The sequence below is a fragment of the Stanieria cyanosphaera PCC 7437 genome (assembly GCF_000317575.1).
Taxonomy (GTDB): domain Bacteria; phylum Cyanobacteriota; class Cyanobacteriia; order Cyanobacteriales; family Xenococcaceae; genus Stanieria; species Stanieria cyanosphaera.
Map to the genome: position 1 here is coordinate 3,600,584 of NC_019748.1, position 57,671 is coordinate 3,658,254.

The following is a 57,671-nucleotide window of genomic DNA, read 5'->3' on the forward strand; positions in this document are numbered from 1 at the left end:
TACTATATACCTGTAGGGATTTTTGATAATAGTGAAGGTCTTATTTTCGATCTTCAAGTATTTATTGAACAAAAGCCGAAATATTATTCTTTTGCTAATCAAACCAAGAACATGACAGGAGAAGAATTATTTACCATGTTTACATCTTCATCAGAAAACTAATAACTTTAAATATTGTTGATCTTTTTTGGTTCTTTGGTAAACCACCACGCCCAGGCAATTAGAACAAACTGAAATGGTAATCTAATTGCTTGTAGTAAATTGCTATCGGGTATATGATCGACATGAATGTGATTGACTGCCATGTTGATATTAGCTGGATATACTGCAATTAGTAATAAAACAAAGCCCCAAGCAGCAGCTTGAGAAAGGGCCGGAATTAGTAACGCAATCCCGCCGACAATTTCAAAAAAACCACTGATATAAACAAGTGCGTCGGGATAGGGTAAAACCGATGGCACTATTTTTATATATTGATAGGGCGCCAAATAATGTGTGATTCCAGCGATAATCATGGAAACTGCAAATATGCCTCGAAGAGTTTCTTTATTATCTAAAATTATGTTTTTATTCATGGTTAATTTGAGCGAGGTTAGTTTTTTAAAAATATTTAACTGATTGAAGCCATTCTTGGCGAATTTTTGCGATCGCTTGTTCCTTTTTTTTTGCTTCGACTTCAATCCAAGGTGCATTACGAAAGCTACTAGGCATTTGGGTAATTAAATCGCTGTGTTTAGAATCTAAAAAGCGATCGCGTCCGTTGGAAATATGAACCAATTGCCATTGAGGAACTTCCCAAGTAGTTTTTGCTGCTGCGAGCATTTCTCCTACACTAGGATGATCGTAACTATCCAATTCTTCATGGATAATATGGTGGTGTGCGTCGAATACCATAGGAACTTTGGTTGCTTGACAGATTTCTAGAATTTCTGCTGCGCTATAAGTATGTTCGTCATTTTCAAAACTTAAACGAGAACGAATTGAATCGGATAAATTGTTAACAGTCTCGAGCAATCTTTCAGCGCGATTGCCTTTACCGCCATGAATATTCATCAATGCCCAAGGAGAACGAGGCAATTGCAATAAATCGAAAATATGAGCATGGGTTTGGAGAATTCTTATACTATTTTGAATAACTTCAGGGGAATCAGAATTTAAAACCACAAACTGATCGGGATGCAGTACCAATCTAATCCCCGATTTTTGGATTAAATTACCTACTTGGTTAAGCTTATGACTTAATTGATTTAAGACATCTTTACCAATATTTGTATCTGCAAAAGGAAATAAATTAGAACTCATGCGATATAATCTAATTTTTTCTCTTTGACAAAAAGCGATCGCCTGTTGTAATCGGTCTATATTTGCTTCATATATTTCTTGAAGTTTTTGTTCTTGTTCTTTAATTTCAAGCTTTAATAAAACCCGACGAGTAATGGTACGAAAACGTACTTCTGATGAAGCTGTAATACAGACTAATCCTAAGACGGGAAAATCTTTTGTTTCCTGTTTGTTATCCATAACTTAAAAGCAATCAACTCTTTTGGTAATCGCTCAAATAATTTTTTTGTAATTAATTGGTGAGAGTTTATTAAGATAGTTATTTTATTAATATAAAAAGAAAATTAATTTTTTAAATATGTCCAAAGAATGATTTGCTTAAATTGAAATTTTCGTTGGCTTGAGCAATTGTTTTTTGAAAATAAAATCAATTATTCTCAGCAAAATAATTTTATTTTGTTGGATTGAAAAAATAACTATTAATGTCAACTATCGCTAACTATAGCCTTTCTCGCTCTTGGTGAGGTACATCATTACCAGTTACCAAAGATTAAGTAAAAAGCGCGAAGCGTCAGCCAGCGACAGCGAAGGATCAAAGTAAAAAGTAAATATGAGAATTTTATTCTCCTCTGGAACGGGGGAGACTGCCAAAGGACGCAATGTAAGACAACCCAGGGGGCGTAAGTCAACTGTTGTTGACGTTGCGGATGAATTTGGAAGCCAGCAGCGAATCAAAGATTACGCTGCCCGGTAGTTCACGTAAACCAAGTTTAAATCAACCTCGATCGCTACTACTCGATTGGTGATAAAGAATATAAGGATCGTAACGATAAGCTACTTCTAGATCTAAGTGCTGTTTAAGCGTAGTGAGAAAATATTGAGACTGATACTTGTTCATTAATGCCTTTGCTTGATCTGTACTCAAATTCTCAAATCCATCACTGATAAATTTCATTAACTCTCTTTTATTTAATTTATTTTGAGTTATATATTTTTCTAGAGAAGAACTACCACTAAGATCATCAATGCGTTGATAGTACTCTAAAATCTTTTGATCAGTCTGAGGAAAAAGTTTAACTTTAGCAATTGTACCGCGCTCAGTTAACCAGGAAAAATTAACCAACTCGATTGGATGAGAAACTATTACAGCATCTTTTGGTGTATGTTCGCGGATCCAATTACTCATTGCTTTCCACTGTGGGTTAACATCTTGTTGGACTGTAGGAAACTGTTGTAAGCTGACTGCTTGATAAATAAAAATAGCGGTTTGAATGAGCAAAATTACGATTAAAATTCGATTGACTAATCTTTTTAAAGATTTTTTAGATTTAGACAAATAGGATTCCAGTGTACAAGCAGTTAACAAACAAGCAATAATTGGTAACATTACATCCCCGAAGCGAAAAGGATAATACTGTAACCAATTTCCTTGGCGATCAAAAAGTGCGATCGCGAGTCCTCCTAGAAAAGGAATCAGACTAATTAGGGCAAATTCTCCTAACTCCAAGCGAATCACATTTACTCTAGTCATTTCTTGCTGATCTTTTTGACTGTGAAGCAGCATCATACTTCTACGAAGAAGTAGAAGATAGATAATTAATTTGATCCAGGAAAAAATATCCCAAGATAAAGGGTTGAGGTGATGAGCAAGTCTTAGAAAAACGTAAATAAAAGATGGTGAAAAAGAAATTGAAGCAGTCGATGCCGATGTAGATTCTGATTCTAATAAGTGTTGCGCCACAGCAGGAATAGCAAAAACACTAGTAACACAGTAAATCAATAATAATAAGAAACCAATCTCTTTAAGTTTAGACAAGCGAGTACTGGGACGAAAACAAAGCCATCCTAAAGTAGTTAAAAATGCCCAACCACCTACCAAAACATGAAAAGAAGTAGCTAATCCTAAAAAAAGCGTCATCACCAAATAACGCCTTCTCAACATAAATGCGACCGCAATCAAAATTAAACCATAGGCAAATGCTTTAGCTTCTAATCCACCAACAAACCATTCACCCGCGATCGCTCCTTGACCATAACCCAGATAAGTACAGCAAATAGTAGCTAAGATAAGAAATGGTAAACTTAATTTTAATTTTTGCCCGATTAAAACCAATCCAGTTGCAACTAAACAGTAGCAAATCAAACGACCAATAATAGAAGTAGCCAAAAAGCCAAAGTTAACTATTAACCAACCCGCTAAATTATTAAACAATAACCTGTAGCCGGCTGCTTGATTAAGATACCAATCTTGAGGTATCCAAGCGGGATCAGCATACTGTTTTGCCAGAGGTAGCACATCAACCTCGTTCCAACCTCTACCGCTTAGATTAAGTTCTAACAGAAGTCTCCAACTAAGAACTGCTGTTATTAATATTATTTGCCACAATATCTTGCTAAAAAATGGAGCAATCCGAAGCATCAATAGTTAAATCCTGCTGAAAAGTCGCAAATTTCTAGCTTATGCCATAATTGTTAAGAACTCTACAAGATTAACCATTTTGTTAAATTCTTTATGAGACTTTGAAGTGGCTTTAGAAAAATAAATAATTAAGATATTTCTGCGCGTCTCTTAAACGACAACGAGTGTCAAATTCAGAATAAATAAGCTTTTAACTCATCTTGATTGAAAAATTCCCCTCTGCTCATAACTGATTAATGTGTTAATAATTAAGAGAAGTTTTTTGTCCTGGACTGTCCTGGACGTGAATCAAGATGGAAGTTGACTTAATTCCCTTATCACAACTCCCTTCTCGTTATGACATTGCCCGTTCTAATCTGTATAACAGGCTTAAAGACTTACAGATTGAACCAATCAAACAGGGTCGAAAAGCCTTTGTTAATCATGCTCAATTACAGTTATTAGACCGCTTACACTCTCATCTTCAACAAGGTGGGTTAACTTCAGAATTTATTAAACAACAATCAGATTATCAACTAGTAGCGGTAGCAACTCCAGAATTGGCAACCAATCCATTTTATGAGATGCACAATCGCAACGAACCAATCGTTGCCCTTCAACCTTCGGTCTTAGTCAGTGTGGTTGAAGCAGTGGTTAAACGTTTGATGCCCGCGCCGAGAAGTCGTTTAAATTATCTAAGAGAGCTAGAAGAAGCTTATCAAAATGATTGGTTACTCAGTACCTCAGAGGTTGCCGATTTACTAGGATTATCTCAAAAAACTGTGACAGGTTATGGACAGGAGTTTACTGATGCAGGGTTTGTTTTTACTCGCGTAGGAATCAGAAAAGGAGGAGAAATTGCTTGGGCAATTGATAAAGAAAATGATTTGAGTGAACCAGTATCATCATCAACAAAAAGTCTTAAAGAAGTATTTTCTTCAGCTTTTGACCCAGAATAAAAGACAATAAACAAAAGTAAAAGATCGTCTGTGTTGTTTTACGGTACGGGCGATCAAAACCATCAAAAATAGGAGCAAACTTTAAGTGCATCGTCTTTGGTCAATTATTTTAGGAATATTCATCACTATTTTTAGCAGTTTAATCTTTTCTCAACCTACATGGGCAGTTTCTTCTAGTTTGGGGATAAAGGATGGTTTTTTATCTCCCTGTCCTAAAACACCTAATTGTGTTGTCAGTCAGAATGCTGATGATTCTCATGCTATCTTACCCATCACTTATCACACCGATTTTGACACTGCACGTGAAGCCTTATTGAAAGTGCTGACAGTAGTTCCTCGTACCGAAGTAATTGAACAGACAGACAATTATATTTACGCTTTATCTAAAAGTCGCATTTTCAAATTTATTGACGATGTAGAATTTTATTTTCCCACTGATGAGCAAGTCATTCATATCCGTTCAGCTTCTCGGGTTGGAGAATCAGATTTAGGAGTGAACCGTAGACGTTTAGAGCAAATTCGTCTAGCGATGAAAGATCTTGATGTTTAAATTCTATAAATATAAAAATAAAGATGACTAAACGAATATTAGTTACAGGTGCAACAGGAAGAACAGGTTCACTAGTATTGAAGAAATTACGTCAACAAAGCGAGCAATTTCAAGCATTTGGGTTTACAAGATCCTTATTAAAAGTTGAAGAGCTATTTGGCTCAACAGAAAATTTTTTCTTGGGAGACATCAAAGATCAATCCAGTTTAGAAACAGCTTTAGAAGGTTGTTCTGCTTTAGTTATTCTTACTAGTGCTGTACCTCAAATGAAAGCACCTCCTCAACCAGGAGAACGTCCTCAATTTGGTTACGAATCGGATGCTATGCCAGAAATAGTAGACTACTACGGTCAAAAAAATCAAATCGATGCTGCTAGAAAAGCAGGAGTAGAACACATTGTTTTGGTAGGTTCGATGGGTGGAACTAATCCCAATCATCCCCTTAATCAAATGGGTAACGGTAACATCCTGATTTGGAAACGTAAAGCGGAACAGTATTTAATTGATTCGGGCATCGATTACACTATTATTCGTGCTGGTGGTTTACTCGATCAAGAGGGTGGAGTTAGAGAGTTGTTAGTCGGTAAAAATGACACCTTACTCAATGATCCACCTAACGGTATTCCTACTTCTATTCCTAGAGCGGATGTTGCTGAAGTAGTTGTGCAAGCTTTAAGAGAACCCTATGCTCGTAATAAAGCTTTTGATCTGATTTCTAAACCTCAAGATGCTCCCGATGCCAAGGTTACAAAAGATTTTGCAGCTTTATTTCAACAAACTACTTCAGGAATGTAGATGAAAGACAGTGAATTAATCGACCATCTTAAACAAGCATCAGAAGGTTTACTATGGCTGAGTGAATCAGATTATCCTTTTGAAATCGTTTATTGGGAAAATCTCAACTGTCTCGACTCGTCTAAATTATTACAAAGAACTGGTCATGATTTATCAACTAAGGTTGAAGTTAAAGAACTAGCTCAATTTTTCCAACCAGCTACAGAAGCACAAGATTGGTACAATGCTCAAGAATTAGCAGAATGTCAACGTTATCAAGCATTAGTTAATTTATTGCAAACCCATTTACAAGAAATTAAAGTTTACCGTGTTGGAGAAGTTGAAATTGATGTTTACCTTTTAGGTAAAACTGAGTCTGGTTCTTTGGCTGGTTTATCTACCAAAGTAGTAGAAACATAATCTGATTGATAGACTTTGGCTTCGATTTTTTGTTGAATATTTCTGTTGAGAGTAGAAAAGAAGTCATAACCAGTATTTTGCTCAATCTCATCTACCGAAACAATATAATCTCGCCAATCTGTTCTAGCTACTTCTTCAGTATTTGGAATTTTAACGGCAATAGTTTGCTCGACTTTACCATTATTTAAGACTAAAATTACTTTCCAAGTATAAGAAGGAACAGTGACTTTACCCTTGGCGATTACATCCTTTTTTCCTTCTCCTCCAGCGACAATATATAATTCCTTTCCTTCATTTGCTAACTTCCTACTATATTCTTCTAGTTCCCGCCATACTTCCCGATTATTAGCTGGAGATTGGGGAATCATGTTGGTCATTAAAAAAGTAGTGCTATTATCTGCCTGGGAGATAGTGCGATCGCCTGAAGGAATTAGATGTCCTTTATCATAGCCTGTACCTCGATAATCGGATGGACGCACAGTATAACAACCATCAGGTAACTCTACATCTGGTCTAAAATCATTAGAACGCTCTACACTTCCTAACCAAGAACCATTTAATTGCCAACTCACCCAATTCGGTATTCCTTCACTACAGTTGTAAGAAAGAGCATAACTCGGTTTTTCTAGTAGATAGTTGTTGAAGTCTTGAACATTAGCTTGACTGGGATTACCGTATTTGAGATGAATGTTTTTTGTACTTGTGCCAATCGAACAACCTGTTAGAAACAGGATCACAATAAGTTTAATGATGAGGATTCTAATGAACATGGATGAAAAAAAGAGTAATATCTCAATTTTCTCCGAAATTTTCTCATTAGTTCCACATTTTATTAAGATATTGATTGAGTGTTAATGGTTAATTATTCATCCCTCATAATTAGTAATTAGTAATTAGCAACTGATATATACTTAAGGTTGAAACGCGATCGCTCCGCGCCTCGGCTTTGCCGAGATCGCATCTAAAGCTCAACACAACACTTAATCATCGTCCTCCTCTTCTTCATCGTATCCACCTTCTCGTTCCTCTATTTCTGCACCTGGAAATTCACAGCCAGTTAAACTAGTAGCAGTAGTAAATAATACAAAAGCACTTAATCCTAGGGCGATTCCCCTTTTCCAATTCCAATTAATCATAATTTTTAATTTAATTAAATAGGGATACAACAAGGAATAATTATACAACCACTACTAGATTGATTTTGTAGCGTTTTACTAGCTTCGGCACAATCACGAAATCTTTGTAGAGAACCTTCAATAGCTAAAATTAAACTTTGCTCGGTTAATAGTTTTTTGACATATTCTGAGCAAGAATCTCCTTGGTGTAAGATTCGATGAGGACAACTAAAGCCTTTATAAGGAGAAATATTTTGCTGGTAAAAATTAATAGCTTCTGTCGCTATTTGTTGAGTCAGAGACTGAGAAACAATACTCTGCATGATAATTAATTGAGTAAAAACTTACACCTATATATACCTAAATAAAGGAAATTTTTATCTCTACCAAAAGTATGAATTTATTTTGGCATGAGGACAAAAAGCGATCGCTTTAGATTTATTTTTGTACAGACGTAACATATTAAGTCTCTACTTTCTTGTAATGTGGGAAAACTAACTACGCTTTCAGACGTAGCAGCAAATTATTTTTAGATACGCGGATAGATAACTTATGAGTACTCTAAAATTAACCGCTTCAGAAAGTATTTCCCAAACAACACAAGAGATAGAAAGCGATCAGGATTTAAACGATTTTTTAAATATTCTGCAATTATTAATCCGTGAACCTTCTGTTGTTGGTAGTGAAGACTCTTTTTTTCGGGTACTTCGTCGAGAATTAGAAGAAATTGAGGTCAAAGTTCAGTATTATCATGGTGTTTTGGTCGCTCAAGGAAACCAACCGCAGGATTTAGTTCTTTCTGCACATATTGATCGACACGGTTTATTGTGTACTGGTCCTAACGAATTTCAATATGCAGCCTTTATTTCCAGTAACCAAAGTGAGTTAACTGGAGATTCAGTTTCCGAACAAATGATGCAGACGATTGAAAATCGATTTGCTGGGCAACTTGTTCAAGCTCACTTACCTTATACAGGAACTTATTTAGGTCAAGGATACATCAAGCGATCGTATATTTGTCCAGCTAGAAAAAATTTGATTTTTGAGTTGGATGGTTTAGACTTTTTGCAACCAGGTACACCAGTTTCTTTTCTTGACCGCTTACAAATATCTAATGGCTGTGTTTCTGCTCAATTAGACAATGTAGTTAGTGCAGCTATTCTGATTTATTTATTTCGATGTGGTTTTCAAGGAACTGCATTATTTACGGCACAAGAAGAAGCAGGAAGAAGTTGGCGTTACGCACTATCTTGGTTTAAACGTCAAAATTTAACCACACAGCGTCTGCTGGTTTTGGATACAAGTCCTTATCCTACTCGTGAAGCAGCAGAAGTTCAACAAATTGTACTTCGTCGTCAAGATGCCAATGGAGCTTTTGCTCAACAATTAACAACTGAGTTAGAACAAAAATGTCATCAGCTAGGTATTTCCTATAGCTATAAAGATGCTTATATCGAGGCTCAAAACATTGGCAGAAGCAAACCTCTCTCACTAGGTCGCACTGAGTTGGGTCGAATTGTTGCAGCTACCAATGGAGAAATCAACGGTACTACTCTTCAAATCCCTACCACTGGTTATCATACCCCCAATGAAACAGCTTCGTTGTCATCTATTGCTGCGGTAATTCAACTATTAATCTCTTACATATATTAGACTTAAATTATTATTTTCTCGATAAATTTTACCAGCTTGCTGCCAAGTTTCTCGTTGTAAGTTACCTTGAATATCTAAAATTTGAGCTAAAATTGCTTGTTGTTCTCGATTTTCAGCCTATGCTGCGTGGTGAGTAGAAGAAATTGAAATCCCACTTCACTCAGCATGAAAATTCTCATAGATATGAATTGATCTCCAGATTTGATAAAAGTCTTGAAAAATGTCGATAAGATAGCAACGGAACAGAAAACAACGTCAAGTCTATTAAGTTAACCTACTTATCTTTTGCCATTTCGAGATTGTTGAGATGCGAAACTTTTTAAAAAGTGTAATAAATAATTCTCTAATTGAGGAGAAAGAGTTATGGGTAAATTAGCATTTTGTAAATGCAAATCTCTTTGAGGAAAAGGTATTTTAATTTCCTGCTGTTTAAAAATCTTTTCAATTTGAAAATAAAGATCACTTTTAAGTCGAACTTGACGACTAGGATCGGAAGTCCAAACCAACAACTCAAAGTCTAACCAACTTTCTCCAAAACTATTAAAAAAAACTTGAGGTTGGGGATAACGCAATACTTCAGGATGTTCTTCTGCTACTCTCAACAAAGCAGTTTTGACTTTTTCAACATCCGAACCGTAGGCAACTCCTACAGGTAAATGTAATCTAGAAGCTGGATTATCATGACTCCAATTAGTTACTTCATCTGCTAACAAACGTGAATTAGGCACAATGATAGAAATTTTGTCTAAAGTCTTTAAAACAATACTTCTTGCTCCTATTCTTTCTACAGTTCCTAAATGTTGTCCGACTTGAATAAAATCTCCTACTTGAACAGATCTTTCAAATAATAAAACTAATCCACTGGCAAAGTTTTTGGCAATTTCTTGAAAACCAAAACCAATACCCACACCTAAAGCACTACCAATTAAAGCTAAAGAACTTAAATTTAATCCCCAAATTTGTAATAAAACAATAGTGCCAATTGAAATTAAACTATATTTAAGAATGGTCGAAATAACTTCCTGCGAACCTCGATTCATTCGAGTTGCTTGCAAAATTCTAGTCCGCAATAAAGTAGTTAAATTTCCTGAAAGAATGATTAATCCCCAAAATAAAGCAGTTAGAATTAATAAATTTAAAAACGAGTAAGATTTATCTCCTAGATTAAACCAAGAATTAGTCATACTTCCTATTAGTAAGTTGAGAAATTTATATCGCCAACTTCTTAATAAGGGAAAAAATTCTGTAATTATCAAAAAGACCGAAACCCACAAAATAAATTGAATTAAACCTAATTTAAGACGATATAAAGTAGTGAGATTTGAAGATTTGGTTCTATTTCTTTTAGCTATTCCAGGAATAATTCTTTGGATTGCTTCTCGAACAGGGTAAGTTTCTAATTGTTTAATAAAACGAGATAAAATTAAAGCTATTAATAAAATAAAAAAAGAAACACTCAATTGTTGCTGAAGATAGTTACTCGTTCTTTCTAGTTGAGCTTGTTCAATAGCTTGTTGAATTTTTTCACTCCAAAATTGCGCTCTTTCTTGTAAAATTGCTCCTTTGAAACTATCTTGATTGGTTACAGTCAAAAGCTGTTCACCATTTAAAAAAATTACTGGTAATTGATTACGTGTCTCAATTGTTAATTCGGATGACTTATTGGAGTCGACTGCAACTTGCAACTGGGTAGCAATCCAATCTGCTCTTTCAATCGCAGCATAACCACCTGAAGCACTGACTCGAAATAACTCTCTACCATCTAAAACTACTGGTGCTGTTTTTGTCGTGACTTCGTTTGATTGAAAAATTTGCCAACTATCAGTGATGATGGGAGCAGAAGACCAGTTATTAAAGTTGGGTTGAGCTTGACTAGGAACAGTTAAAACCAATAAAAAGAACAAAAGACTCAAGATTATCTTACTGAAGTGATTAAATAATTTTTGTTTTTGCACTTGTCTACTTCTCTAATTCAAAAAATGTCTAAGTTATAGTTGATTAATTGATTATTTTTCCTGAACCATTATTTTGGTAGTGAATTCTGGTTCCTGTCCAATGTAATTTTTCGCGTAAGGTTTGGTAGAAAGAATAAGTTTCTCGTAAAATAATAAATTTTGCTTGAGAGTTAGCCATTCTCACAATTACTCTTTGTCCAGGCCAAATTGTCGTAGCTAGAGAACCATCCGTCCAAAGCTTGGTATTGACTTCATAATCACCTAAAGGCCAAACGCTAACGATACTACCTGGAGGAAGCACAATCGGACGTACAGAAAGACTGAGGGGACAAATCGGAGTAACTGCGATCGCATAAATTCCTGGATGTAAAATTGGACCATTAGCAGAAGCAGTGTATCCTGTCGAACCTGTGGGAGTAGCAACCAGTAAACCATCACCACTATATTGATCGATTATTTCTCCATCGACTTCCATTTCTAAAATTGAGGTAGGCATCCGATCTATACTGGCGGGTTTCAGACACATCTCATTGAGACAAAAAAATCTTTCGCTGACTATTTGGGGTTCGGTACGACTTCCTTCGTATAAACCAGCTTCTAGCATCATTCTTTTTTCAACGGCATAAAGATCAGATTCTAAACGTTGCCAAATTTTTTCTGTATTTTTAAACAACTCGAACGGTTCGGTTAAAAATCCTAAATGACCTCCGACATTAACCGCTAAAATCGGAATACCCTCAGGAGCAAGCTGACGTGCTGCTGCTAAAACACTACCATCCCCACCCAAAACTATTGCCAGATCGATTTTGATGGTGTTAGCGGAAGCTAAAAACACTGGATAAGGATTATCTTTAAAGCCACTTGGTCCCAATAATACTTGACATTGACGCGCTTCTAATTCTTTGGCACATCTTTCTGCCCATGTTTTACTTTCACTGTCTCCTGCTTTATAAGCAATGATTACGTGTTTTAATTCCACCTTGATTTAGTTGAAAGTTCGCCTTTGATTACATCCTTCATAGTATCGTTCTGATCGAAAAGAAAGCGAAAGCAAAATAACACTTGCCAAAAACTCAAAAATTATTAATCATATAGAAAGTTACACTGCTACGTTGGTGACTGCCAATATAGTTTGTTGATCTATGTTTGACTTATGAGGGAGCTTACAGATTGACAGCAGAAGTAGACCGAGCTTGTACTCGGAAATGGATGCAGACAGCGTGAGTACCCACCTGGTTTTCCCAGGTCATAAGCTGAGGTAAGACGGCGTAGCGGTTAACTATTTATTTTCTTAAATTAATTGAGACTTTTTTTTGAGAGAAAGGTAGTTTTAGCCAAAATAATTGTCTTGCATAATTTTATCTACTGCCACAAAATTATCTTTTGGCATCTCAAAAAGTAACGCCATTGCTTTACTAGCATCTTGATAAAGATCTTGATATTCAGCATTTAGATAATTTTTAAGACTAAAATTTTTTTTCAAAATACGGTTAATGCTACTCCTGAAATTTGTTACTTCAACCATCCAACCATTACGACAACGTTCAACCTCAGATTGCCAGTATTTAAGCTTGAGAATATGTTCTATAAGTCTTTGCATATAACTATCTAAAGCTCTTTTCTGGCTTGCTCCCATATCATCTATTTCATCAAGTAGATTATCCCAGTCCATGTCATCGAAATCCTGTTTTTGAATTTTGATTTTTATATTTTCAATCCAGAGGTTAAAATCGCGGTCGTGTAATTGTTTTAGATCGCTATCCATAAAACTAGCATTGACTTATTGCAATTGTGTTAAAGAACCCAGCGGAAATTCCCTTATGCCTTTAGGCTAGACCGACAGTTCCGTGCGGACGGGTTTCCCTCCGCAGGACTGCTACGAAAAAGCTAGGAAGAAAGTAGAAAAACAGCATAACCATATTGCGTTCAAAAGAAAAGATTACCAGTTTAAGTTAGCGCATAAATTGTGTGATATGGCGGATACAATATTTGTTGAAGATATTGACTTCCGTATCATGGCAAAAGGATTTTTAAGTAAGCACACAATAGATAGATGCAGCATTTGGACAATTCCGTTCGATACTCAAATATGTAGGCAAAAGAAGAAATGTCTTCGTAGGTGAGGTTGACCATCGGGGAAGTTCGCAGGTTTGTCCTAATTGTCGTACTCAAGTAAGAAAAGAATTGTCGGATAGATTGCATTCATGTCCAGAATGTAGGTATGAAGTCAATCGGGATATTGCATCTGCCCAAGAATTGTGTAATCGAGGAATAGAAACGTGCCTTATAAACGCCCGAAGTAAATTCGGGCGACAGGCACTCACGTATCCAGGGACACTGGAAAAGCAAGAAATTGCCTCTCAAGTCGAGCGAGCGGGTGCGCAAGCAAGTTCCGCACCATTCGAGTCGAGCGTCGTACTGTCGGGGAACATGGTTCTAGATAAGTGGCGTAGGGGAGGAATACTCAGTAGCGATATTGGGAAGCTCGCCCCCTAGAAGGAGGCGAGAGATGTCACATACCAAGAGCGAATATTTCCATAGCGTTCAAAGTTGCTCTTATGATTTAACTCACTTCTGAAAATTTTTGATTTGGGGCGTGAATAATGCGACACGAAAGTATAGCCAGCGCGATCGCTTCTGCGCCAGGCTACGCCTGATCGCGTTTGGTCGGGTTTTCTAATTGTTTAAAAGAACTAGAAACGAAAAAATTATCTATTATGCTAATAATTTCTTACCTCAGCAAGAGCAAATTAATTTCTGTATCAAATTTAGCAAGTAGCATTTGTTAAAAACGCTACGATATTTTTTTATATTGCACAAAATGTAGCTTGTTAATGCAACAATTATCGGAACGGCTCGACCAATTAGAATTTCCAGCTAATATTTTTAGATTAGAGAACGGCTTGACAGTAATTCATCAATATCTACCAGCTACACCAGTGGTAGTAACGGATATTTGGATTAAAGCTGGAGCAAGTGCCGAACCACAAGAATGGTCAGGAATGGCTCATTTTTTAGAGCATATGATTTTTAAAGGTTCGCCTCGGGTAGCCACTGGAGAATTTGATTGGGTAATTGAGCAAAATGGAGGAATAGCCAATGCAGCTACAAGTCATGACTATGCCCATTTTTTTCTGACTACAGCAGAATCTTATGTATCGGATACCTTACCTTATTTAGCCGATATTTTACTTCATGCTTCTATTCCCGACGAGGAATTTCACCGAGAACGAGATGTAGTTTTAGAAGAAATTCGTTCTAGCTATGACGATCCTGATTGGATTGGTTTTCAAGCTTTATGTCAAAACGTTTATCAACATCACCCTTACAAACGTTCAATTTTGGGAGAGGAGGAATTGTTACTTCAACATACCCCTCATCAAATGCGCTGTTTTCATCGCACCCACTATCAGCCAGAAAATATGACTGTGGTAATGATTGGTGGAATTGCTCAGGAAGTTGCTTTATCTTTGGTAGCAGATGCTTTTGCAGAATTCAGCGTTCGTTCTGAATGTCCTCCCCATAGCATTGAAGCTGAACCTCCTTTAATTGATATTCGTCGTCAGGAACTTCAGCTACCTAGAATAGAACAAGCTCGTTTAGCAATGGCTTGGTTGGGAGCAGGTTCTGATTGTTTAGTAGATGGCATTGGCTTAGATTTATTGTCTGTTATTTTAGCTGGTAGTCGTTGTTCTCGTTTAGTCAGGGAACTAAGAGAAGAAGAACAATTAGTTCTAGATATTACTAGCGAGTTTTCGCTTCAACGAGATTCAAGTTTATTTACAATTAGTGCTTGGTTAGAATCGGATAATTTACAAGAGGTAGAAAAAAATATATGCGATCGCATTTATCAATTACAAACTAAACCTCTTTCTGAAATCGAATTAGCTCGTGCCAAACGTCTTCTTTGTAATGATTATATTTTCTCTACAGAAACCCCAGGACAACTAGCTGGAATTTATGGTTATTACAATACGATTGCTACAGCCGAGCAAGCTTTAAGCTACACAAAAACGATTAATCAACTGACAGCCAGCCAATTGCAAAGAATTGCTAATCAGTATCTTTCTCCTGAACGTTATGCGATTACCACTCTTGTTCCTTGTTAGTTTATAGTCATCTGTAATATAGATTTTCAACCTCAAATATTAATTAAACGATGTCTTTTTTGTCTGAGACAAAAACCAATGAACAGATTCAGCCAATTGTTTTATCTAATGGAATAACTCTAATTGCTGTAGAAAACCAAGCTGCCGATGTAGTAGCTGGGCGTTTATTTCTCAAAAACGCGGGTTCAATCTGGGAAAGTCGAGAGCAAGCTGGTTTATCTCATCTAGTTGCAGCCGTAATTACCAAAGGTACAGAAAAATTATCTGCCCTTGAGATTGCCGAACAAATAGAATCAGTTGGAGCTAGCTTAGGTGCAGATGTTACTACTGATTATTTTTTACTTTCTATTAAGACTGTAGCAGCAGATTTTGCCTCAATGCTACACTTGTTAGGAGAAATTATGCGATCGCCTGATTTTCCTGAAGTAGAAGTAGAATTAGAAAAAAAATTAACTATTCAAAGTATTCGTTCTCAACAAGAACAGCCTTTCAACGTTGCTTTTAACCAATTACGAGCAATGATGTATGGCGAGCATCCTTATGGAGTTTCGGTTTTGGGAACAGAAGAGACTGTTACCCAACTAAATCGCTTTCATCTGCAACAATATCACCAAACCTATTTTCGTCCTGATAATTTAATTATTAGTATTTCAGGTCGCATTAACTCCCAAAAAGCAGTTGCTTTAGTTGAAGAAGTATTTGGTGATTGGCAAGTTCCCCCTCACCCTCTAATTTTACCCACCATACCACCATTAAACTCTTTACCTACTCAATTAGTAATTGAGCAAGACACTCAACAGTCGATTATTATGTTGGGTTATTTAAGTGCAGCAGTAAAAAATGATGATTATCCTGTCTTAAAGTTATTGAGTACTTATTTGGGTAATGGTCTTTCTAGTCGTCTGTTTGTGGAATTAAGAGAAAAACGGGGATTAGCTTACGATGTTTCGGCATTTTATCCTACTCGCCTAGAATCTTCCTCTTTTATCGCTTATATGGGAACTGCACCCCAAAATACGGAAATTGCTTTAGAAGGGTTAAAAGCAGAAATCGACCGTTTAAGTGAACATCAACTTACAGAAGCGGAAATACAAGGAGCAAAAAACAAATTATTAGGTCAATATGCTTTGGGAAAACAAACTAATGGTGAAATTGCTCAAATTTATGGTTGGTATGAAAGTTTGGGTTTAGGTTTACAGTATGACCAAGAATTTCAACAACAAATTGAAAAAATTACTGCAGAAAGAGTACAGCAAGTTGCACAGCGTTATTTAACTGAGCCTTATATTTGTCTTGTTGGCCCTGCCTCAAATAAAGCCTGCTAGATTTTTACTACAAATTAGGTTGATGTAAACTAGTAATCAGTCTTGTCATGTTGATTTTTTAATCATATAATATAATTGAACTAGTTGTTCCCAGTTCCAAAATTTCATAAAGCGGTCAGTTTCCTTAGCAAGAACATTGATCGCTTTTTCACTTTTATTGAGATCAAGTCTGTTAACCGTCAAAATAATATAACTATTCAAAAGAACAGAAGAAAATTTGTCTAAAGAAAAACTAAGCAGTTAGTGAAAAGTAACCTTAAACTTGGTAAATCTGGTAACAGTCATGTTTAGCGTGATGGCTTTGAAGAATTCAAATTTTATTTACTAATGACTAATCAGACAACTCAATACATCCTCGCTCTTGACTTAGGAACGACAGGCAACCGCGCAATTATTTTTGATCGAGAAGGGAAAGTTGCAGGTCAAACTTATCAAGAACTTACTCAATACTATCCCCAACCAGGATGGCTTGAACACGACCCTAATCAAATTTGGCAAGATACACTTAATTGTCTGCAAAAAGTTTTAGCAAATAATCAAATCTCGGCTTCTAGTGTAGCTGCCATTGGTTTAACTGTACAGAGAGAAACTTGTTTACTTTGGGATAAAACAACAGGTCGACCTTTACATAAAGCTATTGTTTGGCAGGATCGTCGTACAGCTAAATTGTGTAATCAATTAAAAGAACAAGGTAAAGCATCAGAAATTCAAGAAAGAACTGGTTTAGTTCTCGATGCTTATTTTTCTGCTACTAAACTTGCTTGGTTATTAGATTGGGTTAAACAAAATTATTCCGATATTAATTGGGATAATGTTCTTGCTGGAACTGTAGACACTTGGATTCTTTGGAATTTAACAGGAAGAAAAGTTCACGCCACCGATCATAGTAACGCCAGTAGAACTATGTTGATGAATTTAGAAACTCTCGATTGGGATGAAGCTTTATTAGAATTATTTGGCATTCCTAGACAGATTATGCCCAAAATTGAACCAAGTATAGGTAGTTTTGGCACAACTGATCCAGAACTCATCGGTGCAGCAATTCCAATTACAGCGATTTTTGGCGACCAACAAGCAGCCTTATTTGCCCATGGATGCGATCGCCCTGGTTTACTAAAATGTACTTATGGTACTGGTTGTTTTCTAGTTGCTCAAGCAGGAGAACAAATTACTCGCTCACAAAATCAACTACTTGCTACAGTGGCTTGGACGAAACAGGATGGTAAAGTACATTATGCTTTAGAAGGAGCAATGTTTACCACAGGAGCTTGTATTCAATGGTTGCGTGATGGATTAAAAATAATTGATTCGGCTGCTGAAACAGATACTTTATCCCGTCAAGTAAACGATACTAATGGAGTTTATTTCGTTCCTGCTTTAAGTGGTTTGGGCGCGCCTCACTGGGATATGAATGCTCGCGGAGCATTTTTAGGTATTACTGGTGGTGTCAAACGAGAACACATGGTCAGAGCAGTTTTAGAAGCGATCGCTTATCAAGTCAAAGAGGTGGTAGACGCGATTAATTTAGATTGTGATACACCTGTATCATTATTAAAAGTCGATGGTGGTGTTGCTCAAAATGATTTTTTGATGCAGTTTCAAGCAGATGTCTTGGGTATTCCTGTAGAACGTCCTGCTGTCGTAGACGCTACCGCCCAAGGTGCAGCTTTTGGAGCAGGTTTAGCGATTGGTTTCTGGGATGATTATAGTAGTTTAGTTTCTAGTAGTGCAGTCGACCAAATTTTTAAACCAGGTAAAAACTCAGCAGATGCTCAAGCTAACTTTAAAATCTGGCAAAAAGCAGTAGAACGCTCTAAAAACTGGATTGATCAGTGAAAGGTGATCACTTACCAGTGATGACTGGTTCTTGTCTCCCTTTCTCCTTCTGCCTTTTTACTTTACTAATAACCAATGACTAATAAAAAAATTGCTTTTTTAGGATTAGGATTAATGGGCGGTTCAATGGCTGCTAATCTTACTCGCCGAGGTTATTCAGTCAAAGCTTGGAATCGTAATAGCGATCGCCCTGGAATAGCAATGGCTGCTGAAGCTGGTGCAACTATTGTTAATTCTATTCAATCTGCTGTAGCAGATGCAGAAATTATTTTTTCCTGTGTGGGAGATGTTCCTGATGTGGAAGAAGTATTATTAGGTGAGGCAGGGGTAGTAAAATATGCCCAACCTGGTGCTTTAGTAGTTGACATGAGTACCATTGGTAGCGAGGCAGCTAAACAAATTGCCACCCAATTAAATCAACATCAACTTCGTTTTCTCGATGCCCCTGTTTCTGGAGGAGATATTGGAGCAATTAATGGAACTCTTACCATTATGGTAGGAGGCGAACCTGAAGACTTTGAAGAATGCAAGCCGTTATTTGAAGCAATGGGTAAAAATATTCGTCTTTGTGGTTCTGTTGGTAGCGGACAAGGAGTGAAAATGTGCAATCAAATCCTTGCGTCTCTCTACATGGTAGGTTTGTGTGAGGCGATGACAATGGCAGAAAAACAAGGCATTGATCGCAATTTAATTGTAGAAGTTTGCGGTACTGGTGCTGCTGCTTCTTGGGCATTAACTAATTTAGGTCCCAAAATTATTGAATCTGATTACAATCCAGGTTTTCCGATTAAACACATTCTCAAAGATTTACGTTTGATCCAAGAAATTGTGGAATCTTCAGGCGAAAATTTACCAGGAGTTCAATTAGCAGAGCGTTTATTTAAACTAGTTCAAACTTTAGATCATGGTCAAGGAGGAGAACAAGGAACACAAGCGATGATTAGAGCTTATGACAGTGACCAGTGATCAGTGATCAGTTACCAGTTATCAGTTATCAATGACAACCATCTGCCTTCCTCTACGCGTAGCGTCTCTGCCTTAATTTTTACTTGCTACTTTATAACTGCCTTCTGCCTTCTGCCCTCTGCCTAAGCGGAGCGCACTACCGAAGGTCTCTGCCTTCATCATGTTATCAGCAATTAACCATCAACCATCAACCATCAACAATGAATAATCAACCATCAACTATTAACCAAGACCAATATAAACAAAAAATGCAACGGCGTAAGGAAGTACAAGAACAACGCCTGGCCGAAAAAAATCGGGAAAAAGGATTAATTATTGTCAATACTGGCAATGGTAAGGGAAAAACTACGGCTGCATTAGGAATGGTGCTACGTTCTCTCGGTCACGGCTACCAGGTGGCGATTATCCAGTTTATTAAAGGTGCTTGGGAACCAGCCGAAAAAGCAGTTTTAGAACAATGGCAAGGACAATTACAGTTTCATGCAATGGGAGAAGGCTTTACCTGGGAAACTCAAAACCGAGAAAGAGATACAGAAAAAGCGATCGCAGCATGGCAGAAGAGTTTAGAATATATTCTCAATCCTGAATACAAGTTAGTTTTGCTTGATGAAATTAATGTTGCGCTTAAACTTGGTTATCTAGATGTGTCTGAAGTTTTAGAGGGATTAGCACAAAAGCCTGCTGACTCTCACGTAATCCTGACTGGTAGAGGTGCGCCTCCAGAATTGATTGAGAAAGCAGACTTAGTGACTGAAATGACCTTAGTTAAACATCCTTTCCGCGAACAAGGAGTTAAGGCACAACCAGGAATTGAGTTTTAAACCAATCTGATTTAACGTTTGTTACCTAACCATTTAGCTGCCACTGCACCTAATACTGCACCAATGACAGGATTACTGAGAAACTTAACTAAAGCAGGTTGATCAGCCATAACATCTTGAAAAATATCAGGATGGCTATGATAAGCAAAACTAGCTAATTTGGTAACGTCATCAGCACTCATCCGATTAGGATTATGAGTAGACAAACCTAGTTGTCTTTCTAAATCTCGATCGCTTAAACCTCTCTGTTTCAAATGTTTAAAAAATTCTCTGGCAACATCATCGCGTTCGTTGGGTTTAATTTGCGCGATCGCTTGCTGGAGTTCTGGTTCCATTTGAGCGGGAGGAATGCGATCGGGATGAAAGGCACGACTAAACAAACCATGTCTTTCTTGTCTAGTAGAACGTTGAGCAAAATCATCAAAATTTTGATAATCTTTTTTAGGATCGACAGGTGCATCGTCAAAAGATTCCACATCCCCTTGCGCCAAGTCGTTCATTATTTCTCTTCTATAATCTTTACTACTACTCACTTTGTTTCTCCATTCTTTAGGTTTGACAGATTCTTAATTGCTCTTATTAAAAGATGACGATTATTGATATTGAACTTGACGCGATTGTTCGTCATATTGAGCAGTTAGAATCAACTTTTTATCTGGGGCGTACATCAAGACGGTCAGATCTTGATTAGGAAAGTTACGATGAAAACCTTGTATTAAAGATTTTGCTAAAGGACGCACTTCATTGGGTTGTACTTGTCGGTTAATTACAACGCCTAATTTATTGTTATCGCGTACGTAAGCGTCGCTAATTAAACCATTACCAGTTTGAACTACCCAATCACCAAATTTTTGTCCAGTAGCACTATTACCTCTTTCCAATTGAGAGTAAACTTGACCGTTTGCTGCTGGTAGTTGATTAACATCTTGAGCTACAGGTGCGCTAGAACAAGCCGTAGTAATTGTTAAAGTTAAACACAAAACAATTGCAGCAATTATTTTGCGACTTCTTTGCCAAAAATTCACTTATTGTCCCTCCATTAAAAATTAATAGTTTTACTTGAGTTGAAAAGAGAGATTGTGAATAAATTTAAATTATCTCTCTCCTCTATTGATTTAGTTTAAATAGTCTTTATTCAAGATTATTTAAGAGCATCTTTGGCATCTTCGACTGTATGTTCAACTTCAGCTTCAGTTTGTTTTGCTTTGCCTTTTGCCTCTGTTTCGGGATCGCCAGTTACTTTACCAGCAGCCTCTTGTGCTTTGCCCGCAATATTTTTACCAGTAGCTTTAGCTTTATCTTCGGTACTCATAATTTAATTTCTCCTGAATTTAATTAAATAGTGATTTTCAACTTCAAAAAAGTTATTTTCAAACTTGAAACTAATAATCACTGTAAAGAACATTTTTTGTTTAATCGTCTATCGTAAGCAATATAGTTTTTTAGTGACAATTAGATAGATTTGGGTAACTAAACAAATGTGTGATTAATCTAATGATTTAGATTTTGTTATTCAAGAAATTCTATCTTTTGGTAGAGAATAAGCAATAAATTAATTTGAGATGATACCGAATAAATAAAAAACTATAAATAAATTGTCATGTTAGGAATTAATCAACTTAAAACGGCTGCTTTACTTGGGCTGTTAAGTGGAATATTAGTATTAGCGGGCTATTATTTAATTGGTAATGAACAAGGACTTTATCTAGGATTGATTTTTGCAGCTATTACTAGTTTTAGTTCGTGGTACTTTTCTGATCAAGCAGCTTTGGCAGCTTATCGCGCTCAACCTTTAACTCGTAATCAAGCACCAGAATTATATGATCTAGTCAATGATTTGAGTCAAAAAGCTCAAATACCAATGCCAAAAATATTTATTGTTCCTACTAAAACTCCCAATGCTTTTGCAACAGGAAGAGATCCTAATCATGCTGCGATCGCAGTTACTGAAGGAATTTTACAATTACTTTCACCTGATGAACTAAGTGGAGTTTTAGCACACGAACTAACTCATATCAAAAATCGCGATACTCTTACTCAAGCAGTAGCAGGTACAATAGCAGGTGCAATTACTTTTGTTGGCAGGATTTTAAGTTTAGGTGCGCTTTATGGCCCTGTTACCCAAGATAATCGTCGTGGTGGTAATCCTTTTGGCTTACTATTTTTGATTATTCTTGCGCCTATTTCTGCTACTTTAATTCAATTAGCTATTTCCCGAACTCGCGAGTTTTCTGCTGATCGCGGTTCTGCTGAAATTACTCAAAATCCGATTGCATTAGCTAATGCTTTACAAAAATTAGAAACTATTGGTAAGCAAATTCCAATGAATGGGAATCCTGCTTTTGAACCATTGTTAATTATGAATTCTTTTTCAGGTGAAGGAATACAAGGTTTATTTCGGACTCATCCTTCTACCGAAGAAAGAGTTATTCGTTTGACGCAAATTGCCAAAGAACTAGGTGCTAGCAATTCCAATTCTTTTGCTAAAGCCTAATCTCATAGCACATTGAAGGCAGAAGGTAAAAAGTAACAAGTAAAAGGCAGGAGGCAGATAGGCAGGGAAGATTTTATTAATATTGATACTAGAGGTATCACCCTTTCTTTCTTTCTCCTTATTCCCTCAGAGGGACAAAAACCGAGATAGCTTTAGAAATTAAACTAAAAGAAGCAGGAGTAGAAGTAGTTAATTCGCCATCAGTATTAATTTTGTGAGGTTTGCGAGTATCAACTTCAATATATTTTGCTTTAAGAGTTCTGACACCAGAAAGATGTTTGTGTTTTCCTCCAGGTAAACTCCAAATTAAAGGAAACATTTGCCACCAATGTTTAATTTCTAGACTATATAAATTTAGTAATTGATCATCGATCGCGGCATCTTCTGCGATCGCCATACCTCCACCGTAATAACGTCCATTTCCCACAGCAATTTGAAGAGTTTTAACCTTAATTGATTGATCATTACAACGAATTACTGCTCTCAAAGGACGAGTTTTCACTATTACTTTAAGCGCAGTAAAAAGATAAGCTAAAACACCAAAGCGACGTTTAGCACCTTTAGAGAGATTTTGAGTAATTTTGACACTTAGACCTAAACTCGCCACATTAAAAAAATATTTATCGTTGACACAACCTAAATCGATCTGTTTAATCTCACCAAAAGCAATTATTTTAGCTGCTTCAGGAATAGATTCAGGAATATTTAAAGTCCGAGCTAGATCGTTAGCTGTTCCCAAAGGTAAAATTCCTAAAGGAAGTTTAGTTTTTAATAAAGCCTCAGCTACGGCATTAAGAGTACCATCACCACCACCAACAATTACTAAATCTATTTGGTCTTGATATTGATAAATTAATTGAGATAATTGCTCAGGTTTTTGATCCGGTTTGACAATTAATTCAAAATCTAGATTTTCTAAAGTAGTAACAACTTCTTTTAAACTTTCTTTGCCGTTGCGGGCATGAGTATTGATTGATAATAATGCCCGTTGATTCATTTACAATTTCATCCAGAAATTCAGTTATTTATATCCTATCTATTTTGTTCAAATAGTTATCTTGTTGCTTGTTGAAAGTTAATACAGCGTTGCTTCATTTATAACAGTTCTCACGCTCTATGAGGTACACCATTAACAGTTATCAGTTAATATGGAATAGGGAACAAGGTTGTATTTTCTACCTTTTGCTTTTGACTTTTTACTTTAAAAACTAATTTTTTAGATAATTATTGAGTAAACAACTCGTATTAATCAAAATATATTGCTGATCTTGCCAAGCAACGCAATCATTTTGCCAAGACTTCAGTAGAGGCATATTTCCCTGTTTTAAACTGTTAATTGCTTGTTGGGTAATTGGTTGATGCTGTGTAATCCATTTATTATTTTCTAAATATTCAGGAGTAAAACTATTGGTTTCTAATAACCAAAAATCGACACCATATTTACGAATAAATTTTTTTACTTCTTCTGGATTATTGCTATATTGTGCTTGAATTAAATCAATGACTCGCTGACGAAAAAGATTATAATAGCCCAAATGATAAGGAATTGCATATTCTTTACTTACTAAAACTGAGCGTTGCGCAAAAGTAGGTAAATTGTCTCCTTCTAAAGCTAAAGTCGCAATCATAATATCTTTAGGCTGTTGAAGTAAAAACTGATATAAAGTAGGATAATCACCAGTTTTATATTTGGTGAGGGGAAAATTTTTAACAAAACTAGGATAAAACAATAGAGCTATTGCGATCGCTACTGTTAAGCTAACTGCAATTAATTTACCGATGATTGTATTATGATCATGAGTAGTTTGTATTTGTCTGATTAAAACATCCAAAATTAAAGTAATTGCGACCGCTGCTGCTAAAGCAATAATAATTCTAAAACTATGTCCTGTATAACGACTCGGAAGATGAAGCTTAAATAATAAAACATGAGCAGCAAAAAACATGAAGAGAGATACTATCAGTAAATGAGGTAATAAATTTATCTTTGTCGTTATTTTGTTACTCAATGGAAATTGTCGGGGAAATAAAGTTAAAATTGGTAAAAACAAGCCAAAAATTAAAGTTACTGGAGTGAACATTGAGGCAGGAAACATACCACTACGTCCACCACTAAACCAATAATCCCAAAAATTAGTTTGAAAAAAACTCGATCTGCCATCAGAAGCAAAATCTGGTAATTGTTTTGCAGTTTCTACAGTAATAGTAGGGCCATATTCAGAAACATCAAGAGCATAAGGTAGCATCACTGCGAAAGCTACAATTAAACCAACCAAGCTAACATAATAATCCTGAAAATTGCGAGTTAAATAAGGTTGAATCCCACGCCATTTGATTAACTGGAAAATTAGCATTCCTGCTACTAAAAATATAGCTTGGGGATAAAAAAGTCCTAAAAGAATAATAGTTATAGCGCAGGGAAATAAAGAACGTTTAGCTAAATAGTATAAGAAAGCCAACAAAAAAGGATAAACAAAAGCTCTAGGTGTAGCCGAAACTAAATCGTCTTTCATCCAAAGAGTTTGATTAAGTAATAACGTAAAAACAAAACAACCAAATGGAATTGGAAAAATTTGTTGACATAGAAAAAAACTATAAAAAGTGACGATTATACTTAATATTGGTGGCAAAAGCTTGTTAAAAATTAGAGGATTTATTCCTAACGCAGCAGCAAAACGATACAAATTACTATAACCACTAGGTGCGACTGATTGAAAATAATCAGCAATCAAATCATTGGGAAACAATTGTGGATCAATAAATCGCAGCATCCAAAAAACGTGCTGTCGAGCATCATCTTGGACTACCCATTCACCATTAAAACCTTTTTGTAATGTTAACCAACCATAAATAGCTGCGAAAGTAAGCGCAAAAGTTAACCAAAAAAGCGATCGCTTATTAGTTAATTGTGAATTTGAAGCAAAAAAAAACTGATTGATTTGATTATTTAACATCAACTAAACTGTATAAGAGCTTTTCATTCTGCAATTAAATCTGGTAAACCTAAACTAACTGCTGTAACTTTTTTTGGTCAAATTAAATCTCATAATTTTCTATGCCTAATACAGTTAAGCATATCAACAAAAAATTAGTAAATTCCCCTAGCTAAAAATCACTCTTATTTTTAATTCAGTAAGATTACTGATGCTAGGTGAAAACAATTAAGTAACTATTATTTTGGGGAAAAGAGAAAAAAAAACAACGCGGTCGTTAACGAAGGGAGCGAAACTATCGCTATGCACCAAGGGCTAGCTTAGATCGCTTCTCAATTATGAGACTTTCCCAAAACGGCGATCGCGTTGTTGATAAGATAATAAAGCCTGTTTAAGTTCAGAAGGATTAAAATCTGGCCAAAAAGTCTCAGTTACGTAAATTTCTGTATAAGCCATCTGCCACAACAAGAAATTACTCAGACGCATTTCACCACTGGTACGGATTAATAAATCAGGATCGGGACTGCTACAAGTATAGAGATATTGAGAAATTAAATTTTCATCGATTGCTTCTGGAGATAACTCTCCTAATTGAACTTTTTGCGCGATCGCTTTACAAGCTTTAACAATTTCGAGACGACTACCATAATTAATCGCTACATTAAATTGAATCGTCTTGTTATTATTGGTTACTTCCATCGAATGGTACATCTCTTGCTGTAGAGATTCGGGAAGAGGAGACAAATCACCAATAAACTTAATACAAACTCCCTCTTCATCCATTTCAGTCAATTCTTTCCGCAACAGCCTTTCAAACAAAACCATCAGAAATTTGACTTCCGTGACTGGACGACCCCAATTTTCTGTCGAAAAAGCATAAGCGGTTAGGGTTTTAATGCCCCAATCTTTGCAAACCCGCAGTATTTCTTTAAGCGTATTCGCCCCTCGACGATGTCCTTCAATTCTTGGTAAACCCTTACTTTTTGCCCAACGCCCATTACCATCCATAATGACAGCAATATGTTGAGGTAATTTTTGTAAGTCGAGGTTAGTAGTCACATCAGATAATAATTGCACAGTCATGGGATTTGCAGTTCGTAGCCAGCTAGTGAGTAATATTTCTTATTTTTACTAAACAATTATTAATTAATAGTCAATAGTAATATTCCCAGAATTTGGAGATAAAACAAAAAGTTTTTCCAAATATTCTGAAGATAGGTTATTACTCCAAGACCATACACGTTGGAAAACCCAAGCAAAAGTGTAAGCTAATTCCATTTTGTGTATCAAAGACCAAGATTGCCAGTGTAATACTTTCATCATGCGTTTTACAGTAATAGTTAGAGCCAAGAACGATCTTTGCTGATTACTTCTGCAAGAATACCGCTTATTTTGATTTGCAAGCCAATCTTCTAGCTTTTGAGATTCAAAATTAGAATATAGCCATTTACCAAAACCCCAAAATTTAGTCATGTGATTAATTTCATCTTGCAGTAATTCTTGTAACACCTGTTGTATAGTGCCTGTTGTACGTGCCATCATCCAGAGATAAAGACAAACTGCGCTATATTCGGTAGCAATGCGATGAAGTCCATGACGATATAAATCAGAGTAAGGGTTTTCTGACAGGTGATACTGTCTAGGAATAGGTATATCAAGGATAATTGCTTGATTGGTTAATTGTCGATATATTTTACTTAAAGCAGGAGTGTGTTGTCGTTCTTCTTTTTCCCATAAACCAAGTTCTAACATTGTCCCATTTTGAGCTACAACTCCACCGACAAATTTTGCCATTTCGGGATGAATTGATGCCAAATATTGTCTGCTAGTTTGAGTGTAACCACGAATAGGAGCTTCTGTATTTAAAGCACCTTGAACAATTGCCAAAAATACATTTAAATCAATGCCAATAATTTGTTCTTGATTAATAGTTTGCCAATTGATAGTTTGCCAACTACGAGGTTGAGGATTAATAAATTGTTGAGGTAAATCTTCAAGATGACTTTGCAATTTTTCTAAGTTAAGATATTGGTCAATTAAATAATTAATTCTATTTTTAGTCTGAAAAAAATTGGGACAAAAACATATTTCTCCTGCTAAATCTATGGGATTAATTAACTGATTCATAATTCAGAAATTATTTATTACTACATTTTCTTTGGTTATTAATATGCAGTGTATAAATACTTTGAAATTATGTCAGTCGGTTGAAGTAGGTAATTTAAATTAAATAACTAGTCTGGAAAAGTAGGATTAGTCTGATTCAGTTATCAGTTATCAGTTACCAATAATAAAGTTAAGTAGAACACAGCTAATTAGTTTGTTCTTCTGACCTCTGCCCCCTGCCTTCTCAATCAAGTCTCTCATTACTTTTGAGAATTGGTATGACTATAAAATAAATCCCACGTCGGTAATTAAAACGTGGGACTTATCTATTCAACCTTCATTAAAACTTATCAACAAACTGCAAGTTTTAACCAAATTGAGCTAATTATTGGAAGTAAAATTGAATGAAGAATCTTTTTCTTCGCTTGTTTCTGATGTTTCTGATTTCTTGTTACTATTGGAGAAACGTCTATCTCCAGAACGGAAACCAGAAGGTTTTTTGCGAAACTGTCGAGCATAAGCTTTATTACGAGAAGCTTTTTCTTTTTTCGCATTGCGGCGTTTAGCCATTATGATTTCCTCTTAAATACAATAAAACGCCTCCGAAAATTGCTATTAGGATCGATCCGTTGAGCTTTCCAGAAGCGTTGATAAATTCAAAAAATAAAGAAGCTTAGAAACGGAAATTTCTGCGATTGCCTCCAGAATTTCTTTGTTCGCGAGGTCTAGCTTGATTAACTTTTAAGGAACGTCCCATCCATTCTGCACCATCTAAAGCAGAGATAGCGGAAGCCTCTTCCGCTTCTGTTCCCATTTCTACAAAAGCAAAACCACGCTTGCGACCTGTTTCACGGTCAGTGGGGAGATGAACTCGTTTAACTGTTCCATACTCAGTGAAGACCTCTTCTAGGTCTTGTTGGCTAATCTCGTAATCAAGATTGCCTACGTAAATCGACATTAGGTTGTCTCCTATTAAAAAACGCTGCGTTCAGAGAGCCAAGATTGCGGAGACCAGCTTATCAATACCAAAAGAAAGTAACCTTATCAATACTGAATACCAACTCAATCGCCGTTCTTTATTCTCAATGCCTTATTGTAACATCATATTTTTCTGCTAAAGCAACATTAATAAAATTTAGTTGATCCATAAGTTGCCGACAAAAACTTGTTTGGCCGGGCCTGTCATATATACTCTTCCATCTGTTTCTGACCATTCTATTTGTAAACAACCTCCAGGTAATTCTACGGTACACTTTCGTTCTGATTGACCAGTTAAAACTCCTGCTACAACAGAAGCACAAGCACCTGTCCCACAAGCGAGAGTAATTCCTGCACCTCTTTCCCAGACACGCATTTTGAGATAGTCTGAGCGAACTACTTGGATAAATTCAGTATTCGTCCGCTGAGGAAAAGCTGGATGATGTTCAAATTGAGAACCAATCTGTTCTAAAGAAATGCGATCGCTATCGGTGACAAAAGTAATACAGTGAGGGTTGCCCATACTAACACAGGTAACCAACCAAGATTGACCAGCAACCTCTAGATTTTGATTAATGACCTTATCTTCAGGCGCACATAAAGTAGTAGGTATTTTGGCTGCTTCTAATTGAGGTTTTCCCATATCAACCGTTACTAAACCGTTGCTTTGCAGTTGCGGGGTAATTACGCCAGCTAGGGTATGAATTCTGTAAGATTTATTAATTTGTTCAGTTTGCTCCAAATCAGCGATAAACTGAGCTAGACAGCGAATACCATTACCGCACATTTCTGGTTCTGAACCATCAGAGTTATAAATTCTCATGGTGTAATCAGTGTTATCTGTGCCAGGCAGAGCAAAAATAACTCCATCTGCACCAATCCCGAAATGGCGATCGCACATTTGCATTGCTTGTTCTGGGGTAACCATTGGTTCGCTAGAATGACGATTATCAATCAAAATAAAATCGTTTCCTAAACCTTGATACTTACTAAATTTAATTTCCATTTCCCTTTTTAATCCGTGGTTGACTAATAATTTTTAGATTATGACTGAATTCGATACTGGTTTACCTCATGTCAAACAGATTCAGAAATATATTGTAGATAAACAAGAAGTAGAGTTTAAGCTAGCCACAGATGATTTGCTAGTTGGAAAAATTATTTGGCAAGATCCTGCTTGTATTTGTTTAGTAGATCATTACGATCAACCTACAATTATTTGGCGACACGCTTTAGTTTATTTGAAACCAAAAGCTTAGTAGGGAAAGTAAAAAGTCAGAAGGCAGGAGGCAGAAGGCAACAGTCAAAAAAAGTGGCTTTATCTATTTGAATAACTTGCTAATTGATCGATAGCTGTTTGATTGAGTCGACAAAGTTTAATTGGTTCTAAAATTTTGGCACCAAGTTGTTGATAAAAAGCGATAGCTCTATGATTATTTTTATTCACAGTCCACTCAAGTCTACCGTAGTTCTGTGCTTGAGCGATTTTTGCTAAATGATTGAGCAAAGCTGTACCTATTCCTTGACCGCGTTTAGGTAAAATAACAAAAAGATCGTCAATCCAAATACTTGGTTGTGCGAGAAAACTTGAATAAGTGGCAAAAAAGAGGGCATAACCAACAACTTCCTCTTCAATTTCGGCTAATAATACCCTTGCTAATGGAAAATTACCAAACAAAGTTTGTTTTAACTGCTCAGTAGTTGCGAAAAAACTATTAATACCGCCATCAAATTCAGCTTTCTGAGTAATTAGACTAAAGATTACATTTAAGTCTTCGACTCCAGCATCGCGAATTTTTACGCTCGATTTTGACATGACTTTATTCCTGCAAACTAGATATCAATTACTTTATTAAAGATTGATTTAGATGTCCAATATATATTTAGTACCTAATTTATATTTAAAAGATATAAATAAACCTTAAATCAATGGAACTTCGGCATTTACACTATTTCATCACCGTTGCAGAAGAACTACACTTTAGTCGAGCAGCTCAAAAGCTTCATATTGCTCAACCGCCTTTAAGTCAACAAATTCGTAATCTGGAAGCAGAATTAGGAATTAAATTATTTGAAAGAACCAAAAGAAAAGTAGAATTAACAGTTGCAGGAAAAGCCTTTTTAGTAGAAGCTCGTCAAGTATTTGCTCAGGTAGAAAAAGCTGTTCAAATAGCACAACAAGCAGATCGTGGCGAAATTGGTCGCTTGATGATTGGTTTTAATAGTTCAGCGACATATAGTGTTTTGCCAACAATTCTCCATCGTTTTCGGCAAGCACATCCTCAAATAGAACTTGTTTTGAAAGAATTAACCACTAGCCAACAATTAGAATATCTTAATCGTCAACAAATCGATTTAGGTCTTTTATATTTACCTTTAAAAGAAGACAATCAATTATCTTATGTTCGAGTTTATCAAGAATCTTTAGTGGTGGCAATCTCAGCAACTCATCCTTTGGCAGTTGAAACAAAAATATCCCTAAGTCAACTTAGTCAAGAGTCGTTGATCTTACCTCCCCATCATTTAGGAGAAGCTCTCTATAAAGAAATTAGCAAATTGTTAGAACAACATAATTTTGTTCCTCAAAGAGTGCAAGAAGCTATTCAATTACAAACAGCAATTAGTTTAGTCGTAGGAGGTATCGGTGTTGCCATCGTTCCCGCTTCGCTGCAAAATCTTCAAAGAGCCGGAGTAGTTTATAAAACCTTGCAAGAAACAACTCCTGAAATTGAAATAGGTGCAGTTTGGCGCAAACATGATTCATCGCCGATTTTAAACAGATTTTTGGATATTATCAAAACAAACAAGCATTTGATGGGGCGCAGAAACGCAGAGGACTTTTAAAGGACGTATATATTATGTTGACTGTAATTGAAATATTTTTTTGGTGGCTAACTGTTCTATTTCTCGTGGTTGGCGCGCTCCTCGCGGTCGGTTTTTATTTTAAAGGGGCCTGGCGCGATCGCGCTGAGTATCGAATCAAACACCCTCCTAGTCCGAACGTATCTCGTTTTCCTGATATCCTAGCCACTATTACCAACTCAATCTTAACCACTGGAGTAGTAACGGGTTTTTGGGACAAACCGTCTGTGATTCAACAAGCTCGCTTGGAAGCAATTGGGAAGGCAAAGCATAGTATCGATTTTGAAACTTTTTTTATGACTCCCGGACAGCGTGCCAATGATTTTGCTACCGCGATCGCCGAACGAGCAACAGCAGGAGTTAAAATTAGACTGCTCGTAGATAGTTACGGTACAAAAAAGCTCTCGAGACAATACTGGCAGCGTCTTCAAGCGATTGGTGTAGAAATAGTCTTTTTCAATCCTTTTACCTGGAAAGCCCCGCTCGACTATGCTGGACGGACTCACCGCAAGCTGTTAATAATTGACGGTAAGTTTGCTCTCATTGGTGGTGCAGGTATTTCCGATCTTTGGGATGGAACAGAAAAAAATGATGACACTAAACCTTGGCTAGATATCGAGATGCGTCTAGAAGGGAAAATTGTCTCGCTACTAGAAGGTATTTTTGTGCAGCACTGGACTTTTGGCGGTGGCGTAGTCGATCTTGAAAGATTTGTCTTTCCGTCTTTTTCAGTCGAGGATCAATTGATGATTATTACCCCTGGTGCAAACCCCAGTTATCGTTTTTCGCCGATTAAAGCCTTAAAACAGAATGGTATTATTTGTGCTAGAAAGCGTATTTGGCTTGCCAGTCCTTACTTTTTACCCGATCCTAATTCTTGCGAACTGCTGGTAGCCTCAAAAAAAGACGGGTTGGATGTACGCATCTTAACGACAAGCGATCGCAGTGATAAAAAGCCAGTTTATTACGCTTCTTACGAACATTATGGTTCTCTACTGGCTGGTGGCGTAGAAATTTATGAATATCAGCCCAGCATGATTCATGCCAAAATGCTGCTGATTGACGATCTTTGGGTAGTTACTGGAAGTGCTAATTTTGACCCGCGCAGCTTTTTCCACAATGAGGAACTCGATATCATGACAGCAGACCCCCAGTTAGTAGAAAACATTAAAAGTGTGTTTGAAAAAGGTTTTGCCCAAAGCGTACGCGTGAGCTTATCGGATTGGCAACAGCGGTCTTTATGGCGACACAGAATACTGGGAAATCTAGTTAACTTTGTCCAATGGCAGCTATGAAATAATCTTTATGTTAATGGTTGATTGTTGAGTTGAAAATATCCACTTAGAGATTGGTAATTCATAAAATAAAAGACCTCAACCACAATGGGGTCAAAGTCATTAATTTAGGTCTAGAGTTAAACTTTAAAGACCTGGTTAGTAAAAATTCAGAAATTGAAAGGGGCATTTGTTGCCCCAATGTTCGACGTGAAGGAAAATGTTATTGATTGATTAGTAAGGAAGATAATCAAAATCAGATTGTAATTGATCAGCACTGTTGTAAACACCTTGGTTAGTCACATTACCGATACCTGAAGTAGCACTTTGGTTTTGTCCAGCTTGTACTGATTGTTGAATTTGAGGATCGATACTGTAACCATCTAAACCTAATTGAGTTTGAGTTAAATCGTTAGAAACAGCTTGATTAGTAACATTCCCAATGCCATGAGTGACAGCAGCATTAGAACCAGCTTGAACATTACTTTGTGCTTGCCCGGCGAATGCAGCTATGGGAGAAAGAGTTAAAGCGAGAGTGGAGATGATTAGTGCAGCTTTTTTCATTGTTCTAGACCTCTAAAGTAATTTTGTTTGTTTTTTGTTGTTGTTTGTCTTCACTCTCTAGTTACGTCGATACTAATTTTTTTATGCAGGTTTAAATTATGAGGTGGCAAAAATTTCTGAACTAGGTCTAAGTACAGGACAAAAACTGAAGAGTTTGACGAAAACCAAGTTTATACTGTTCTAAATTCCAGAGAATATGACGCAAATAATCGAAGCCATAACGAAAACACTTTAGAACGATGCTAATGTAATTTTTTATTAATAAAAAATAAGTGATTTTACTCATGAGTAGATTCACCTAAGTAGTTAATATAAAAGCAATTTTTGAAAAAACTTAATATTTTCCAGGAAGCAATGTCTTTAATAACCAATCAAAGAGAGAAACGCATCCTTGTGGTTGATGAGTGTAAAGAAAATTTATTGCTGATGCAATTTATTTTGGAGAGTCAAGGATATAAAGTAATTTTAGCTCAAAATGGCAAAGCTGCTCTTGCTGAGATAGTAAAAACCAAACTAGATTTGGTGATTTTGAATATGGCTATCCCAAATTGGCAACTAGAGCGGTCTTTCGAGGTTAATAATTTTGGCATTACTTGTTATTTACGAACTACTCCAGAATTTTTTCATCTACCGATTGTCTGGCTAACGGAGGATCGAAGTCTTCGGTTTCATCCAACCTTAGAAATTAATGCGCTAATTTACAAACCTTTTGAGATTGATGAATTACTTTCTAAGATAGCATTATTACTGGGAGTTAAAGACAATCAGCAACCTAAAACTTTCATGAAAAATACTTTATCTATTGATGTAGAAGAACAAGATCCACTTCGTCAACAACAAGCAGAGTTAGAAGAAACATTATCAAAACATCATTTCCAAGTTTTTTGGGATAAATTAATTTCTGAAGGATATGAGATTGTAATTAATACTACTTCGTTTTTAGCCGTTAGTTGAATTCAACAGCCAAACCAAACAAGACATTATAGTTTAATAAAATTTTTTGAGTGAACTTACGGATGACAAACAGGTCGTGGATTTTTAAAGTAAGTACAAACAAAAGAGGTATTATTTGTTCATAACACCTCTTCCCGATATCAATAGAACTGTGAACCCTAATTTCATGCCTAATTGCATGACTATCACTCGCGCGTTGCTGGCATCAATGCGCGCTTTGTCTTTTTATATTGTATGAGCAAATAAAGTTTAATAATCTTGTTTAAAGATAATTTCTTAATATTTATTTAAGAATATGAACAAAATAATTCTTAGTGCGATCGCTTTTTATTGGTTGAATAATTGGCTCTAGCTAATCAAAGATTGTAGCTATTTAATACAGTAGTATCTAACTGCCTCAAGTAACCAAATCCTCAATTAAATTTAAGTAAATCATTACTCTAATAAAAGACACGGTGTAAATTCACTACCTCAAGACGGATATCGCTCCAACCTCAGTAATTAAGCAAAATGGTAAAATTATCGAGAGTTATTGAAGTCTGTTTGTCGTTAGCTAGTCGAAAATATTCCTTCTTTTAGCTTCGGGATGTGCGTACCCTTCGCCAAAACTAATATCATAACTAACATAGATAAAAATACAGATAAACCAATATAGAATTACTATGCTGAAAGCACTGCTGGGAGACCCCAATGCCCGTAAACTCAAAAAATTTCAACCTCTAGTTACAGAAGTAAACTTACTTGAAGAAGAAATCAAAAAATTGTCTGATGAAGAACTAAAGGGTAAGACGGCGGAATTCAGACAACAATTAGATAAAGCTAATTCTGACCGAGAATTAGAAGAAATTTTAGAAGAAATTTTACCTGAAGCCTTTGCCGTAACTAGAGAAGCTGGAATCAGAGTTTTGGGAATGCGTCACTATGATGTTCAGTTATTAGGGGGAATAGTCCTCCACAAAGGACAAATTGCTGAGATGAAAACGGGGGAAGGTAAAACCCTGGTTTGTACTCTTCCTGCTTATCTAAACGGTTTAACGGGTAAAGGGGTTCATGTCGTCACGGTTAACGACTACTTAGCTAGAAGAGACGCGGAATGGATGGGACAAATTCATCGTTTTCTGGGCTTGAGTGTAGGTTTAATTCAATCGGGCATGAGTTCAGGTGAACGGAGAAAAAACTATGCTTGCGATATTACTTATACTACTAACAGTGAATTAGGGTTTGATTATCTTAGAGATAATATGGCAACCTCAATGGAAGAGGTAGTACAGCGTCCTTTCAATTATTGCATCATTGACGAGGTTGATTCGGTACTGATTGACGAAGCGAGAACTCCTTTAATTATCTCTGGGCAGGTAGAACGCCCTACAGAAAAATATCTCAAAGCAGCAGAAGTTGCCCGACTCTTAGTTAAGCAAGAAGAAGAACAAGGGGGCGGAGATTATGAAGTCGATGAAAAAGCCCGCAATGTTTTGATGACTGACGATGGTTTTGCTAAAGCAGAAGAAATCTTAGGAGTAAAAGATTTATACGACCAAGAAAACCCTTGGGCGCATTATATTTTCAATGCTATCAAAGCCAAAGAATTATTCACCAAAGATGTTAACTACATGGTGCGTAATGATGAGATTGTCATTGTTGATGAATTTACAGGAAGGGTATTACCAGGAAGACGCTGGAGTGATGGCTTACACCAAGCAATTGAAGCTAAAGAAGCAGTAGAAATTCAAAACGAAACTCAAACTTTGGCTAGTATTACCTATCAAAATTTCTTTTTGCTTTATCCTAAACTGGCAGGAATGACAGGTACAGCTAAAACCGAAGAAACGGAATTAGAAAAAGTTTATAACTTACAAGTAACCATTATTCCAACTAACCGTACTTCTCAACGTCGAGATCTGGCAGATGTCGTCTATAAAAATGAGATGGCTAAATGGACAGCGGTAGCCGAAGAATGTGCTGAAATGCATGAATTAGGTCGTCCTGTTTTAGTTGGTACAACTAGTGTCGAAAAATCTGAATTACTCTCTAGTCTTCTGCGACAAAAAGAAATTCCTTACAATCTACTTAATGCTAGACCAGAAAACGTAGAACGGGAATCAGAAATCGTCGCCCAAGCAGGAAGAAAAGGGGCAGTGACCATTGCAACTAATATGGCTGGTCGTGGTACTGACATTATTCTTGGTGGTAATGCCGACTATATGGCAAGACTCAAAATTAGAGAATATTTGATGCCCAAAATTGTTAGACCAGAAGACGATGAATTAGCTTTTCAAACTAATGGTTTTGGTGGACGTAAACCCGCCCAAGGCTTTGCCCCTGGTCAAAAAGTAAAAACTTGGAAAGCCTCTCCTCAGATCTTCCCCACCGAATTATCAAAAGAAACAGAAACCATGCTGAAAGACGTGGTTAAATTTGCCGTTCAACAATATGGTGAACAAAGTCTAGCAGAATTAGAAGCAGAAGAAAAAATTGCGATCGCAGCAGAAAATGCCCCTGTTGATGATCCTGTAATTGAACAGTTACGGCAAGTATATAAGCAAATTCGCAAAGAATACGACCAATTTACCGACCAAGAACATAATGACGTAGTTAGTCTCGGTGGCTTACACGTAATCGGTACAGAACGTCATGAATCTCGACGAATTGATAACCAGTTGAGAGGAAGGGCAGGAAGACAAGGTGACCCTGGTTCGACAAAGTTCTTCCTTAGTTTAGAAGATAACTTATTAAGAATTTTTGGAGGCGATCGCGTTTCTCGCTTGATGGATATGTTCCGTGTCGAAGAAGATATGCCCATCGAGTCTAAAATGCTTACTGGTTCTTTAGAAAACGCACAAAAGAAAGTTGAAACTTTTTATTACGATACCCGTAAACAGGTATTTGAATATGACGAGGTGATGAATAATCAGCGTCGTGCTATTTATGCCGAACGTCGTCGAGTTTTGGAAGGGTTGGATCTCAAAGAACAAGTGATCCAGTATGCTGAAAAGACGATGGATGAGATCGTCGATGCCTATATCAATCCTGAATTACCACCAGAGGAGTGGAATTTAGACAAGATGGTGGCTAAAGTCAAAGAATTTATTTATCTTCTCCAAGATCTAGAACCTACTGATTTAGAAGATATGACAGTGGGAGAAATTAAAACTTTTCTTCATGAAGAAGTACGCAAAGCTTACGACATTAAAGAAAATCAAATCGAAAGTGTTCAACCTGGTTTGATGCGTCAAGCAGAACGTTTCTTTATTCTCCAGCAAATTGATACCCTTTGGCGCGAACATTTACAAGCAATGGATGCGTTACGAGAGTCAATTGGGTTACGGGGTTATGGACAAAAAGATCCTCTTATTGAATACAAACAAGAAGGTTATGAAATGTTCCTGGAGATGATGATTGATATTCGCAGGAATGTGGTTTACTCTCTGTTCCAATTCCAACCTCAACCTCAACCCCAAGCAGTATAGTTTATGTTAGGGTGGGCTAGTCTCACCCTGATAAAAAATAGTTAATAGTACACAATTAATATGAAATAGAAAAAACAATGCTACACATCACAAAGAGGCAAAAGGCAGGAAGCAGGAGTTAAATTTTTCATTCCTCATTTCTCTATTTGTAGCAAGCATTGTAATCCGAACTTCGACTGCTATAAAAGCGAACAAGAACGCGTACGCGCCTCGCCCAAGACGAAACTGTATTTAATTAATCTGAGAAGATAAGTTGCTATTGGGAGAATCAGTTGATGATTCTTGAGTTGTTTCTACTGAGATAGGTTCTTCGCGATAAACTGGTAAATCAAACCAAAAAGTTGTCCCCTGCCCTACAGCACTTTTTAAATAAATTTTACTTTGGTGTTTATCAATAATATTTTTAACAATAGATAAACCTAATCCCGTTCCTTCTAAAGTATGAACTCGATTTTCCACACGGAAAAAGCGGTCAAAAATAGCTTCTTGATCTTCTGGCGCAATACCAATGCCAGTATCGGCAACTTCAACTCTAATTTGAGATGGTTGTTGATGAGACTTCACTTCGTAGGCACGAATGGTTACTTTACCGCCAGGATTAGTAAATTTTAAAGCGTTGCCAACTAAATTAGTGATAACTTGTAACAACAAATCGTAATGTCCCAAAACAGGAAGTAAATTTGGTTCAAGAGCTTGAACTAATTGAATTCCTTTATCTTTAGCATTAAGTTGATAAGTTCGTAAAGTTTGCTCAATTAATTGAGTCAGATCTACTGCACAGAAATTATAAACCCGAGAAGATTCTAGACGAGATAAATCTAAAACATCATTAACTAAACGAGTTAAACGGTCTGTTTCATGATTTGCTGTTTCTAAAAACTCTTTGCGTTGCTCTTCGGTTAAATCTTCTCCGTATTCCGAGAGAGTTTCAATAAAAGATTTGATATTAAATAAAGGAGTTCTTAATTCATGGGAAACATTACTAATAAATTGACTTTTAGCTTCGTTTAATTCAGCTTCCCTAGTGATATCCTGTACTGTCATGGCAATACCTTTGACATTTTCTCGTTCTCGGTCAAGAACTTGAGTTAAAAGTATGCGTACAGTGCGTCTTTTTGGTTGATGTAAAACAATCCGAAACTCATCTCCATTGCTTAAATGATCTTCATGATCAACAGCTAAAATTTGTGGTTCTTGTTGGGTTAAAGTTTCTTCCTGAGATTGGGATTCAGATTTGGTTTCGCTAGCGACAATTTGATACAGAGGTTTAGTAAGTTTAATGGTTAATTCTGTTGGTAAATGATGTAAAACATTTTCGCCGATGACGTTTTTACCTTCCCAACCAAAAATACGTCTAGCAGTAGGATTGACTAAAATTATGATCATATTAGTATCAATTAAAACTGCACCATCAGCAATAGTTGATACTAGCGTTTCTAATTTGGCTTTTTCGGCAGTTAGTTCTTCAATATTTTGTTCTTCATATTTTTCTAATCGTTCTGCCATTTCATTAAAACTGGCAATTAATTCGCCTAATTCTCCTCCTAAAGGCAAATCAATTCTTTGTTTAAAATTTTTGGCTGCGATATTTTTTACCCCAACTAATAATTCTTTGATCGGTTTAGTGATAGTGAGGGCATTAAAAACTGCTCCTAAAATTACCATTGCCCAGATTGAGATGAATACCGCAATAGTTACATCTCTAGTTAAATTAGAAGAAGCAACTACGGTAGGATTAGGATTAATTCCGATCGCTAGAACTCCTAAATATTCTCCTTGATGACGTAGGGGGACGAAAACATCGGTAACTTCTCCATTTGGGGTAATATGCTGGCGAATAAAGGGAAGTTCACTATTTTGAACGTAATTTTCGGGTAATTTGATACGACGCTCAATTGTTAAGGAATTACTACCTTCAGCTTGAGAATAGGGAATACCAAAAAAAATCTTACCTTCTTGATCCGCATAAAGAATGTAGCGCACACTAGCAGTACTGCGGAAAAAACGCCCAGAAAAACGGGCTAAACTCGGAAAGTCATGTTCTGCCACCATTGGTGCAGCATTAGTGGCGAGCAATAACCCTAAATCGCTACCAAAGCGAGTATCGTTGAGGCGTGCGTCTTGTTGAATAGTATTGACTGCCCAAAAAGTTAGACCACTCATAAGTAGAGAAACTACTAGAGTAGCAGCAGCCATCAGTTTGGTTTGGAGGGTAAATTCCGACCACCAAAGGGCAATTATTTGTCTGAGCTTAGTAAGTAGGTTAAGCAAAACAATTTAAGCTGAAGTTTAGCAAAATTAGGGTATTGCATTATAGTTTATCAATTAGTTAGACAACTTCAAGAGTCATACAAACGGTGACCGATATCTTGACGATAATACATATCTTCAAATTTAATTAAATTTATTGCTTGATAGGCAAAAGCGATCGCATCATCAAAGTTATTGCCTAATGCTGTTACTCCTAAGACTCTACCACCATCGGTAATAATTTGCTCGCCATCAAGTTTTGTTCCAGCGTGAAAAACAACGGCGTTTTGAGCTTCTGCTGATTCAATCCCAGTAATAATCTTTCCTTTGGCATAGGCATCGGGATAACCTCCAGAGGCAGCGACAACACAAACTGCTTTGGCTGATTTCCATTTAATTGGGGGTTGTTGGCTTAATTTTTGTTGGGCGCAAGCTAAAAGTAATTCTTCTAAAGGTGTATCTAATAAAGGTAAGACGGCTTGAGTTTCAGGATCTCCAAACCGGCAGTTAAATTCTAAAATTTTGGGTTCTCCCCCAGGAGTAATCATCAAACCTGCGTATAATACACCGCGATAATCAATTCCTCGTTTGTTTAAAGTAGCGATGGTAGGTTGCAAAATTTCTTGTTCAATTTTAATCATTAATTCAGGTGTAACTAAAGGTGCTGATGCATACGCTCCCATCCCTCCAGTATTTTTGCCCGTATCTCCTTCACCAATGCGTTTATGATCTTGAGCGGGTGCTAAAGGACGGATAGTAATACCATCGGTTAAAGCGAGTACAGAAACTTCTTCCCCAGTAAGAAACTCTTCGACTACTAGTTTAGAAAAGCCTTCCTCAAACAACTCCTGAACTGCTTTTAGTGCCTCTTCTACTGTAGTAGCGACAATTACCCCTTTACCTGCTGCTAACCCATCAGCTTTGACTACAATCGGCGCACCTTGTTGAACAATATAATCTTGAGCAGATTGAGTATCAGTAAAAGTTTGGGATTGAGCAGTGGGGATACCTGCTTCAATCATTAAATCCTTTGCCCAAGACTTACTAGCTTCGATTTGCGCCCCAGTTCGATTTGGACCAAAAACCAAAATGTTTTCTTGCTCAAGATAATCCGTAATACCTAATGATAAAGGCAGTTCTGGTCCAACTACCACCAAATCTATTTGATTTTCCTTGACTGTGCGGGCAATTCCTGCAAAATCATCTACCGCGATCGCCACGTTTTGGCAATTGGGAGTAGTTGCCGTACCACCATTACCAGGAGTACAAAAAACCTGTTCAACTTGAGCAGAACGTAACAAAGTCCAAGCGATCGCGTGTTCTCTGCCACCATTCCCAACTACTAAAACTTTCACTCTTGCTTCTCCTCTCGGCTAACATTTTTGGTAAAGGATTATTCCCCTATAAGAGCGCACCCCGTGCAAGTAGCTCATTATCTCATAAGCTTTGTTAATTGAGAGGAAAAATTTTACTTCGATGACACCTTTGTTTGGCGCATTCAATTAAATTATATTTTGAGTAATAAAATACTTTTTAGCAGTTTGTGCGATCGCGCTTTTGACTTAATCTTTGGTAACTGGTAATGGTGTACCTCACCAAGAGCGAGAAAGGCTATATTATCTGCTCAATTATTTCCAGCAGGGATCGCCACAAAACCTATTGGGATAACAAATCTAATTTGGTAACTTTTCGCAACTTTTTTGTTTGGCTCAAGAAAATTGTTGGCAAAATATTGGTATCGAAACCGCATTTTAAATAAATTGGTTCGGAGGGCAACTTGATTATGAACACCCAAGAACTTCTTAGCCGGTATAATGACCAAGAATTGGATTTTACCGAGGTCAACCTGCACACAGCTAATCTCAAAGCTACAAACCTAACGAGAATTAATTTAACCAGAGCAGATTTAAGCAGTGCCGACTTGAGTAATGCCGACTTGAGTGGAGCTTGTTTGCAACAAGCAAATCTTACTAATGCCGAGCTTAATCATGCTAATCTTGTCGGTGCTAACTTAATCGAAGTCAATTTAATTGGTGCAGACTTAGTTGGTGCAGATCTTAGAAGTGTAGATTTAAGCGGTGCAGACTTACGTTGTGCCAACTTACATAAGGCTAATTTAAGTGGTGCTAATCTCACCGATGTCGATCTTAGTGGCGCAGATTTAAGTGGTGCTAATCTTACAGATACTAAACTAGCTGGAACTGATATCAGCGTTGCGGATACAACCGGGGCAAAATTAAAGAAAGCTTGTCTTCATCAAGGAGAAAGAAAGCAAATAGCAACTTCCCACCATTGGATTACGTGGTCAGGTAAGTGAAGAGTAGTCTTTGGCGAAATGCTCCGCGTAGAGAGGCAACGCCAGACGAAGGAAGCGTAAAGGATGGCTAACTCAGTTGACCACACAGTCCCTCGGCTTGTGAACTTGGTAAACTTTTTAATGTTTTGTAATTCTAAATTAAAGCAATAGCATGGAGGGCAGGTTTAAACCTGCCTTTGTTACTAATCTACGATTCAGAATCAATAATTTTTTCTTCAGAGCGAGTTAACATTGATTGTTGTAAATGTTTGTCGTGTTGACGAGATTCAACCAACCGTTCTCTAGCTTCTTTTTCAATTTCTTTGCTACCTGATTGCTCCAATTTTTCTTCAGCACGATTGAGCATAGTTTCTTCAAAGTGTTCGTCATTTTGACGAGATTCAGCCATTGATTTCCTGGCTTGTTCTTCAGTACTCATAACTTAATTCTCCGATTGACGGGGATAACCCCTTACTTTGATTAATTTTCTCAGATCGAGAATATTTAATAAACTTGTAAAACTTGTGAAGCTTAGAATTAAGATTTATTGACTTGCGACTTGATAACTAATAACTAAATAAATGATTAAACCGCTCAAAATTCTCTTACAAACAACCATTCTCCCTACAAAAGATGATTGGAGTATCGCCCGCTTTTCTTTACTTAAAGATTATCTTGCTTCTTTAACCGATGAAAATGGTAATCTTTTATGTGAAGTAACATCCAGGGATCGTGAAATAAACGCGCAAGGAAACGAGCCAATTTTGAGTAGTTTGGGAGATTCAAATTTCGATCAACTGTGGCTGTTTGCTTTAGATGTAGGTGATGGTTTAACAGATACAGACTGTCAAGGTATTTTAGCTTTTCATCAAAGTGGCAGAGGAATTTTTACTACCCGCGATCATCAAGATATGGGCATTTGTATGTGTGGTCTTGATTTGATCGGCAAATTACATTATTTTCAATCCCAACAACCAGATCCAGATGAATCTAGACGTTGCCGTGACGATATTCACACTACTTCTATTTCTTGGCCTAATTATCATTCAGGAAGTAATGGAGATTACCAAATTGTTAATTCTGTTGAACCTCTTCATGTACTTCTTAAAAATCCTAACTCACCCACAGGAAAAATCGAATTTTTTCCAGCCCATCCCCATGAAGGTGCGATCGGAGTACCACAAGGAATTACTAATGCTAGGATAATTGCTACAGGAATAAGTAAAATTTCCAGTCGTCCTTTTAATTTAGTAGTGGCTACAGAATCAACTCAAGATGATAATGGTAATTTATTTGGTAGAGTTGTAGCTCAGTCAACCTTTCATCATTTTGTAGATTACAACTGGGATATTAGTAAAGGTTGTCCTAGCTTTGTAGCAGAATCTGCTGGTGATGGAATGAAAACTGAACCCCGCGCCCTCGAAGATATTAAAACCTATGTCAAAAATTTAGTTTTATGGCTTTCAGCTAGAATTTAGTTATTAACAAAAACATATTTTTTTACTAAGTGTCTACACCAAATTATTTGCAGATCTCGATTGCCTAGACACTTTTATTTTCAATGGTTCTCAGTCAGGAAGATGTAAATAAATTATAAATTACAATCTAAAAGTTTTTCATAATTTTATGTTTTAGTGATTAAAAACAAAATCGCAACTGATACAATCTCTTTATTTAAATTACAAAAGTGAAATAACAACTATGGTTAGAAGAGCAAGGGGATTTTGGGCTGATTTCCGCGACTTTATTATGCGTGGTAATGTAGTCGATTTAGCTGTTGCAGTCATTATTGGAGCAGCCTTTGGTAAGATTATAGAGTCTTTAGTTGCAGATATTATTACCCCAGCAATTTTAAATCCTGCTATGAAAGCTGCGGGAGTAGAAAGACTAGCTGAATTATCGGCCGGTGGTATTCAATACGGCTTGTTTTTAGCCGCTATAATCAACTTTCTGGTAATTGCTTTCTGTATGTTTTTACTGGTTCGTTCTTATGAAACGGCGAAAAAGAGATTTATTCGTCAGGAGGAAATAACTACCGAAGAAGCATCTGATCCTGCTGTTGTTGCTCAAGAAAGATTAACTGTAGCAATGGAAAGACTAGCAACAGTAATGGAAAGAAATAATAATCAACCATAGAAGTTTAATTTTTAAGACTAATTTTTATAAAGTAAATTGTTATTTTAAAAAATAATCACGTTGTGCTGGAATTCTATCCGTTTTCAAGTTTTGGGACTACAGTAAACACTTAGGTTTTTGTTAATCGTTAATTGTTGGTCGCTACGCGCACCTTCGGTGAGGTTCATTGTTAACAAGTGTACAGACGTAAGATATTATATCTTTACTGATAAATGCTATAGTCTATCAATCGAAAACTGCTGTTTTTTATAGCGCAGCGCATTTTTATTTATATCTCTCTCCTAAGAAACTCAACTTTTTTAGTTCATATGAACCAATAATCTGGTGAGTTTCTTTGATTTATTATTAGCGATCGCTCTTGAAAACGCTTTTGTCAAACTCCGATTTATGGTCAATTGAACTCAAGTAGCTGAAACAGTCTGACCAATACTCATTTTCGATACAATTAATTGAATTGAAACTACAAGTTATCAACCAACACTTCATAGCATTTTTGTAGTTTTTGTGTAATATTATGTATTCGGGCAAGCAGAAATTTTAAAGCTTGTGTTTATAAAATGTAAAGCAGATCGAGAGCTTAAATCATGGCATCATTTCGAGAGCTTCTAGGTTATTATCGCAAATATCGAGCCGTAGCAATTTTTAGTATTGCTGCATCTTGTCTATTTGAAATTATCGATCTAGTTGTGCCTTACGCGATTGGGCAGATTCTGAATGTTCTTTCCAATCAAGCTGTAGATCGACCAATTCAGATTTTAACAACTCAGATCGCAGGGTTATTAAATTTAACGGAAGGTAAATTGTTATCCCTAGGGGTATTATTAGGTTTAATTTTTCTCGTTACTGTAGTGAAAGCTCCAATTCAACCTTGGATTGGGCCTTGGTTTCATTGGGAAATTTCTTTAAGAGCAAGACGCGATCATTTTAAGAAAGTAATTGCCAAAATTTTAACCCTACCTTTAGCATTTTACGATGAAAATAATCCTGGGCGCATTGCAGGAAAAATTGCCAGAGGTATTGAAAATCATACTTGGACTTATCCAGAAATAGCGGGACAGTTAATTCCTAAATTTGGCAGAATCTTAGGTATCTTTGTCGTAATTCTCCTGATTGATAAGTGGATTGCCTTAGGATTTTTGTTATCTTTTGTGGTGATTTTGGTCTATTACCTTAAAAAATTAAAAATTTTGATTAAACAAGAGGAATTACTTGAAAAATATCAGGAAAATACCGAAAGTCGTACCTCTGAAATCATTACCAATATTAAAACCGTCAAAGCTTTTGCTACAGAAGCACAAGAGTTAGAACGTCAACGGCAACGATTTGAACGGGAATATCAAGTTGTTACCTTCCGCATCCATAAAGGATATGTCGTGCTAGGAACATGGGCGAGAACCATGATTCAAGCTTGTGTGTTTGCGATCCTGCTAGTTACTTTGATCGCAACTGTACGAGGTGATATTTCTCTGGGACATTTTATTACCACTTTAACGGTTTCTAGTATGGCTTATGCGGAACTCGAACCAATTACCCAATTAGCAGAAATATTTGCCCGTCGCTATGCCTCAATGCAGCGTTTTCATGACTTTATTAAACTTCCTGCGGGTACAGATGCAGCCAGTTTAGTCCCCGAATATCGTGCTACTAATCCTTATAAATTCACGGGTAAATTAGAATTACAACAGGTTAGTTTTGGTTACGATCGCGACCGCCCTATCTTAAAAGATCTTAATCTATTAATCAAACCTTATCAAACTATTGCTTTAGTGGGACGTTCGGGTTCAGGTAAATCCACGCTGGTAAAACTTTTATTTCGTTACTTCGATCCTAATCATGGCAAAATTTTGATTGATGGTGAAGATATTCGGACTCTAGATATTGCTAGATACCGTCGTCGACTAGCCATAGTTCATCAAGATGTTGATATCTTCAATGGCACAGTTTTAGATAATCTGACTTATGGTAATCCTCAAGTAAGTTGGCAAGAAGTTAAACAAGCTTGTCAAATTGCCAGAGTAGATGAATTCATTCACGAATTACCCAGAGGTTACTCTACTATCGTTGGGGAAAGAGGAGTCAGACTATCGGGAGGGCAAAAACAAAGATTAGGTATTGCTAGGGCTTTAATCGTCAATCCAGATATTTTGGTATTTGATGAAGCGACTTCTAGTTTAGACTACGAATCAGAGCGATCAATTCAATTAGCGATGCGATCAATTTTGGGTACTCGTACTACTATTATTATTGCTCATCGTCTTAGTACGGTGAGAGAGGCTGACAAGATAGTGGTTTTGGATCGAGGCAGAATTGTTGAGGTGGGTAGTCACGATGAATTACTCAATTATGCTGGAATTTATCATCGCTTACATTCTTTACAAGAAACAGGGGAATTGATGGCATAATTTCTGGTTGAGAAGAATTTGCAGCTAACTATAGACATCTTGTAGGGGCAGTCGGCCGTTTGCCCCTACGATAAATTTATGGCAATCAAAAAACATTTTAGATGTACAGTTTGTTGAAGCATTAAAGATAAAATAATTAGGAAACCTTCGCACGATCAATGATTAAAAAATGGCTAATATTGCTGTGATCGATTACGACATGGGAAATCTTCACTCTGCTTGTAAGGGATTGGAAAAAGCAGGGGCAAACACAATTGTGACTGATTCTCCTCAAGATATTGCTCAGGCAGATGCGGTAGTATTACCAGGAGTAGGCGCATTCGATCCCGCCGTACAGCATATTAGAAGCCGTCATTTAGAAACTCCTATCAAAGATGCGATCGCATCAGGAAAACCTTTTTTGGGTATTTGCTTGGGATTACAAATTCTCTTTGATGCTTCGGAAGAAGGCAATGAACCAGGTTTAGGGATTATTCCAGGTGTAGTACGCCGTTTTCGTTCTGAACCAGATATTACCATTCCTCACATGGGTTGGAATCAATTGAAGTTAACTCAACCTGATTTGTTTCTCTGGCACAACTTACCTACTAATCCTTACGTTTATTTCGTTCATTCTTATTACGTCGAACCAAAAGATCGTAGTGTCTGTGCAGCAATGGTAACTCACGGTAGTCAAACAGTTACTGCTGCGATCGCTATTAATAACCTAGTTGCAGTACAGTTTCACCCTGAAAAATCTTCCGATTATGGTTTGCAAATTCTTTCTAATTTTGTGAATCAAATCAAAGCCAAAAAGTATCAGTTATCAGTTACCAGTTAATCAGTTACCAGTTACCAGTTACCAGTTATCGGTTAATAGAGAATAAGGAACAAAGAATCAAATTAAGTCTTCTGCCTTTTTACTTTGATCCTTCCTTTCACTCAGGACGCTTCGCGCTTTTTCCTTTTTACTTCTGACTTATCTTTAATTAATGAGAATCTATGGTAATCGACAATTAAAGACCTTACCAGGACAACTAACTCGTCCAACCTCGGCTAAAGTAAGGGAAGCTTTGTTTAATATTTGGCAAGGCAAAATTACTGATTGTCTCTGGTTAGATTTGTGTGCAGGTAATGGTTCGATGGGTGCAGAAGCTTTATGTCGCGGTGCAGCAGAAGTAGTAGGAATTGAGCAAAATAATCGTGCTTGTGGCATTATTCGACAAAATTGGCAACAAGTAGCTCAACCGAACCAAAAATTTCGTTTGTTACGGGGAGATATAGTAACTCGAATTAAAAGTTTGGCAGGAGAAAAGTTTGACCGCATTTACTTCGATCCGCCTTATGCTAGTCAATTATATCAACCAGTGTTAAAAGCGATCGCAACGCTACAATTACTTACACCTACAGGAGAGATTGCAGTTGAACACGATCCTAAATTATGGCAGGCAATTTCTATTGATGGTTTAGAAATTAAGCAACAAAAAATTTATGGCAATACGGCTTTAACTTTTTATATTCAAAATGAATGAATCAGCAAGTACAGTTATGTAACCAAAAAATCTAATCAAGTTAACTCTTACTGCGATCGCCTTACTAAAAAATCCTTATTTTTTCACTTGTTATTACATCTTCCTCCTGATTAATTTTGGGGGAGAAATTTTTAGTCTTAACTTGAGACATTATTTTTGTACTAGATAGCAAGCCTACACTAGTTAGATAAAGACACCAGCCAATAATGCCTAAAAACTTACTACCATCTTCAATTAGAAAAAATAAATCTGGTCCTAATTGTGGTGGAGGAAAAAGACGTTCTTCGATTAAATCTAGACTAAAAGAAATAGCAAAAAAAAACATTGCTAACAGAAGGATTGAATATTGAGTTTTAACAATTACACTACGAAATTGAAATAAATAATTGATAAAAATAATTACATATATGCAAAATAATAATTTTTCTGGCAGATGAAAATGACTACTATAAAAACGTTCATGAAGTAAGAAAAAATCATCTAGCAATAAAAATAAACTAATTGCACTAGAATAAAGCAAAAAACCACGCTTTTTTTGAGATAAATAATTCTTAAATAATAAATAACTAAACCAACACACCGTGAAAGCTGAACACCAAAACAATATTCCTAAGTTAGAAACTATACTTGTATAGCTAGGAAGCTCTACAACTGAAAAAATATCTCTAACCAACAGCTTAACCGATACTTCCTTTTGCAGTCCAATTCCTATTAATAGTAGCAAAAATGGTAAATATATTAATCCAATAATTTTGTTGTTAACTTTATTCATAGTTTAATGTTTTACTGATGACTCAAAAAATAAAAAACCAAGCTTTTTTATCTAGGTTTTAATTAAAATACACTTGTTTTTTTATTTGAAGAAATAAATATAAAAATGAGCCAAATTAGATTTAAAATAATCTTTTCAGTTGAAACAATTTTGTTTTTAATTAATAATTAAACAACAAGTGTATTGAAGAACACAATACAGGATTAATTTGCTAATATCAACTACTTTATCGATTCTTTATGATAACTTTAAATTCTAATTAAATAAAAACAGCAAAGGCTAAAAGTCTTTTGGAGATTAATTTTGAGCGTAAAAATTAGTTACTCTGACCAATAATACCAGTAAATTAGAAGGTAATATAAATAGTTATTATGGTGAGTTTATTTATGTTCAGTAAATATAGCAGTACAAATAAAGATTATTACATCAAAGGAATCAAATTGATTTGACTAGTCAATTTTTTCCTAGTAATTAAAAGAAATTGATTTTTGCGGTGTAGACAAGGTTAACAGTTATAAACGATGAGCCTATATACTTGAAATTAAAAGGTGGACAAAATAATTGCCCACCTACTGCTAATTAGCTAACTAACAACTGAAGCTTGTTTGGTTGGAAAATAGGCTTTCAGAATGTTTTCTGCCATTTGGGAACTAGTTAAACCTAAATCAGCTTTAGATTGATTAGGTTCAGCGTGATCTACCAAAATATCAGGAATACCAAATCGTTTAACAGGAACAAGTACATTATTATCCTGTAAAGCTTCGGTAACTGCCGAACCAAAACCACCCATCAGGCAACCTTCTTCCATCGTCACTACCTTACCGATGCGTTGTGCTAAAGGTAAGATTAATTCGGTATCCAAAGGTTTGACAAAACGAGCATTAACTACAGTTGCTTCAATACCGTGTTCGCTGAGGATTTCTGCTACTTGTAAAGCAGGATGTACCATTGTGCCGTAGCCAAGTAACAAGACATCATCCCCGTTGCGGAGAATTTCTCCCTTACCAATTTCTATAGCCTCCCAGCCTTCTTCCATTAGCGGTACACCGACTCCATTACCACGAGGATAACGCATCGCAATTGGACTATCAGTATGATCGATTCCCGTAACAATCATGCGTTGTAATTCAGCTTCGTCTTTGGGTGCCATGATGACCATATTGGGAATACAGCGTAAATAGGCAATATCATACATTCCTTGATGGGTTGGGCCATCGGCACCTACAATTCCTGCCCTATCCATACAGAAAAATACAGGCAGATTTTGAATGCAAATATCGTGAATAATTTGATCGTAAGCCCGTTGTAGGAAAGTAGAGTAAATCGCTACTAAAGGACGCATTCCTTCACAAGCTAATCCTGCTGATAAAGTTACGGCGTGTTGTTCGGCAATACCCACATCTATGTATTGTTTAGGCAATTTTTGCTGTAGTTTATCCAAACCCGTACCAGTTGCCATAGCAGCAGTAATACCAATTATTTTAGGATTATTTTCTGCCAATTTAGTTAAGGTATGGGTAAAAACCTTAGCATAACTGGGTGGTTTGGGCTTATTTGAAGGAATAGCTTTACCTGTTGCCAGATTAAAAGGACTTTGGGCATGATAGCCTACTTGGTCTTTTTCAGCGATCGCATATCCTTTACCTTTGACTGTTGCTACATGAACCAAAACAGGACCAGTTACTTTATGTGCTTGCTTGAAAGTGGAGATTAACTCTTGTAAATTATGACCGTCAATCGGACCAAAATATTTAAAACCTAATTCTTCAATTACTGCCCCGACTTTAGGAACAGCAAGACGTTTCATTCCTTCTTTAACACGTTCCATTTCTGGAGTCAGGGAATCACCAAAGAAGGGGAGATGTTTAAATTGTTCTTCTAAATTATCGGAAAGAAACTGAATTGGGTCAGATAAACGTACTTTATTGAGATAACGAGAAATTGCTCCCACATTGGGTGAAATAGACATTTCATTATCATTCAGAATCACCATCAGATTGGTATTCGGCAAATGTCCAGCGTGGTTAATCGCTTCTAATGCCATACCACCTGTTAACGCGCCATCACCAATTACTGCGACACATTTATAATCTTCACCTTTAGCATCTCTAGCTAATGCCATCCCTAAAGCAGCAGAAATACTAGTAGAAGCGTGTCCAGCACCAAAATGATCGAATTTGTTTTCGCAACGTTTGAGATAACCAGCAATCCCGTCTTTTTGTCTGAGGGTATGAAAACGATTATATCTGCCTGTCAGCATTTTATGGGGATAGGCTTGATGTCCGACATCCCAAACAACTTTGTCTCGGTCTAAATCGAGAGTTTGATAAAGAGCAATTGTTAACTCAACTACTCCCAATCCTGGCCCTAAATGACCACCACTAGTAGCAATAGTTTGAAGATGTTTTTCTCTGATCTGACGAGCAATGTCTTCTAGTTGCCGTATCGACAAACCATGCAACTGATTGGGATGGGTTATTTCACTTAAATGCATAACACCGTGTTCTATGTAATAACTTTATTTAATTCGTAGAATAGCACTCTGGTTGCTTTAAACAAGATTCTAGTAATTGAATCTTTGCCTTTATTATTTTCTCTCAATTGTTGATAGTGTTGACTCAATCTTTCACCAATTTCTGTTTTTGGGAAAAATTTGGCATCCAGCCCAGGCGTAAAGATGCGGGCGCAGCGGAGATCGCAAATGCTCTTGTCGTTCTCTCTCCTGATTGAGCAATTGAATAACTCAAGTCTAAATACGCTTAGAAATTCTTTAAAGCTTACTCAGAGTTTATGGCTTTTTGATCATTATTGCTATTTTTCTACCGTTAATTTTAGTTTTAAGGCATTTTAGGCACTTTTTGAGCTTTTTTTTTCAGAATGAAATAGCCCTACGATGATAATGGGAGCGTTTTTTGGTTTACTTTATTATTTACTATATCGGTTCTCACATTAATGAGATACAGTTCATTTTCCTGGTAGAGCGTTGATAGTTGAGACCTACGGTAGTGCGCTTCGCTTATGTTAATGGTTGATTGTTAATGGTTGATTATTCATCCCTCATAATTAGTAATTAGTAATTAGTAATTAGTAATTAGTAATTAGTAACTGGTAATGGTGTACCTCACCAAGAGCGAGAAAGGCTATAATTGAATCCGTTATATTGATTATAAGTAATTAAATTTATTTGTGCTGTGAAGAAAATAAACTTTTATAAGTTAGCCAACCAAAACCTATAATTATTAAAATAAGCAATTTTTTATGACGATTGAGCATTTTTTCGGTGCCGTCATCAATAAATTCTTTTGTTTTTCGTTGCTCAGTTAAATTAGTTTGTAAAGACCTAAAAGTACTTGGAGCGGTTGTCGTTAATAATAAAGTATAGCGTGGAATATTTAAGTTTACAACTGCAATTGCTATGATAATTATTTGTTCCATAAAATTAAAAAAAAATTATTGAGTTTGATGTCTACGACGATACCAAGCTCGTACTAATTTGATTTCTTCATAACTATAATCATTTCCGAGAGTTTCTTTTAAATTTTTCAAAGAATCATCACCAACTTTTTCTAAAATTTGAGTAATTATTTTTTGCTTTTCTGGAGCGACTAATTTATTAATTGCTACAGGTTGATTGAGTTCAATCAGTTCACTCAGATGTTGATTAATTGTATTTACAGCTAAACTTCTTTGGGCTGCAATTTCTCTGACAGTTAAACCTCGATGATGTAGTTGGAGAGTTGTCATTTGACTGCGAGAAGGTAGAGGAACTGGTAGTTGTTGTTGTTGACAAAAAGTTCTGATTAAGGAAATAAATTGTTCTCCATATTGTTGTAGTTTATAATCATTGACTCCAGAAATAGAAGCAAAATCTTCTAAAGTTTGAGGTTGCAACTGTGCCATCAATTTTAAACTAGAATCTGCAAAAATAATATAAGGAGGAATAGAATGAAGATCAGCTATTTGTTTACGTAATTTTTTTAATTGTTCATAAAGAATTTCTTTTTCAGCTTGATAAGGATTATTTTGTGGTTTTGTTTGAGAATCTATTTTATTTTTAACAGCAATTTCTACAGTGCGCTGTTTACGTAAAATTTCCCAACTGCGTTTATTTAATTTAAGAATTCGGTAGCCGTCATTACTTTGACTAACTAAACCTTGATTGAGTAAAGATCGAACTAACATTTTCCATTCATCTTTGGTTTTATCTTTACCAATACCATAGGTGGAAAGTAAATGATGTCCGTATTGTTCTACTTTTTTATTCCGTGAACCTCTTAACACTTCAATAATATGCTTCATGCCAAATTTTTCTTGACAACGAGCCACACACGAAAGAAATTTTTGCGCTTCGATAGTCCAATCTTCGATAGGATGAGGATTTAAACAATTATCGCATTGACCACAATTACCTGAAAATCTTTCACCAAAATAACGTAATAAAATAGTTCGGCGACAATCAACTCCTTCTGCATAATCTATTACTTGATTTAATTGTTGACGAGCAATTCTTTGCTCTTGTGGATCTGGTTTTTGTTCAATTAAATAATCAATTTTTTTCCAATCACCCATACTAAAAAATAAAATTGAGGTGGCTGATTCTCCATCTCGACCGGCTCTACCTGACTCTTGATAAAAGTTTTCTAAACTTCGAGGTAAATCGTAATGAAAAACAAAGCGAACATCGGGTTTATTAATACCCATTCCAAAGGCAATTGTTGCCACCATTACTTGTACATCATCTCGTAAAAAACGAGTTTGATTAATAGTTCTTTTTTCATCAGTCATTCCTGCATGATATGGTAGAGCTTTGATGCCATCTTTTTGTAATTTATAGGCAACTTCTTCGACATTACGACGACTGAGACAATAAACTATTCCTGCACCAGATTGAGAACGAATTTCTTGTAGCAGTTGATGATAACTTCTTTGTTGTTTTGGTTGGACTTGATAATGAATATTGAAACGATTAAAACTGTTAAGATGAACCGAAGGATTTTGTAAACCTAGTTGTTCGATAATATCTTGTTGAACTCTTTTTGTTGCTGTGGCGGTTAAAGCAAGTAAAGGTACTTGAGGATAACGTTGGCGAAATTGTTTTAATTGACGATATTCAGGACGAAAATCATGTCCCCATTCAGAGATACAATGAGCTTCATCGATCGCAATAGTAGAAATACCAATATTGTTCGCAATTTTATCTAGAAAAGTCCTAAATTTTTCGGCTAAAAGTCTTTCTGGAGCGACATAAAGTAATTTAATCTTACCTTGAAGAATCGCTCCATAACGCGATCGCATTTCTTCATAATCTAAGGTACTATTAAGAAAAGTAGCATCGATGCCTCGGTCTTTGAGAGCATCTACCTGATCCTGCATCAAAGCAATTAAAGGTGAAACAACCAAGGTTAAACCAGGTTTGAGTAAAGCTGGTAACTGAAAACAGAGAGATTTACCACCACCCGTCGGCATAATAATCAGTAAATCTTGATTATTGAGTGTTTCTTCAATAATTTCTTTTTGTCCAGGGCGAAAACTATCATAACCAAAGTAATGTTTTAAAGCTTTTTCTAGTCTAGTCATTGCTCATTGGTTGGTAGTAGAGGCAAATATAAGTTTACTTTTACATTGGTTAATAATCATTTTTCTTGTCACTATTAAATAGTTGTAAAATTATAAATTAATTGCTGTTTATTTGATAATAATGATCTAATTCAGTGATTAAACTTTGTTTGGTTTCTAGCTGTAAAAAAGAAGCTTGAAAAGAATTTTTAGCTAGTTGATAAATTTCTGTTTGATTTAAATTTAAAGCATCTTGAACTGCTTGATAATTCTCGGCAATATATCCACCAAAATAAGCAGGATCATCAGAATTAACAGTAACGCATAAACCTAAATCTAATAGCTGCTTAAGGTTGTGCTTTTCAATAGTTTCAAAAACTTTCAGCTTAATGTTAGATAAAGGACAAACGGTCAAAGGAATTTGTTGTTCTGCCAAATATTTGATTAAATCTTGATCTTCAATACTGCGAACACCATGATCGATCCGAGAAACATGAAGTAAATTAATGGCTTCCCAAATATAAGCTGGCGCTCCTTCTTCTCCTGCATGGGCAACAGTTAAAAATCCTTCTTTCCTTGCGCGATCAAATATTGCTTGAAATTTGGCTGGCGGGTTACCTTGTTCAGAAGAGTCTAAACCCACTGCAATTATTGTTTCTTTGTAGGGTAATGCCATTTCTAAAGTTTTTAATGCCTCTGCTGCACTAAGATGGCGTAAAAAACATACAATTAGTTGAAAAGAAATACCTAATTCTTTTTGACCAGCTTGTAAAGCGCGATAAATACCTTGATATACAGTTTCAAAAGCTATGCCTCTTTCGGTATGAGATTGAGGATCGAAAAATATTTCTGTATGTTTTACATTTTGAGTAGCAGCCTTTTGTAAATACGCCCAAGTAAGATCGTAAAAATCTTGTTCTTGTTGCAAGACATTACTACCTTGATAATAAATATCCAAAAAAGATTGTAGATTATTAAAATTATAAGCTTGTTTTGCTTCTGAGATTGAATGAAAAGGTAATTTAATTTTATTCCGCTCGGCTAAAGTAAACATTAGTTCTGGTTCTAATGTTCCTTCAATATGAAGATGTAATTCTGCTTTAGGAAGACCAACAATAAAGTTATCCATGTATTTTAAATTGTTTCAATCTTCTGCACCTGCTTGTTGTAATAACTCAGCAACTTTAGTATATTTATTCAGTCTAGCCAAAAAATTAAGACAAATAACTTTTCTTAAAGCGGTCTCGGCAAAGCAAAGGTGCTGCGCTAGCTTGGTTTTCTACCCGAATCTCGAAGAGAGCGAACTCCTCGCGTAACGCTTTAACTGATTTTTACAGAACATAATCAAAAAAACAATCCCTCCTGCCAAACAGAAGGGATCTATTTAATTTATCTTTTAAGTCAATTACAAAGCATTGGCACCAGCAACCACTTCTAGAAGTTCTTGAGTAATTGCTGCTTGTCTAGCTTTGTTATAAGAAAGAGTCAATGTCCCAATCAAATCGGAAGCATTCTCACTAGCATTGTTCATCGCAGTCATTCTTGCTGCAAGTTCGCTAGCTGCTGATTCTTGTAATGCTCGTAACAATTGATTATTGAGATAAAGCGGTAACAGAGAATCCAAAATTTGAACGGGGTCTTGTTCAAAAATCATATCTTGAGGAAAAGCAGATACTTCAGTCGTAACTTTTTCCCGTTCTACTTGGAATTCACCACCGCGGGTAGTCAGACGAAAGATTTCATCATCTTTGACTTCTAATCCTTGAGTTGTCAAAGGCAATAAAGTTTGTACAACGGGACGAGAACTAATCAAAGAAACGAATTTAGTATAGATCAACTCAACTCGATCTACAGTTTCTGACAAGAACAAAGATAACAATTCATCCGCGATTTCAGATGCTTCGGTTGCGGTAGGGATCTGTTCCAAACCACTGAATTTACGATCGATGGGTGCGTTACGATTTTGGAAATATTGAGCAGCTTTACGCCCTACAATCACAAAAGTATAATCAATTCCTTCAGCTTGGAGTTCTTTGGCTCTTTGTTCAGCACGACGGATCACGTTAGCATTATAACCACCACAAAGACCGCGATCGCCAGTAACCACTAACAATCCTACTTTGTTGACTTCTCTTTGCTTAAATAAAGGTAAGTCAACATCTTCAAATCTGAGTCTTCCTTGTAAGTTATAGAGAACCTGTGCTAAATTGTCCGCAAAAGGACGAGTCGCCGTAACTTGTTCTTGGGCGCGACGTACCTTAGCTGCTGCCACCAAGCGCATAGCTTCAGTAATTTTCTTGGTGTTTTTAACTGATTGAATGCGATCGCGAATAGCTTTTAAATTAGGCATTTCTGTAAACGGTAATTATTAATTAATTACAATATCCGACGACAAGTAGCCAGTAAGGATAAAGACGCAATCGGTCGCATCTCTACTGATAACTAGTGTACGGGCAAGGCAGTGCCTTGCCTCTACGGGGTCACTGATAACTGATTCTAAGCTGCTGCCAAGAAGGTTTGCTTGTATTCGGAGATAGCTTCTTTGAGAAGATTTTCAGCTTCATCAGTCAATTTCTTCTCAGAACCAATGATTTCTCCATATTTTGGTTTGCTATTGCTCAGATAATCTCTTAATCCTTTAGCAAAAGCAGTTACTTTATTGGCAGGCAGATCGTCAAGATAGCCATTTAAACCAGCATATACAGTAGCTACTTGTTCAGCTACAGAAAGAGGAGAGTTTTGGGGCTGTTTGAGAACTTCCCGTAAACGTTGTCCACGAGCTAACTGAGCTTGAGTAGCAGCATCCAAATCAGAAGCAAACTGAGCAAATGCCTCTAATTCAGCAAACTGAGCCAATTCTAACTTCAGTTTACCAGCTACTTGTTTCATAGCTTTGGTTTGAGCAGCAGAACCTACCCGACTCACAGAAATACCAGCGTTAATCGCAGGACGGAA

General features: G+C 36.4%; 54 protein-coding genes, 1 other RNA gene and 1 pseudogene (2 of these 56 running past the window's edge). 25 read left to right on the forward strand and 31 right to left on the reverse strand.

Features of this window, described 5'->3' with window-relative positions:
* Window positions 1-162, forward strand: the final stretch of a protein-coding gene (locus STA7437_RS15590) for a GFA family protein (RefSeq protein WP_015194345.1). The gene continues 270 nt to the left of window position 1, outside the view; only the last 162 of its 432 coding nucleotides appear in the window; its start codon lies off the left edge, out of view; it ends in the stop codon at window positions 160-162.
* Between the two features lie 5 nt (window positions 163-167).
* Here the strand turns inward: STA7437_RS15590 and STA7437_RS15595 are convergent, their stop codons facing one another.
* The 3 genes from STA7437_RS15595 to STA7437_RS15605 all read right to left on the reverse strand — a co-directional run bounded on the left by STA7437_RS15595 (window position 168) and on the right by STA7437_RS15605 (window position 3,700).
* Window positions 168-575: a DoxX family protein gene (locus STA7437_RS15595; protein WP_015194346.1), complete on the reverse strand. Its 408-nt coding sequence runs from the start codon at window positions 573-575 to the stop codon at window positions 168-170.
* A 25-nt stretch (window positions 576-600) separates the two neighbouring features.
* On the reverse strand, window positions 601-1,521 hold the full coding sequence (uvsE, locus tag STA7437_RS15600) for a UV DNA damage repair endonuclease UvsE (protein WP_015194347.1): 921 nt from the start codon (window positions 1,519-1,521) through the stop codon (window positions 601-603).
* 535 nt (window positions 1,522-2,056) lie between these two features.
* Window positions 2,057-3,700, reverse strand: a complete 1,644-nt coding sequence (locus tag STA7437_RS15605; RefSeq protein ID WP_015194348.1) for a DUF6798 domain-containing protein — start codon at window positions 3,698-3,700, stop codon at window positions 2,057-2,059.
* Window positions 3,701-3,993: 293 nt separating this feature from the next.
* Between STA7437_RS15605 and STA7437_RS15610 the strand changes: the two genes are divergently transcribed.
* From STA7437_RS15610 to STA7437_RS15625, 4 genes are all read left to right on the forward strand, one after another.
* The gene (locus tag STA7437_RS15610; protein WP_015194349.1) at window positions 3,994-4,638 is read left to right on the forward strand and encodes a hypothetical protein; all 645 of its coding nucleotides are present in this window, start codon (window positions 3,994-3,996) and stop codon (window positions 4,636-4,638) included.
* 85 nt (window positions 4,639-4,723) lie between these two features.
* Window positions 4,724-5,188 carry a DUF1499 domain-containing protein gene (locus STA7437_RS15615; protein ID WP_015194350.1) on the forward strand — a complete coding sequence of 155 codons (465 nt, stop codon included), beginning with the start codon at window positions 4,724-4,726 and terminating at the stop codon, window positions 5,186-5,188.
* A 23-nt stretch (window positions 5,189-5,211) separates the two neighbouring features.
* Window positions 5,212-5,982, forward strand: a complete 771-nt coding sequence (locus STA7437_RS15620) for an SDR family oxidoreductase (protein WP_015194351.1) — start codon at window positions 5,212-5,214, stop codon at window positions 5,980-5,982.
* Entirely contained in the window at window positions 5,983-6,381 is a 399-nt protein-coding gene (locus tag STA7437_RS15625) for a nuclease A inhibitor family protein (RefSeq protein ID WP_015194352.1), read from the forward strand.
* Here the strand turns inward: STA7437_RS15625 and STA7437_RS15630 are convergent.
* From STA7437_RS15630 to yidD, 3 genes are all read right to left on the reverse strand, one after another.
* Window positions 6,315-7,151 carry a DNA/RNA non-specific endonuclease gene (locus STA7437_RS15630; protein ID WP_015194353.1) on the reverse strand — a complete coding sequence of 279 codons (837 nt, stop codon included), beginning with the start codon at window positions 7,149-7,151 and terminating at the stop codon, window positions 6,315-6,317. The genes STA7437_RS15625 and STA7437_RS15630 overlap by 67 nt on opposite strands.
* A 210-nt stretch (window positions 7,152-7,361) precedes the next feature.
* Window positions 7,362-7,517, reverse strand: a complete 156-nt coding sequence (locus STA7437_RS26615; RefSeq protein WP_015194354.1) for a hypothetical protein — start codon at window positions 7,515-7,517, stop codon at window positions 7,362-7,364.
* A 14-nt stretch (window positions 7,518-7,531) separates the two neighbouring features.
* Window positions 7,532-7,819, reverse strand: a complete 288-nt coding sequence (yidD, locus tag STA7437_RS15640; protein WP_015194355.1) for a membrane protein insertion efficiency factor YidD — start codon at window positions 7,817-7,819, stop codon at window positions 7,532-7,534.
* 229 nt (window positions 7,820-8,048) lie between these two features.
* On the opposite strand from yidD, the gene STA7437_RS15645 reads away from it, so the two are divergent.
* Window positions 8,049-9,149 (forward strand): zinc-binding metallopeptidase family protein, encoded by a 1,101-nt coding sequence (locus STA7437_RS15645; protein ID WP_015194356.1) that lies wholly within the window; start codon window positions 8,049-8,051, stop codon window positions 9,147-9,149.
* 278 nt (window positions 9,150-9,427) lie between these two features.
* Here the strand turns inward: STA7437_RS15645 and STA7437_RS15650 are convergent, their stop codons facing one another.
* Entirely contained in the window at window positions 9,428-11,104 is a 1,677-nt protein-coding gene (locus STA7437_RS15650) for a mechanosensitive ion channel family protein (protein ID WP_015194357.1), read from the reverse strand.
* A 43-nt stretch (window positions 11,105-11,147) separates the two neighbouring features.
* Window positions 11,148-12,083 carry an NAD(+) kinase gene (locus tag STA7437_RS15655; protein WP_015194358.1) on the reverse strand — a complete coding sequence of 312 codons (936 nt, stop codon included), beginning with the start codon at window positions 12,081-12,083 and terminating at the stop codon, window positions 11,148-11,150.
* 119 nt (window positions 12,084-12,202) lie between these two features.
* Between STA7437_RS15655 and ssrS the strand changes: the two genes are divergently transcribed.
* A non-coding RNA gene (gene ssrS / locus STA7437_RS25545) (6S RNA) lies at window positions 12,203-12,386 on the forward strand.
* 48 nt (window positions 12,387-12,434) lie between these two features.
* On the opposite strand, the gene STA7437_RS15660 is transcribed toward ssrS, so the two are convergent.
* Window positions 12,435-12,869 (reverse strand): DUF29 domain-containing protein, encoded by a 435-nt coding sequence (locus STA7437_RS15660; RefSeq protein ID WP_015194359.1) that lies wholly within the window; start codon window positions 12,867-12,869, stop codon window positions 12,435-12,437.
* A 112-nt stretch (window positions 12,870-12,981) separates the two neighbouring features.
* On the opposite strand from STA7437_RS15660, the pseudogene STA7437_RS27140 reads away from it, so the two are divergent.
* From STA7437_RS27140 to cobO, 6 genes and pseudogenes are all read left to right on the forward strand, one after another.
* A pseudogene (locus STA7437_RS27140) lies at window positions 12,982-13,600 on the forward strand (RNA-guided endonuclease InsQ/TnpB family protein); the annotation flags it as partial.
* A gap of 338 nt (window positions 13,601-13,938) precedes the next feature.
* Window positions 13,939-15,213, forward strand: coding sequence for a M16 family metallopeptidase (locus STA7437_RS15670; RefSeq protein ID WP_015194360.1), 1,275 nt, complete (start codon window positions 13,939-13,941; stop codon window positions 15,211-15,213).
* A 50-nt stretch (window positions 15,214-15,263) separates the two neighbouring features.
* Complete coding sequence (locus STA7437_RS15675) at window positions 15,264-16,538, forward strand: M16 family metallopeptidase (protein ID WP_015194361.1); 1,275 nt, start codon at window positions 15,264-15,266, stop codon at window positions 16,536-16,538.
* Between the two features lie 327 nt (window positions 16,539-16,865).
* On the forward strand, window positions 16,866-18,374 hold the full coding sequence (gene glpK / locus STA7437_RS15680; protein ID WP_015194362.1) for a glycerol kinase GlpK: 1,509 nt from the start codon (window positions 16,866-16,868) through the stop codon (window positions 18,372-18,374).
* 75 nt (window positions 18,375-18,449) lie between these two features.
* On the forward strand, window positions 18,450-19,340 hold the full coding sequence (locus STA7437_RS15685) for an NAD(P)-dependent oxidoreductase (protein ID WP_015194363.1): 891 nt from the start codon (window positions 18,450-18,452) through the stop codon (window positions 19,338-19,340).
* A gap of 200 nt (window positions 19,341-19,540) precedes the next feature.
* On the forward strand, window positions 19,541-20,161 hold the full coding sequence (gene cobO / locus STA7437_RS15690; protein ID WP_015194364.1) for a cob(I)yrinic acid a,c-diamide adenosyltransferase: 621 nt from the start codon (window positions 19,541-19,543) through the stop codon (window positions 20,159-20,161).
* Between the two features lie 11 nt (window positions 20,162-20,172).
* Here cobO and STA7437_RS15695 read toward each other — a convergent pair whose 3' ends face one another.
* The 3 genes from STA7437_RS15695 to STA7437_RS25550 all read right to left on the reverse strand — a co-directional run bounded on the left by STA7437_RS15695 (window position 20,173) and on the right by STA7437_RS25550 (window position 21,473).
* On the reverse strand, window positions 20,173-20,694 hold the full coding sequence (locus STA7437_RS15695) for a hypothetical protein (protein WP_015194365.1): 522 nt from the start codon (window positions 20,692-20,694) through the stop codon (window positions 20,173-20,175).
* A 60-nt stretch (window positions 20,695-20,754) separates the two neighbouring features.
* Complete coding sequence (locus tag STA7437_RS15700) at window positions 20,755-21,186, reverse strand: hypothetical protein (protein WP_015194366.1); 432 nt, start codon at window positions 21,184-21,186, stop codon at window positions 20,755-20,757.
* A 116-nt stretch (window positions 21,187-21,302) separates the two neighbouring features.
* On the reverse strand, window positions 21,303-21,473 hold the full coding sequence (locus STA7437_RS25550; RefSeq protein WP_015194367.1) for a CsbD family protein: 171 nt from the start codon (window positions 21,471-21,473) through the stop codon (window positions 21,303-21,305).
* Window positions 21,474-21,761: 288 nt separating this feature from the next.
* Between STA7437_RS25550 and STA7437_RS15705 the strand changes: the two genes are divergently transcribed.
* Window positions 21,762-22,655: a zinc metalloprotease HtpX gene (locus tag STA7437_RS15705; RefSeq protein ID WP_015194368.1), complete on the forward strand. Its 894-nt coding sequence runs from the start codon at window positions 21,762-21,764 to the stop codon at window positions 22,653-22,655.
* A gap of 118 nt (window positions 22,656-22,773) precedes the next feature.
* Here STA7437_RS15705 and STA7437_RS15710 read toward each other — a convergent pair whose 3' ends face one another.
* From STA7437_RS15710 to dapF, 7 genes are all read right to left on the reverse strand, one after another.
* Entirely contained in the window at window positions 22,774-23,652 is an 879-nt protein-coding gene (locus tag STA7437_RS15710) for a lipid kinase (protein ID WP_015194369.1), read from the reverse strand.
* Window positions 23,653-23,863: 211 nt separating this feature from the next.
* The gene (locus STA7437_RS15715) at window positions 23,864-25,609 is read right to left on the reverse strand and encodes a hypothetical protein (RefSeq protein WP_015194370.1); all 1,746 of its coding nucleotides are present in this window, start codon (window positions 25,607-25,609) and stop codon (window positions 23,864-23,866) included.
* Between the two features lie 315 nt (window positions 25,610-25,924).
* Window positions 25,925-26,671 carry an isoprenyl transferase gene (locus STA7437_RS15720; protein ID WP_015194371.1) on the reverse strand — a complete coding sequence of 249 codons (747 nt, stop codon included), beginning with the start codon at window positions 26,669-26,671 and terminating at the stop codon, window positions 25,925-25,927.
* A 63-nt stretch (window positions 26,672-26,734) separates the two neighbouring features.
* Window positions 26,735-27,715 carry a hypothetical protein gene (locus STA7437_RS15725; RefSeq protein ID WP_015194372.1) on the reverse strand — a complete coding sequence of 327 codons (981 nt, stop codon included), beginning with the start codon at window positions 27,713-27,715 and terminating at the stop codon, window positions 26,735-26,737.
* Window positions 27,716-28,075: 360 nt separating this feature from the next.
* A complete protein-coding gene (locus tag STA7437_RS15730) occupies window positions 28,076-28,264 on the reverse strand; it encodes a hypothetical protein (RefSeq protein ID WP_015194373.1) in 189 nt (62 codons plus the stop codon).
* Between the two features lie 103 nt (window positions 28,265-28,367).
* Window positions 28,368-28,652, reverse strand: a complete 285-nt coding sequence (locus STA7437_RS15735) for an RNA recognition motif domain-containing protein (protein ID WP_015194374.1) — start codon at window positions 28,650-28,652, stop codon at window positions 28,368-28,370.
* A 177-nt stretch (window positions 28,653-28,829) separates the two neighbouring features.
* Window positions 28,830-29,678 (reverse strand): diaminopimelate epimerase, encoded by an 849-nt coding sequence (gene dapF, locus STA7437_RS15740; protein WP_015194375.1) that lies wholly within the window; start codon window positions 29,676-29,678, stop codon window positions 28,830-28,832.
* 40 nt (window positions 29,679-29,718) lie between these two features.
* Here dapF and STA7437_RS15745 point away from each other — a divergent pair, with 40 nt between their 5' ends.
* On the forward strand, window positions 29,719-29,931 hold the full coding sequence (locus STA7437_RS15745) for an Hfq-related RNA-binding protein (protein ID WP_015194376.1): 213 nt from the start codon (window positions 29,719-29,721) through the stop codon (window positions 29,929-29,931).
* Window positions 29,932-29,990: 59 nt separating this feature from the next.
* On the opposite strand, the gene STA7437_RS15750 is transcribed toward STA7437_RS15745, so the two are convergent.
* Complete coding sequence (locus STA7437_RS15750) at window positions 29,991-30,488, reverse strand: GNAT family N-acetyltransferase (RefSeq protein ID WP_015194377.1); 498 nt, start codon at window positions 30,486-30,488, stop codon at window positions 29,991-29,993.
* 113 nt (window positions 30,489-30,601) lie between these two features.
* Here STA7437_RS15750 and STA7437_RS15755 point away from each other — a divergent pair, with 113 nt between their 5' ends.
* Complete coding sequence (locus STA7437_RS15755; RefSeq protein ID WP_015194378.1) at window positions 30,602-31,516, forward strand: LysR family transcriptional regulator; 915 nt, start codon at window positions 30,602-30,604, stop codon at window positions 31,514-31,516.
* 14 nt (window positions 31,517-31,530) lie between these two features.
* On the forward strand, window positions 31,531-32,829 hold the full coding sequence (locus STA7437_RS15760; protein WP_015194379.1) for a phospholipase D-like domain-containing protein: 1,299 nt from the start codon (window positions 31,531-31,533) through the stop codon (window positions 32,827-32,829).
* Window positions 32,830-33,042: 213 nt separating this feature from the next.
* Here STA7437_RS15760 and STA7437_RS15765 read toward each other — a convergent pair whose 3' ends face one another.
* Window positions 33,043-33,372, reverse strand: a complete 330-nt coding sequence (locus STA7437_RS15765) for a hypothetical protein (RefSeq protein WP_015194380.1) — start codon at window positions 33,370-33,372, stop codon at window positions 33,043-33,045.
* 354 nt (window positions 33,373-33,726) lie between these two features.
* On the opposite strand from STA7437_RS15765, the gene STA7437_RS24990 reads away from it, so the two are divergent.
* On the forward strand, window positions 33,727-34,326 hold the full coding sequence (locus STA7437_RS24990) for a response regulator (protein ID WP_015194381.1): 600 nt from the start codon (window positions 33,727-33,729) through the stop codon (window positions 34,324-34,326).
* Window positions 34,327-34,988: 662 nt separating this feature from the next.
* Window positions 34,989-37,793: a preprotein translocase subunit SecA gene (gene secA, locus STA7437_RS15775; protein WP_015194382.1), complete on the forward strand. Its 2,805-nt coding sequence runs from the start codon at window positions 34,989-34,991 to the stop codon at window positions 37,791-37,793.
* Between the two features lie 231 nt (window positions 37,794-38,024).
* Here secA and nblS read toward each other — a convergent pair whose 3' ends face one another.
* On the reverse strand, window positions 38,025-40,064 hold the full coding sequence (nblS, locus tag STA7437_RS15780) for a two-component system sensor histidine kinase NblS (protein WP_015194383.1): 2,040 nt from the start codon (window positions 40,062-40,064) through the stop codon (window positions 38,025-38,027).
* A gap of 68 nt (window positions 40,065-40,132) precedes the next feature.
* Window positions 40,133-41,398, reverse strand: coding sequence for a phosphoribosylamine--glycine ligase (purD, locus tag STA7437_RS15785; RefSeq protein WP_015194384.1), 1,266 nt, complete (start codon window positions 41,396-41,398; stop codon window positions 40,133-40,135).
* A gap of 428 nt (window positions 41,399-41,826) precedes the next feature.
* Between purD and STA7437_RS15790 the strand changes: the two genes are divergently transcribed.
* Window positions 41,827-42,360, forward strand: coding sequence for a pentapeptide repeat-containing protein (locus STA7437_RS15790; protein ID WP_015194385.1), 534 nt, complete (start codon window positions 41,827-41,829; stop codon window positions 42,358-42,360).
* A gap of 187 nt (window positions 42,361-42,547) precedes the next feature.
* Here STA7437_RS15790 and STA7437_RS15795 read toward each other — a convergent pair whose 3' ends face one another.
* The gene (locus STA7437_RS15795; protein WP_015194386.1) at window positions 42,548-42,778 is read right to left on the reverse strand and encodes a hypothetical protein; all 231 of its coding nucleotides are present in this window, start codon (window positions 42,776-42,778) and stop codon (window positions 42,548-42,550) included.
* Between the two features lie 142 nt (window positions 42,779-42,920).
* Between STA7437_RS15795 and STA7437_RS15800 the strand changes: the two genes are divergently transcribed.
* The 5 genes from STA7437_RS15800 to rsmD all read left to right on the forward strand — a co-directional run bounded on the left by STA7437_RS15800 (window position 42,921) and on the right by rsmD (window position 48,388).
* Window positions 42,921-43,817, forward strand: a complete 897-nt coding sequence (locus tag STA7437_RS15800) for a hypothetical protein (RefSeq protein ID WP_015194387.1) — start codon at window positions 42,921-42,923, stop codon at window positions 43,815-43,817.
* Window positions 43,818-44,040: 223 nt separating this feature from the next.
* Window positions 44,041-44,475, forward strand: a complete 435-nt coding sequence (gene mscL, locus STA7437_RS15805) for a large conductance mechanosensitive channel protein MscL (RefSeq protein ID WP_015194388.1) — start codon at window positions 44,041-44,043, stop codon at window positions 44,473-44,475.
* A 584-nt stretch (window positions 44,476-45,059) separates the two neighbouring features.
* Window positions 45,060-46,877: an ABC transporter ATP-binding protein gene (locus STA7437_RS15810; RefSeq protein WP_015194389.1), complete on the forward strand. Its 1,818-nt coding sequence runs from the start codon at window positions 45,060-45,062 to the stop codon at window positions 46,875-46,877.
* A gap of 169 nt (window positions 46,878-47,046) precedes the next feature.
* Entirely contained in the window at window positions 47,047-47,697 is a 651-nt protein-coding gene (gene hisH / locus STA7437_RS15815; RefSeq protein ID WP_015194390.1) for an imidazole glycerol phosphate synthase subunit HisH, read from the forward strand.
* A 151-nt stretch (window positions 47,698-47,848) separates the two neighbouring features.
* Complete coding sequence (rsmD, locus tag STA7437_RS15820) at window positions 47,849-48,388, forward strand: 16S rRNA (guanine(966)-N(2))-methyltransferase RsmD (protein WP_015194391.1); 540 nt, start codon at window positions 47,849-47,851, stop codon at window positions 48,386-48,388.
* Window positions 48,389-48,452: 64 nt separating this feature from the next.
* On the opposite strand, the gene STA7437_RS15825 is transcribed toward rsmD, so the two are convergent.
* The 7 genes from STA7437_RS15825 to atpA form a co-directional block, all read right to left on the reverse strand.
* Complete coding sequence (locus STA7437_RS15825; RefSeq protein ID WP_015194392.1) at window positions 48,453-49,160, reverse strand: hypothetical protein; 708 nt, start codon at window positions 49,158-49,160, stop codon at window positions 48,453-48,455.
* A 583-nt stretch (window positions 49,161-49,743) separates the two neighbouring features.
* On the reverse strand, window positions 49,744-51,654 hold the full coding sequence (dxs, locus tag STA7437_RS15830; protein WP_015194393.1) for a 1-deoxy-D-xylulose-5-phosphate synthase: 1,911 nt from the start codon (window positions 51,652-51,654) through the stop codon (window positions 49,744-49,746).
* A 686-nt stretch (window positions 51,655-52,340) separates the two neighbouring features.
* A complete protein-coding gene (locus STA7437_RS15835) occupies window positions 52,341-52,595 on the reverse strand; it encodes a hypothetical protein (RefSeq protein WP_015194394.1) in 255 nt (84 codons plus the stop codon).
* Between the two features lie 15 nt (window positions 52,596-52,610).
* Window positions 52,611-54,737, reverse strand: a complete 2,127-nt coding sequence (recQ, locus tag STA7437_RS15840; protein ID WP_015194395.1) for a DNA helicase RecQ — start codon at window positions 54,735-54,737, stop codon at window positions 52,611-52,613.
* Between the two features lie 97 nt (window positions 54,738-54,834).
* Window positions 54,835-55,845: an adenosine deaminase gene (locus STA7437_RS15845; RefSeq protein WP_015194396.1), complete on the reverse strand. Its 1,011-nt coding sequence runs from the start codon at window positions 55,843-55,845 to the stop codon at window positions 54,835-54,837.
* 276 nt (window positions 55,846-56,121) lie between these two features.
* On the reverse strand, window positions 56,122-57,066 hold the full coding sequence (locus tag STA7437_RS15850; protein WP_015194397.1) for a F0F1 ATP synthase subunit gamma: 945 nt from the start codon (window positions 57,064-57,066) through the stop codon (window positions 56,122-56,124).
* Window positions 57,067-57,212: 146 nt separating this feature from the next.
* A protein-coding gene (gene atpA, locus STA7437_RS15855; protein ID WP_015194398.1) for a F0F1 ATP synthase subunit alpha crosses the window boundary here: on the reverse strand, window positions 57,213-57,671 show its 3' portion. The gene runs 1,059 nt beyond the window's last position; the window shows 459 of its 1,518 coding nt (coding positions 1,060-1,518); the start codon falls outside the window, past its right edge; it ends in the stop codon at window positions 57,213-57,215.

Excerpts from the sequence above, each read along its gene's own strand:
- STA7437_RS15595 (WP_015194346.1), bottom strand. The coding sequence starts at position 575 with ATGAATAAAAACATAATTTTAGATAATAAAGAAACTCTTCGAGGCATA.
- uvsE (WP_015194347.1), bottom strand. The coding sequence starts at position 1,521 with ATGGATAACAAACAGGAAACAAAAGATTTTCCCGTCTTAGGATTAGTC.
- STA7437_RS15605 (WP_015194348.1), bottom strand. The coding sequence starts at position 3,700 with ATGCTTCGGATTGCTCCATTTTTTAGCAAGATATTGTGGCAAATAATA.
- STA7437_RS15610 (WP_015194349.1), top strand. The coding sequence starts at position 3,994 with ATGGAAGTTGACTTAATTCCCTTATCACAACTCCCTTCTCGTTATGAC.
- STA7437_RS15620 (WP_015194351.1), top strand. The coding sequence starts at position 5,212 with ATGACTAAACGAATATTAGTTACAGGTGCAACAGGAAGAACAGGTTCA.
- STA7437_RS15625 (WP_015194352.1), top strand. The coding sequence starts at position 5,983 with ATGAAAGACAGTGAATTAATCGACCATCTTAAACAAGCATCAGAAGGT.
- STA7437_RS15630 (WP_015194353.1), bottom strand. The coding sequence starts at position 7,151 with ATGTTCATTAGAATCCTCATCATTAAACTTATTGTGATCCTGTTTCTA.
- STA7437_RS26615 (WP_015194354.1), bottom strand. The coding sequence starts at position 7,517 with ATGATTAATTGGAATTGGAAAAGGGGAATCGCCCTAGGATTAAGTGCT.
- yidD (WP_015194355.1), bottom strand. The coding sequence starts at position 7,819 with ATGCAGAGTATTGTTTCTCAGTCTCTGACTCAACAAATAGCGACAGAA.
- STA7437_RS15645 (WP_015194356.1), top strand. The coding sequence starts at position 8,049 with ATGAGTACTCTAAAATTAACCGCTTCAGAAAGTATTTCCCAAACAACA.
- STA7437_RS15660 (WP_015194359.1), bottom strand. The coding sequence starts at position 12,869 with ATGGATAGCGATCTAAAACAATTACACGACCGCGATTTTAACCTCTGG.
- STA7437_RS15670 (WP_015194360.1), top strand. The coding sequence starts at position 13,939 with ATGCAACAATTATCGGAACGGCTCGACCAATTAGAATTTCCAGCTAAT.
- STA7437_RS15675 (WP_015194361.1), top strand. The coding sequence starts at position 15,264 with ATGTCTTTTTTGTCTGAGACAAAAACCAATGAACAGATTCAGCCAATT.
- glpK (WP_015194362.1), top strand. The coding sequence starts at position 16,866 with ATGACTAATCAGACAACTCAATACATCCTCGCTCTTGACTTAGGAACG.
- STA7437_RS15685 (WP_015194363.1), top strand. The coding sequence starts at position 18,450 with ATGACTAATAAAAAAATTGCTTTTTTAGGATTAGGATTAATGGGCGGT.
- cobO (WP_015194364.1), top strand. The coding sequence starts at position 19,541 with ATGAATAATCAACCATCAACTATTAACCAAGACCAATATAAACAAAAA.
- STA7437_RS25550 (WP_015194367.1), bottom strand. The coding sequence starts at position 21,473 with ATGAGTACCGAAGATAAAGCTAAAGCTACTGGTAAAAATATTGCGGGC.
- STA7437_RS15705 (WP_015194368.1), top strand. The coding sequence starts at position 21,762 with ATGTTAGGAATTAATCAACTTAAAACGGCTGCTTTACTTGGGCTGTTA.
- STA7437_RS15710 (WP_015194369.1), bottom strand. The coding sequence starts at position 23,652 with ATGAATCAACGGGCATTATTATCAATCAATACTCATGCCCGCAACGGC.
- STA7437_RS15715 (WP_015194370.1), bottom strand. The coding sequence starts at position 25,609 with ATGTTAAATAATCAAATCAATCAGTTTTTTTTTGCTTCAAATTCACAA.
- STA7437_RS15720 (WP_015194371.1), bottom strand. The coding sequence starts at position 26,671 with ATGACTGTGCAATTATTATCTGATGTGACTACTAACCTCGACTTACAA.
- STA7437_RS15725 (WP_015194372.1), bottom strand. The coding sequence starts at position 27,715 with ATGAATCAGTTAATTAATCCCATAGATTTAGCAGGAGAAATATGTTTT.
- STA7437_RS15730 (WP_015194373.1), bottom strand. The coding sequence starts at position 28,264 with ATGGCTAAACGCCGCAATGCGAAAAAAGAAAAAGCTTCTCGTAATAAA.
- STA7437_RS15735 (WP_015194374.1), bottom strand. The coding sequence starts at position 28,652 with ATGTCGATTTACGTAGGCAATCTTGATTACGAGATTAGCCAACAAGAC.
- dapF (WP_015194375.1), bottom strand. The coding sequence starts at position 29,678 with ATGGAAATTAAATTTAGTAAGTATCAAGGTTTAGGAAACGATTTTATT.
- STA7437_RS15745 (WP_015194376.1), top strand. The coding sequence starts at position 29,719 with ATGACTGAATTCGATACTGGTTTACCTCATGTCAAACAGATTCAGAAA.
- STA7437_RS15750 (WP_015194377.1), bottom strand. The coding sequence starts at position 30,488 with ATGTCAAAATCGAGCGTAAAAATTCGCGATGCTGGAGTCGAAGACTTA.
- STA7437_RS15755 (WP_015194378.1), top strand. The coding sequence starts at position 30,602 with ATGGAACTTCGGCATTTACACTATTTCATCACCGTTGCAGAAGAACTA.
- STA7437_RS15760 (WP_015194379.1), top strand. The coding sequence starts at position 31,531 with ATGTTGACTGTAATTGAAATATTTTTTTGGTGGCTAACTGTTCTATTT.
- STA7437_RS15765 (WP_015194380.1), bottom strand. The coding sequence starts at position 33,372 with ATGAAAAAAGCTGCACTAATCATCTCCACTCTCGCTTTAACTCTTTCT.
- STA7437_RS24990 (WP_015194381.1), top strand. The coding sequence starts at position 33,727 with ATGTCTTTAATAACCAATCAAAGAGAGAAACGCATCCTTGTGGTTGAT.
- secA (WP_015194382.1), top strand. The coding sequence starts at position 34,989 with ATGCTGAAAGCACTGCTGGGAGACCCCAATGCCCGTAAACTCAAAAAA.
- STA7437_RS15790 (WP_015194385.1), top strand. The coding sequence starts at position 41,827 with ATGAACACCCAAGAACTTCTTAGCCGGTATAATGACCAAGAATTGGAT.
- STA7437_RS15795 (WP_015194386.1), bottom strand. The coding sequence starts at position 42,778 with ATGAGTACTGAAGAACAAGCCAGGAAATCAATGGCTGAATCTCGTCAA.
- STA7437_RS15800 (WP_015194387.1), top strand. The coding sequence starts at position 42,921 with ATGATTAAACCGCTCAAAATTCTCTTACAAACAACCATTCTCCCTACA.
- mscL (WP_015194388.1), top strand. The coding sequence starts at position 44,041 with ATGGTTAGAAGAGCAAGGGGATTTTGGGCTGATTTCCGCGACTTTATT.
- STA7437_RS15810 (WP_015194389.1), top strand. The coding sequence starts at position 45,060 with ATGGCATCATTTCGAGAGCTTCTAGGTTATTATCGCAAATATCGAGCC.
- hisH (WP_015194390.1), top strand. The coding sequence starts at position 47,047 with ATGGCTAATATTGCTGTGATCGATTACGACATGGGAAATCTTCACTCT.
- rsmD (WP_015194391.1), top strand. The coding sequence starts at position 47,849 with ATGAGAATCTATGGTAATCGACAATTAAAGACCTTACCAGGACAACTA.
- STA7437_RS15825 (WP_015194392.1), bottom strand. The coding sequence starts at position 49,160 with ATGAATAAAGTTAACAACAAAATTATTGGATTAATATATTTACCATTT.
- dxs (WP_015194393.1), bottom strand. The coding sequence starts at position 51,654 with ATGCATTTAAGTGAAATAACCCATCCCAATCAGTTGCATGGTTTGTCG.
- STA7437_RS15835 (WP_015194394.1), bottom strand. The coding sequence starts at position 52,595 with ATGGAACAAATAATTATCATAGCAATTGCAGTTGTAAACTTAAATATT.
- recQ (WP_015194395.1), bottom strand. The coding sequence starts at position 54,737 with ATGACTAGACTAGAAAAAGCTTTAAAACATTACTTTGGTTATGATAGT.
- STA7437_RS15845 (WP_015194396.1), bottom strand. The coding sequence starts at position 55,845 with ATGGATAACTTTATTGTTGGTCTTCCTAAAGCAGAATTACATCTTCAT.
- STA7437_RS15850 (WP_015194397.1), bottom strand. The coding sequence starts at position 57,066 with ATGCCTAATTTAAAAGCTATTCGCGATCGCATTCAATCAGTTAAAAAC.